Below are 57,671 nucleotides of genomic sequence, written 5' to 3'. Positions count from 1 at the left end.
GAAGTCACTTGGATACATTGGGTGAACCTCATGACGTTTACATCCCATTTCATCAACGATTTGACGATGAATATGCTCAATGTGTGGTAGAGTTCGTTTATTCAACATCGTTTCGGCTGATACGAGTACACCTGCATCTGATAGAGCTTTACTATTTGTGATCATACGTTCAAATAATTTTGCACGCTGTTCATACGTAGGTTTACGCTCCATCATTGCAAATCCGCCTTCAACGAAGTCGTCAATTGTTCCCCAGTTATGAGATATATGCAATACGTCTAAATAGGGAATAATTTGTTCGTAACGTGCTAAATCTATAGTTAAGTTTGAGTTGATTTGAGTGCGAACACCTCGTTCGTGGGCGTATTTTAAGAGTGGTGTTACATAGTTGTCGACGGATTTTTTTGAAAGCATAGGTTCTCCGCCAGTAATACTTAAAGAACGTAAATGAGGAATCTCATCTAATCGTTTTAATAAAAGATCCATCGGAAGCGGATTCGGGTCTTTCGGCTGTAACGTGTAACCAACAGCGCAATGCTCACAGCGCATATTGCATAACGTCGTTGTTGTAAACTCAACATTTGTTAATAGTAGTTTGCCGTACTCTTCAAGGTCCATATACGCTTCCCATGGATCGTAAGAAGGAGTAATCGGCTTCATTTTTTGTGATATCGTCATATGAAATACTCCTTTGACTATTGAAATAACAATTTGTCCATCCTCTATAATAGAAGAATATGTGCTTTTTATAAAGCGAAACTTTTTAGAGGAAAAAGAGAGAGGGCTTACATTATAGTGAATAACCGTGACAAAATTGATGAAATTACATACCCATTGTAATCATTTTTGCGGTATAATAAAAGCAACTCGAATTAAAAGGAGAGTGCCTTCATGGGAAAAGCAATTCAAGATAAAGATACACAATTAGTATATTTAAAAGAACGTTTAAATATGTTCATTGAAGTAATTGATACAATTGAACCTGAAGAAGTAGAATTAGAAGATGTAGATCGTCTTCTTGCAATGCTAGATGAATTAGAATTAAAATGTGAGCAATTTAAAAAAGACGAATAATATATTAAAAAGGCTGCCAATTCCAATTTGGTAGCCTTTTTCTGTGCGGATAATAGAAGGACGATAGAAAAAGAGGTATAATCAAGTTGTGAAAAATTTCATGTATGCTTGAATAGCGTGAAACAAATAAAAAGCTGCAGAGCATAATAGTGGAAATTTCAGCTCATAACGTTTTGGTAGCGTTCACAATTGAGGGGGAAGTAACAATGGAAAAGCTTCAAGAAAGCATGTATCAACTAATTGTTGAAACGTCAACGAACTTACCGAAAGATGTTCGTCGTGCGATTCAACAAGCGAAAGAGCGAGAAAATGCAGGGACTCGTTCTGCGATGGCACTTGGCACAATTACAAATAATATTAAAATGGCTGATGATAACATCTCGCCAATTTGCCAAGATACAGGGATGCCAACGTTTAAAATTTATACACCAGTTGGTGTGAATCAATTAAAGTTGAAGGAAGCTATCTATAATGCGCTTGAGCGGGCGACAAAAGATGGTAAACTTCGTCCAAATTCTGTTGATTCTCTTTTTGGAGACAATAGTGGAAATAATTTAGGACCAGGTACACCGGTTATTAAGTTTGAACAATGGGAAAAAGATTATATTGATGCACGTTTAATCCTAAAGGGGGGTGGCTGTGAGAATAAAAATATTCAGTATAGCTTACCGTGTGAACTAGAAGGACTTGGACGAGCTGGCCGTGATTTAGAAGGGATTCGTAAATGCCTTCTTCATGCGGTATATCAAGCACAAGGTCAAGGATGTAGTGCAGGTGTAATTGGTGTTGGTATCGGGGGAGACCGCACATCAGGTTACGAATTAGCAAAAAATCAATTATTCCGTACATTAGATGATGTCAATCCAATCCCAGAATTACAACAACTTGAAGAATATGTATTAGAAAATGCGAATAAGCTTGGCATTGGTACGATGGGATTTGGCGGAGAAACAACTTTACTTGGCTGTAAAATTGGCGTGTATAACCGTCTGCCAGCTAGTTTCTACGTATCTGTGGCGTATAATTGCTGGGCATACCGTCGCCTTGGTGTAACAATCCATCCTGAAACAGGTGAAATTATGGATTGGTTATATCAAGAAGGTGAAGATACACTGGAGCAAGAAGTACAAGAAAAAACGGAGCAGCGTGAAATTGTATTACAAGCGCCAATTACAGAAGAGCAAATTCGTGAACTTCGCGTTGGTGATGTTGTAACAATTAATGGCATGATGTATACAGGTCGTGACGCAATTCATAAGCATTTAATGGATAACGATTGTCCAGTAGATTTAAATGGACAAATTATTTACCACTGTGGTCCAGTTGTTGTGAAAGATGAAAATGACAATTGGCAAATTAAAGCGGCAGGTCCAACGACAAGTATTCGTGAAGAACCGTACCAAGGTGATATTATGAAGAAATTCGGTATTAGAGCTGTCATTGGAAAAGGCGGCATGGGTGCGAAAACATTAGCAGCTTTAGAAGAACACGGTGGTGTATATTTAAACGCAATCGGTGGTGCAGCGCAATATTATGCTGAATGTATTAAAGAAGTGAAAGATGTTGATTTCTTACAATTTGGTATTCCAGAGGCAATGTGGCATTTACGTATCGATGGATTTAAAGCAGTTGTAACGATGGATTCTCACGGTAATAGCTTACATGCAGATGTTGATAAAACATCACTTGAAAAATTAGCTAGCTTTAAAGAGCCAGTATTTAAGTAAACAAAAATGCATCTCGAACGATTCGAGATGCATTTTTTTGGTATATATAGAAAAACATGTTCAGCATGAAAGAATGCGTAGCAACAGAAACTACGAGTACGATTATATATGGAAAGGAGACTATTTATGAAACATAAATGGTTATATATCGGTCTCATTTTTTCAATTATGATGGCACTTGTTCCAGTTTCGGCACTAGCTTATACAAATACTCCACATAACTGGGGAATCCCGCGCCCTAAAAATGAAACAGTACCAGATGCAGGAAAGTTATATACAGATTTGCTACAAAAAAATGGTGGTTTTTATTTAGGGGATACGAAGAAAAAGGATATTTATTTAACATTTGATAATGGATATGAGAATGGATACACAGGAAAAATCTTAGACGTATTAAAAGAGAAAAAAGTACCAGCAACTTTCTTTGTAACGGGGCATTATATTAAAACACAAAAAGATTTATTGTTAAGAATGAAGAATGAAGGACACATTATTGGAAACCATTCGTGGAGCCATCCTGATTTCACAGCGGTAAATGATGAGAAACTTCGTCAAGAATTAACGAGTGTAACGGAAGAAATTAAAAAAGTAACCGGGCAAAAAGAAGTGAAATATGTACGTCCCCCGCGCGGCGTATTTAGTGAAAGAACGTTAGCTCTTACGAAAGAAATGGGCTACTATAATGTATTTTGGTCACTTGCATTTTTGGATTGGAAAGTGGATGAGCAAAGAGGATGGCAATATGCGCATAATAATGTTATGACGATGATTCATCCAGGATCTATTTTATTACTTCATGCAATATCAAAAGATAATGCAGAAGCACTTGCGAAAATCATTGATGATTTGCGCGAGAAAGGGTATCATTTTAAAAGTCTAGATGACTTAGTAAAAAGCAATCAACCGTAAGCATGTATGCTTGCGGTTTTCTCATGCTATAATGATGTGTAAAAAGGATGGGGAAACGTATGTGGAGCGAACATGTTACGTTAGAGTATCCGTATCATTTTGAAGAAGTATTAAAACGTTTATCTTTTGATCCTCTTAACGTCATTCAATTAGATGAGAAAGTTATTTATGTCCCGCTTTGTATAGACGAGGAACAGATTGTTGTTCGCCTGCAAGGGATTGGTACTGTTCAAAATCCACAGTTTTGGATTTCTAGTCAGACAGGAGATCCAGAGAAAGTTATGAAACGAATGAGGGCCATTTTTCATTGGAATGAACCGTTTCATGATATACAAAATCATTTTTTAAACACATCATTACGTCCACTATTTGAAACATATGCTTATACTCCAATTATTTTAGAATTTGATTATTTTGCTTGTCTTCTTCGCTGTATCATTCATCAACAAATAAATTTGAAATTTGCTACTGTGTTAACAGAACAGTTTGTGAAACGATATGGAACAGAAAAGAACGGTGTATTCTTTTTCCCCACTCCAGAAATAGTAGCAAATATTTCAATAGAGGAATTGAGAGAGCAGAAGTTTAGTCAGCGAAAGGCTGAATATATAGTAGGATTAGGTCGAAGTATTGCCAGCGGTACATTAAATTTAGCGAGTATAGAAACCAAGGCGGAAGAAGAGATTTCAGCACAATTGTTACCAATTAGGGGGATTGGTACATGGACAGTGCAAAATTTTTTAATGTTTGGGCTTGGACGGAAAAACATGTTTCCGAAAGCGGATATTGGGATTCAGCGTGCAGTACAAGGTGTATTTCAATTAGATGATAAGCCTGATGATGCATTTTTAGAAAAAGTGAAACAAGAGTGTGAACCATACTGCAGTTATGCAGCGTTATATTTATGGAAAAGTATAGAGTAGAGGTGTAATAATGATACAAAAGCAACATGAGAGTAAGTTGGAAGTTGGTCAAACGTTCCCTGTGACAATTAAACGTCTTGGGATTAACGGAGAAGGCGTTGGTTATTTTAAGAGACAAGTTGTTTTCATTCCAGGGGCATTACCAGGAGAAGAAGTTGTTGCAGAAACAACGAAAATTCAGCGTGGCTTCGCTGAAGCGAAAGTGAAAAAAGTTCGTAAAGCTTCACCACATCGTGTGAAAGCACCATGTCCGGTATATGAAGAGTGTGGCGGTTGCCAATTGCAACATTTAGACTATAAAGAACAATTAAATCAAAAGCGTGATATCGTTGTACAAGCATTCCAGAAGTATATGAACAACGGTTTGGAAGAGAAAATTCGTCCGACGCTTGGCATGGAAAATCCATGGCATTATCGTAATAAGAGTCAACTACAAGTGGGGCGTAAAGACGAAAAGGTTATTACAGGACTGTATAAACAAAATTCACATCAGCTAATTGATATTGCTCATTGTATGATTCAACATAAAGCAACGAATGAAGCGACAAAAGTTGTAAGACGTATTTTAGAAAAATTAAATGTTTCTATTTACAATGAGAAAAAACAAAAAGGTTTAGTACGTACAATTGTGACACGTACTGCAGTTCAAACAGGGGAAGTACAAGTTACACTTATTACAACAAAAGAAGAGTTGCCAAATAAAGAACAATTTATTGCAGAAGTACAAAAACAGATGCCAGCTGTTAAATCAATTATGCAAAATGTAAACTGGCGTAAAACATCTGTTATTTTCGGTGATAAAACATTTAAATTAGCTGGAAAAGAAGTAATTCAAGAAACACTTGGTGATTTATCATTTGAATTATCAGCACGTGCATTCTTCCAGTTGAATCCAGAACAAACGGTTGTTTTATACAATGAAGCGAAAAAAGCCGCTGCTTTAACTGGCAATGAGAAAATTGTAGATGCGTATTGTGGTGTTGGTACAATCGGACTTTGGCTTGCAAATGATGCAGCGGAAGTACGTGGTATGGATGTAATTCCAGAAGCAATTGCAGACGCAAGAAAAAATGCGAAGCGTCACGGATTTACAAATACGAAATATGAAGCAGGTAAAGCTGAACAATGGCTACCGAAATGGGTAAAAGAAGGATGGCGTCCAGATGTAATTGTTGTCGATCCACCTCGTACAGGTTGCGATGATAAATTACTGGAAACAATTTTAAAAGTGAAGCCGAAACAAGTTGTTTACGTATCTTGTAACCCTTCTTCATTAGCACGTGATGTACAAGCGTTAATGAAGAGCTATGAAGTGGAATATGTACAACCAGTTGATATGTTCCCGCATACAGCTCATGTAGAAAATGTAGTGAAGCTTGTTAGAAAGTAAAGTGTATTTATATTCCCTCACGATATGAGGGAATATTTTCTATGAAGGAGAATAAAATGAACAATTATAAATTAACGATTCAGTACGATGGTGCACGTTTTAAAGGATGGCAACGTCTCGGTAATAACGATAATACGATTCAAGGAAAAATCGAAAGTGTCATTTCCGAAATGGTCGGAAAAGAAATTGAAATTATCGGTTGTAGTAGAACAGACGCTGGTGTACATGCTTTGAATCAAGTTGCTAACTTTCAAAGTGATGAGAAGCTAGTGGAACATAAAGTAAAAAAATATTTAAATCAATATTTGCCAAATGATATTAGCATTACAAATGTGGAAGAAGTACATGATCGATTCCATGCTCGTTACAATTCTAAAGCAAAAACATATCTGTATAAAATTTGGAATGAAGAGCATACGAACCCATTTATGCGTAAATACAGCATGCATGTGAATAAAAAATTAAATGTGAAAAGCATGAAAGAAGCTGCGAAACATTTAGTTGGTTCACATGACTTTACTGCTTTTTCAAATGCAAAATCAAAGAAAAAGTCTATGGTGCGGGAAGTATATACACTTGATGTGATGGAAGAGGCAGGATTTGTACAAATTAGAGTAAGTGGTAACGGATTCCTTCATAACATGGTACGAAAAATTGTTGGAGCATTAATTGAAGTTGGATTAGGACAATTAGATGCAGAGGCGATTCCACACATTTTAGAGGCGAAACAACGCAATCAAATTAATTGTCTTGCTGAGGCAAGTGGTTTGTATTTGGAGAATGTTGAGTTTTAATAATCAGTAAAAAAATCGAGCTGTGTAGGCTCGATTTTTTTTATGCTTTAGCGTTAAGAAGATCTTTCTTTCTTCATACGTATCTTCAAATTCCAAAAAGCAGCAAGCATAATAGCTGCAAAAGAGCCGCTAAGTGTTGCTAGTAGCTTTGCATAAGGATAGGCATTTATATCAACTAGTAACATCATACATACAATGGTAGGGAAGAAGGCTAAGTATTGTAATAATTTTAATTTTTTATCATTACTCATATATATCGTTCCTTTCGAGTATGTTATATGTTCATTATAGCATATTTTACCAACTGTTTATTTGTACATTAAAGCAGATTTATGCTGCATGAACAAGCAATAAAAGTCGAATTGGTGAGGGCTAGTAATCCACTCATCCAAGCTTCATTTCATATGTGTAAATGCAGTTTTTTAATTCGATATTGTAAGTTTTGTCTACTTAATCCTAAAAACTTTGCAGCTTGTGAGATATTACCGTGATATTCTTTTAGAATTTGATTGATGTAGTTCTTTTCCATTGCTTCTATTGTGTGTTTTAATGTTTTAGGTGTATCAGTATCGTTATTAGTTAGGAAAGGTTGCGTATTGAATTCTTTTTTTATTCGTTCGCGAAAGCGAGTGGGAAGATGAAACGCTGTAATAATATTTTCATCTTCAACCAAGTTCATTGAACCTTCAATGATATGTTCCAATTCTCGTACATTTCCGGGCCAATCATATGCATACAAGAATTCTCTTACATGTACATCTATATCTGTTACGCTAAGTTCAAATTGAATGTTGTACTTTTCGATAAAGTGCTGGATAAGAGCGGGAATATCTTCTTTTCGTTCGCGTAACGGCGGGAGGCATAAAGTAACGACGCTTAATCGGTAATATAAGTCTTCCCGTAATCGATTGTGTGTAATAGCTTCAAGAGGGTCTTCATTAATAGTTGCTATAATGCGAACATCAATTTCTTTTTCTTGTGTGCCTCCGACTCTTCGTATTGTTTTTTCTTGTATAGCCCGCAGTAACTTCGCTTGAAGTGCTGGACTTAACGAATTGATCTCATCTAATAACAAAGTTCCTCCGTTCGCTTCTTCAAATAAACCGGCTTTATCGATAGCTCCTGTAAATGCACCTCGGTTCGTACCAAATAATAAACTTTCCATTAACGTATCAGGTATAGCGGCACAGTTTTGTGAAATAAATGGTTTGCCTGAACGCTGGCTTTCATTATGGATACTTTGTGCAAATAGTTCTTTCCCAGTGCCTGTCTCTCCTACGAGAAGTATAGAGGAGGATGTACGAATTACCCTTTTTCCTTCCGCAATGATTGATTGAATGGCTTCAGAATCACCAATTATGTGATCAAAGGTAAACTTATTATTTTGTTTTCGGGAAAGGTTTGTTTTCATTGTTTGTTTAGAATTACTAATCTCTTTTGAAATTTCAATAGCGCCTTTAATTTTTCCATTTTCTATTATAGGGAAAGTATTGTTAATCGTCGTAATTTCTTGCCCTTTATTGTTAAAATAAGTTTGTTTTATATTTTTGTTTGTTTTTCCTAATTTTAATGCTTCTATAAGAGTACTATTTTTATTTTCCTCAAATGCGAATACTTCTAAAGGACTTTTATATAGCACATCTGAGCGCTCCATTGATTCAATTTCCATCATTTTACGGTTATAGATAATCGTTTTACCTTCCTCATTAATAATATGAATCCCGATATCGAGTTCATTGAGCAAAGTTTCATATAGCATATTCATTTCAATGATCTGTTTCAAATTAATTTCTTCTGTACGCATAGATTATCTTCTCCTCATTTCACCCTATGAAGACTGACTTTTTATAATTTTATTAAAATTCTTATAAAACCGCAAAATTTTTTTGCGATTTTCCTTTTAAAACTTTTTACACGGTAGAAAAAATTTGCGGTTATGAAGATTTTTTTGTGAGGAACCCTCATTTTAAATAGGAATTTAAGATTGGTACGCATTTTGCATAAAGAATAGTTGAAATCTCTAAAGGAGGGATATGCAACGTTTCAGTACCAATTAATAAGAAGGAGGAGTGTATAAAGTGAAGACGGTTATAGAAGGCGTGTATAGTCCTTGTTACGGGAAAGTTGAGAAGTTATTTGTTATGGAAAGTTCTTACGTATACGAATGGGAGAAATTAGCGTTAATTGAAACAATAGATAAACAGAAAGTAGAAATTAAGGTAGGAATCAGTGGGTATATCGAGTCATTAGAAGTAGTAGAAGGACAAGCTATCGCTGATCAAAAGTTATTAATAACAGTGAGGGATGATCTTTTAATAACAGGTAGTGATTAATACTATGTATTTTGCTCTTTTCAATAATTATTTTTCGTATAAAAAAAATAAAAACGCTTACATGAAATGGGTTTCCAAAGGGAAAAGGGGGGATTTGTATGATGGATCAAAACCAAGGATTAAAAAGGGAATTGAAAAGCAGACACATATTTATGATTGCACTTGGAGGAGTTATTGGTACCGGACTTTTTTTAGGATCGGGGTATACAATTCATGAAGCTGGACCTGGAGGAGCGATTGTAGCTTATCTTGTTGGAGGATTTGTTATGTATTTAACGATGCTCTGTCTCGGAGAATTAGCTGTTGCGATGCCTGACGCAGGATCTTATCAAACGTATGCTACAAAGCATATTTCCCCTGCAGCGGGTTATGTAGTCGGATGGATGTCGTGGCTAAACTGGTCGGCTACAATAGGTATTGAACTAATTGCAGTTAGTATTTTAATGAAACGCTGGTTTCCTGATGTACCGTCTTGGGTTTGGTGCGTAGTGTTTGCGGTACTACTTTTTGCTATTAACGCGTTATCTTCAAGAAGTTTTGCAGAAGTTGAATTTTGGTTTGCAAGTATTAAAGTCATTACAATCATTGCATTTATTATTTTGGGCGGGGCAGCGATGTTTGGTTTTCTAGATATGAAAGGAAATGAACCAGCACCAATGTTCTCTAGTTTTACTGATTATGGTGGATTGTTTCCAAATGGATTATCCGCTATTTTAATTACGATGATTGCTGTTAACTTTTCCTTCCAAGGAACAGAACTAGTCGGTATTGCAGCAGGTGAGAGTGAAAATCCAGAGAAAACAATTCCGAAGGCAATTAATAATACAGTTTGGCGTATACTCGTGTTCTTTGTATTATCTATTTTTATTCTTGCAGGATTATTCCCTTGGCAACAGGCGGGAGTAATAGAAAGTCCATTTGTAGTTGTATTTGATAAAATTGGTATTCCTTATGCAGCCGATATTATCAATTTCGTTATTATTACAGCGGTTCTATCCGTTGCGAATTCAGGATTATATGCAACTTCTCGTATGCTATGGTCTATGTCTAATCAAGGAATGATTAGTCCGATTTTTGGTAAGTTATCTAAAAATGGTGTTCCTATTTATGCATTGATTGTAAGTACAATTGTAGGTTGCCTTTCATTACTATCAGGTATTTATGCGGAAGATACAGTTTATTTATGGCTACTTTCTATTGCCGGGTTCGGAGCGATATTAGTTTGGGCATCTATTGCTTTATCTAACTTATTAGCTAGAAGGTCATATATAAAGCAGGGCGGATATGTGAAAGACTTGAAATTTAAAACACCACTGTATCCATTCGTACCACTGCTTGCATTAGTATTAAATGTAACAGTAATTGTTGGTATGGCCTTTATTCCAGAACAAAGAATGGCGTTATATTGTGGAATTCCATTTATGATTGTTTGCTTACTGTTTTACCGTGCGACAAGAAATAAGGCACATAAAGTAGAACATATTGAAAAGACAGATACAACAGAAGTAGAAAGTTTATAATATTGAGTAATTTAGAGACTGTAAAATTGTAAACAGTCTCTTTTTTTGTGAAAATAAAGCTGGAAACATACTATGTATGCAAAGGGGGATTAGCGATGAATCAAGAAGTTTCACAGCTATTAGAACAGATTGATTTACGAAAAGATGAGTTACTAGAGCTTACAAAAACCTTAATTCGTTTTGAAACACCAGCACCGCCGGCGAGAAACACAAATGAGGCGCAAGAATTTGTTGCACAGTTTTTAAGAAAACGAAATTTTAGTGTTGATAAATGGGATGTATATCCGAATGATCCGAACGTTGTTGGGGTGAAAAAAGGGATAGAAAGTGACACATATAAAAGTCTTATTATTAATGGGCATATGGATGTAGCGGAAATATCAGCAGGTGAGGCGTGGGAAACGAATCCGTTTGAGCCATTTATAAAAGATGCTTGGTTAGTTGGACGTGGTGCAGCAGATATGAAAGGGGGACTGGCTGGGGCACTATTTGCTATTCAGCTATTACAAGAAGCTGGTATTGAATTACCTGGAGATCTAATCTTTCAATCCGTAATTGGGGAAGAAGTGGGAGAAGCGGGTACACTTCAATGCTGCAAAAGAGGGTATGATGCTGATTTTGCAGTCGTAGTGGATACGAGTGATTTACATATGCAAGGACAGGGCGGCGTAATTACTGGATGGATTACTGTGAAAAGCCCGCAAACGTTTCATGATGCAACACGAAGGCAAATGATCCATGCAGGGGGTCGTTTATTCGGAGCGAGCGCGATTGAAAAAATGATGAAAATTGTGCAAAGTTTACAAGAATTAGAGCGTCACTGGGCAGTCATGAAAACATATGAAGGCTATCCATTTGGAACAACAACAATTAATCCAGCTGTTATTGAAGGCGGAAGACATGCAGCATTTATTGCGGATGAGTGCCGGTTATGGATAACAGTACACTTTTATCCGAATGAAACACATGAACAAATAATAAAAGAAATTGAAGAGTATATTGGGAAAGTGGCAGCTGCCGATCCATGGCTAAGTGAAAATCCACCACAATTTAAGTGGGGCGGAGAATCAATGATTGTGGATCGTGGCGAAATTTTTCCTTCTTTAGAAATAGATAGTGAACATGCAGCTGTAAAAACGCTTAGCTCAGTACACGAATCAATTCTTTCTAAAAATGCAATTTTAGATATGTCTGCAACGGTAACGGATGGTGGTTGGTTTAGTGAATTTCATATTCCGGCCGTTATTTACGGACCAGGTACATTAGAGGAAGCTCATTCAATAAATGAGAAAGTAGAAATAGAACAGTTAATTGAATTTACAAAAGTAATAACAGCATTTATATACGAATGGTGTCATACGAAAAAAATAGATTAGTATGTTGAAATCGTACAGGTATGTATACTTGTACGATTTTTTAGTGAACTATTTCAGAGTTGGATAGAAACAACTGAAATAGTTCTTTATTTTTCTATGTCTTTCGTTTTAGCTCAATTAATTTCTCTTTCGCTAATTCAACAGCAATTGCATCATCTAAATAACCAATTGGAAAGAGATAGTCGGGAATAATATCTGTCGATAAAATGAAATACAGTAATGCGCCGCCAAGAACTGCACGCTCTTCTTTTGAAATCGTTTCATTGCAAAATTGTTGATACATATCCGTTAATTGTTCAATGAAAGGACCAGCACTATCAATTTGTTCTAACTTGCTTGCAAAACTTTCATGAATACGTTTTTCACCCTCTGTTGTTTGCGCATATCGTTCATAGTTTTCAAGTTCTTGTTTTACGCGGGTTGTTGTGTAGTCGAAATCGAATAAGTTAGAGGATTGCAGCGTTTGCTGAATTGTATCAAGAGATGTGTACATATCCGTCTTTTCTTTATTAATGTGAGGAGAATCCGGATACATTTCATCAAATAACAATTGGGGTGGAACTTGCAGACATTCTGCGAATTTTTGTAGGTGTTTTTGTTTTGGCGGTTGTTTACCATTCATAATTCTTGAGATTGTTGCGGGATCAATATTTGTAAGCATTCCGAGTTGACGCATAGATAAGGCACGTTCTTTTAAAAGTTTTTTTATTAATCTACTAAGCCGCTCATTTGGATTTTCTTTAGGCATAGCGAAGGCACTCCTTTTTATTGTTGAAAAAATGTTGAGTATTTATTACATGTATATGAAACAGACAGGCACAGTTGCTCAACATTTTCATAAGATGCATTGAAAAGTGAGAAAAAGGGGTGGCTATTTATGAGTACGGCAGGTCTATTTTCAATTTTTTTAATTGGGATTGCTTCTAATTTAGATAATGCAGGTGTTGGGATTGCATATGGCATTCGTAAAATTAGAATTTCGTGGTTCAACAATTTTATCATCGCATTTTTTGGTTTTTTATTTACTTTATTAGCTGGATTTTTTGGGAACTGGATTGCGTTATTTATTTCAGAGTTTACAGCAAACTTGATTGGAGCAATCGTTTTAGGGATAATCGGTGTGTTTATTTTGTGCCAGCCTTTCTTGGGGCAAAGAAATACCGTAGGCTCTAAAGATGGTAATGTATTTATGGGGATTTTACGTGATCCAGAAAAAGCAGATTTTGATGGTTCTAAAACAATTAGTTTTTCAGAAGCAATTGTTTTAGGGATTGCGTTGTCTATTAATAATATTGCAGGTGGATTTGATGCTGGAGTAACAAACTTGAACCTTTGGCTTACAGCAACTATTTCTGGGGTGTTTAGTTTTATTTGCATAAGTGGTTTTGCGTATGTAGGAAAACGATATTTAGCAGAATACTTAGGGAAATGGGCTACGGTTATTGCGGGCGTGTTATTAATTCTTATCGGGATAGATCAGTTGTTGTAAGGAGAGTAGAAAACAAGGTTCGAGTATTTCCTTGGAAATACAGCAAGGGATTGCATATATCGACGTACTTTTCTCCATACTAATACGGATTTCTTTTAAGAAAGGGGGATTTGTATGGGACGCGGGAAAGCATTTGATCATAAGAAAAAAGGGCATGATCACCAACCACCTAAAGGTGCGTTCATTCATAAAGATGTAAATGAACATACTTTGGAAGAGGAAGAGCTACCAGTAAATATTGAAGCGTATAAAAATAGTTTGAAAAAACATTAAAAGCACCTACATAGGTGCTTTTTTTTAACGTATATCTTCAATTAATTGTTCCGATTCTTCGTGCATACTGTACTCACTTAATACTTGGATACAAAGCCACTTTAATTCTTCGATTGTATGTTCAAGTTCTTCAGGAAGCACATGATGAATGTCTTCAAGTCCCATTCCGAAATGAATAAGTTCAAGTACTTGATCATCGATGTTCCGATCCATTAATAGTTCAAGTACTTCTAAATTGAATATGTATCGGTGAGCTTCATCGAGTGAAACAACTTTTAACTTCAAGCTTTCTACAATACTCAATATAAAAAGAAGAATTGTTTTTTCAAGAACAGGCTGTTTTCCCATTTGAAATATTAGTTTCATCTTTCACACCTCCACATATAGCGCTAGGTTGTACTATATTATTCAGGAGGGAGGAGCAAATATGCATGATATAGAGAAACTTTCAGTACGGTTTTTGTAAGGGGACGGATAGCTGATAAAGTTGAGGATTTTATGAAATGAAAAAATCCTGCTAGTATAGCAGGATGGTTCTAAATTAAAAAATGCTCCAACCTTCTTGAGCAGAAAGAAGTTCAAGAATTTTAAAACCAGCGATACTATTTCCGTTTGCATCTAAAGCTGGTCCGAAAATACCAATTCCCATTTCGCCTTTTACACAGCCGAAAATGCCACCAGCTACACCACTTTTTGCGGGGATACCAACGCGAATCGCAAATTCACCAGACTCGTTATACATACCGCATGTAACCATAAATGTTTTACAAATCTTTGTAATATGCTTAGGGATAATTTGTTTTTCCTTATATGGATCATATCCATCCATCGCAAAAATTAAACCGATACGTGCTAAATCGATACAGTTTACCTCAACTGCACATTGACGAGTGTATAAATCCATCAGTTCTTCGATATCACAATCAATAATTCCGTTTTGTTTCATATAGTAACAAAGTGAACGATTTAAGTAAGCTGTCTCTAATTCTGAATTGGCAACTTTAGAAGAATAATTAATAGTAGGATTATCTGTTATTTCACGTACGAAATGAAGAATGCGATCCATTTTTTCTTCATTATCTTTTCCTGCTAACATGCTTGTAATGGCTAGTGCCCCTGCATTAATCATTGGATTAAGTGGTTTAGAAGGACTTGTCGTTTCTAATTTAATAATAGAATTAAATGGATCACCGGTTGGTTCCATTCCAACTTTAGAAAATACATATTCTTCACCACGATCTAAAAGGGCAAGTGCAAGTGTAATTACTTTTGAAATACTTTGAAGAGTGAATAGTGTTTGTGAGTTGCCAGCATGGATGTATTCTGTTTCTTTATGAAAAATGGCAATCCCTAAATCATCTGGATTGGCATTTCCTAGTTCGGGGATATAAGTAGCAAGCTTTCCTTTTTTCGTATATGGTTTTACTTGTTCTAACAACTGTTGTAAGTTGTTTGTTTCAATGCACTGCATAGTACCAACGCTCCTATTTCGAATTAACTAAGTTTACTTTTCCCGATATGCTCGGAAATAAATAATAACATGAAAAAGTGGAATGATAAAACGAAAGTTGCATGTTCTATAGTGGGTCTTTCGTTTCGCGTATTCTGTAGTGAAAAAGGAGAATTTTCCTTTTATATAACAGTTTGGAAATAGGAGATTTATCCATAAAAAATTCAAAAATAAAAACTACACATCTATACAACTATATGTTATTATGGTTATGTAAATAGAAAGCGTTTTCTAAGGCGTACTTATAATGATAACGATTTCATAAATTGAATTAGGGGGAATTAAAATGTTGCAGTTTCTACAACGTATTGGTAAAGCGTTAATGCTTCCAATCGCAGTACTACCAGCAGCAGGATTATTGCTTCGTTTAGGGCAACCAGATGTATTTGATATTCCTGTTATGGCACAGGCTGGCGCAGCAGTTTTTGATAATTTAGCACTTATTTTTGCAATTGGTATTGCAATCGGTCTTTCAGTTGATGGTAGTGGTGCAGCAGGTCTTGCAGGTGCAATTGGTTATCTAGTTATGAAAAACAGTATTGATGCACTGAGCAAAGGGTATTCTACTGCTGAATTACAAGATAAATTAGGCAAAGTCCAAGATTTAATAGGTAATAGCGCTAATGTTGATCCATCTAAGCTTGCAGATACAATGACACAAGTATCTAAGGCGGCCGAATTATCGACTAAAGTGGATATGAAAGTTTTAGGTGGCATTATTGTTGGTGTTATAGCAGGACTTCTTTATAATAAATTCCATAAAATTAAACTTCCAGAATGGTTAGGGTTCTTTGCTGGAAAACGTTTCGTTCCGATTGTTACATCGGTAGTAATGCTAATACTAGGAATTTTATTTGCACAAATTTGGCCAACAATTCAAAATGGCATTGATGCATTAGCTCACGGAATTGTTAATTTAGGTGCAATTGGTTCAGGATTGTTTGGTTTATTAAACCGTCTATTAATCCCAATCGGTTTACACCACGTAATGAACACATATTTCTGGTTCGTATTTGGGGACTTTACAAATGCAGCAGGTAATGTTGTGAATGGTGATATTGCTCGTTTCCTTGCGGGTGATAAAACAGCAGGTATGTTCATGACAGGTTTCTTCCCAGTTATGATGTTCGGTTTACCAGCAGCATGTTTCGCAATGATTGCGGCTGCTAAACCAGAAAAACGTAAAATGGTTACAGGTATGTTAGGTGGTCTAGCATTAACTTCATTCTTAACTGGTATTACAGAACCAATTGAATTCTCATTCATGTTCTTATCACCAGTATTATATGGTATTCATGCTGTATTAACAGGTCTTTCTTTATTCATTACAACATCACTTGGTATTCACGATGGTTTCTCATTTAGTGCCGGTGCAATTGATTATGCTTTAAACTTCGGTATTGCAACAAAACCAGTATTATTAGCTGGAATCGGTTTAATTTACGCAGCAATTTACTTTGTAGTATTCTACTTCTTAATTAAGAAGTTCGACCTAAAAACTCCTGGTCGTGAAGATGAAGAGGAAGTAGCTGAAGGCGAAGAAGCTCCAGTTGCAGGTTCAATTGGTGAAACTTACGTATTAGCTTTAGGCGGAAAAGAAAACTTAACAGTTATTGATAACTGTGCGACACGTCTACGCTTACAAGTGAAAGATGCTGGTCAAGTAAACGAAGCAGCATTAAAACGTGTTGGTGCAAAAGGTGTTATGAAATTAAGTAACACGAGTGTCCAAGTTATCGTAGGTACAAATGTTGAATCTGTTGCCGATGATATGAAAAAACACGTATAAATAATTAGATAAGAGGATATCCAAAAAGATTGATAACATCAGTTTTTAGAGGATATCCTCTTTTTTTATGTTAAAAATTTAACGGGAATCTTACTTTTGTAAATTTTCTTTTTCTTTTTTATACATATAGGTTGGTAATATGTGCAGTGCGTGATAAAGTAGGGATGACATAGAATGGATTATCCATAATCTACTAAAATAAATCTTTAGTAGAGAGATTAAATTATTGGTGAATAAGGGGAAAAAAGTAATCATGGATCACGAAAAAAATAATGCGAATGGGAAATCACGTCGGCCGATTGTATACATAAAAAGAACAATCATTCTCGTCTTACTATTTTCACTTGTATATTTCATGTATACAAAAATTGTTGCGCATAATAAGAAAGAAGAAACTTTAAAAGCAGCAGCAGAAATGAAGAAACAAGAAGAGCTAAAAAAGAAAGAAGAAAAAAAGAAGCAAGAAGCAAAAAAACAAATAGAGCAGGAAGAACAAGTGAAGCAAGCACAAGCTGCAGAACAGCCTGCTGAGGGACCACCTCAAGAAATTAATGAAAACGCTCAATTAGATCAATATTTGCAAAAAACAGGATTTAGCGGGACAGCGGTTATTGTGAAGAACGGAAAGGTTCTTTTGAATAAAGGATACGGTATGGCGAATAAAGAGAAACAAGTACCGAATAATTCAGAGACAACTTTTTATATTGGTTCTATTTCAAAGGCTTTTGTAGCGACTGCTATTATGCAATTAAAAGATCAAAATAAGTTAAATGTAGAGGATACGATTGCGAAGTATATTCCAGATTTCCCTCAAGGTAAGGGCATTCAGTTAAAACATTTACTAACACATACATCAGGAATTCCAGAGTACGAGCAGGGAACAGAGGATATCTCTCATGAAGAATTGATAAAACGAATAGGAAAGCAAAAGCGTATTGGAAGTCCAGGAGAGAAATGGAAGTATTCCGATTCTAACTATTCGATACTTGCCTATATTGCTGAGAAGGTAAGCGGACAACCGTTAGAAGAGTATATTAAACAACATGTTTTTGCTACTGCTGGTATGAAACATTCTGGTTTTGGTAGAGAGCTAGAACAAACGAGATTTCCATCGACAGGTTATAAAATAGTAAATAACAATATGACAACACCTAATATTCCAAGTATGTCACAACTTTATGGTTGTGGTGATATATATACAAGTGCCCATGATTTATATTTATTTAATGAAGCGCTCTTCTCTGGAAAGTTGATTTCAAAAGAAAGCTACGATCAAATGTTTACAGGTGGAAAAAAAGATTACGGGTTTGGATGGTACGTAGACCCGGGAAGTTATTCGAATCACGGTGTAATGCCAGGCTGGAACTGTTTAAATGGATTTAGTAAAAATGGTAGTGTGTATGTTGTTTTATTATCTAACATTCAAAACAACATTAAATCTTTTGGTAAAGTGAATAATGACATTTATACGATGTTACGAAATATTGAAGTGTAAGAGACTATCCTTTTGGGTAGTTTTTTTTATTGAGGAAGTGTATGTGCAATGAGATAATGAAATAAATGGAAAAGGGGGAGGGGTATGAGTATACATAAGCATCATGAACGTAATGCAAAGCGCATCTTTTTTTTATCTGTTATTGTATGGATTATCGTCGCAATTGGATTAGTGATGGAATATAAAAAAGGGATGCTATTCACTTCGGAGAAAGAAAATCTGAAATTAATAGGTGTTGTACTACCGGCATTTGGATTATTAATATATAGCTTTATAGAAAAACGAAGATCAAAAATGCTCAAACAGGAACATTATAATATAGAGACCTCTGAATTATTGGAGCAACAAAAATTTGTCGTTCGCAAAGAGGTAGGAGTATTTCAAGTAATTACATACTTTGGATTAGATGGAAATACAGTAGGATTTTTAAAAGAAGAGTATGATTTTGTTATTCAAAGTGTATGGCAAGCTGTACTCTCTTTTCTTTTTAAGGGACTACATAAGCAACAATTTTATTTATATAATCAATCGGGAGAAAGATTATTGCGTGTTCAAAAGAAGATGGGAGTACGCAACTTTTATATTTTTTCTAATGTAGATGGAGAGAAATTAGGAGAGTTGAAACAAGTACTAAGTTTAAAAAAGTGGGAATGGATCTTTCTAGGATCGGATGGTAAGGAATTTGGTAAAGTGACTGGGGACTTTTCAGCAACAATGCAGAAAATAGAATGGCGAGATGGAACGCATATTGATGTGAAAGAAGATGGTATTCCGTTAGAAGCTGTTAAGTATTTCTCGGCAAGCGGTGGTTCACTTGTTACAGCTTCTATAAGTGAACGGGCAGAATTACCACGAGCGGTTTATTACAGTGTCTCTGCGATAGTTACAATTAAAAATTAAGAGGTAAAAAAGATAGATGGAATGCCATCTATCTTTTTTATTGTTAGAACATATTGTTTCGTTGAAAAATGTATGTCTTACCTATCACAAAAAGAGTCTGCTTTGTATACATTAAGATGTATGGATATATTTTTATAATTTAAAAATAATAGGAGGAGAAGTGTATGTGTTTATTCGGTAAGTATTGGAAAAAGTTATCGAGATTGTTTAATAGACAATTAGATTATTTTTTAGATAATAAGTTATTGCCTGCTGTGGAACGACTTTTGTTTTCGCAAAACTTCGCGAGGTTTATTCAAAGAAACTCCAAGCAAGCTACGGAAGAATTTATTGAATCAAGTAGATTTCAATCTATTATTTGTAACATTTTAAAAGAATGTAATACATCACCTTTTAAAGAAATTGCAGAGCAGTATTTAGGTAAAAATGTAGAAATTACGGTGACAGTTGGACAGTTAACAGGTGTAATTGTAGCAGTTGGTGATGATTTCTTAACACTGCAAGAAGGAATAGGAACAGAAGTTTTATTACCATTTACAAGTATTATATCAATTAAAGAAGCGTAAGAAAGGAGACTTATATATGTTATTTACTGAAGAATTACGTAACCATGTTGGTGAGCTAGTGCAAGTTGTGACAGCGGTCGAAATTGTTGCGGGTATTTTGTTATCTGTGACAGACGGGGCAGTAAGTGTTCGTACTTCTCCTTCTTATGGACCATCGGAAGATGTAGTTGTACGTATTCCTATCATTTCTTATGTTCGCTTGGAAGGGTAAGCGTGGTACAAGTATGAGGGTATCAGTTATTATTCCGGCGCATAATGAAGCGAGTACTTTATCACAAGTCTTAGTAGAAGTGGAGAAATTGAAACCATATGAAATTATCGTAGTAGATAATGGGTCGACAGATGGAACAAAAGAAATAGCCTTACAACATCATTGCCATGTCATTTATTATAAATATTCTCTTGGTAATGATGTTGGACGGGCAATTGGTGCAAGAGAAGCGAAAGGCGACATTGTTTTGTTTTTAGATGGTGATATCGTCATTGATCATAGAGAGCTGCAACGTTTTATAAAAGGTATTCAGCAAGGCCACCAAATTGTTGTGAATAATTTAACATGGTCCGTTTATTTAAAGATGAGACCGCATTATACGACAGTTGGAAAATTTATGTTGAATCGTTATTTGAATAAAAAAGAGCTTGTTGTTGGATCTTTAATCGCAATTCCGCATGCAATGAGTAGGGAAGTTATTCAGAAGTTTGGTTGGTGGAATTTAGCGGATCCAGCACTATTTCAAGCGATGGCGATGTCTAGAGGAGTAGATATTGTCGATATGGCTTCAGTCGATGTCATTCATACAAATAAAGTGCGTCCTGTTCATACTGGTACATCACCCGGTTCTCCTTATCCGAAAGCGACTAGCCGTATTATGGGGGATCATTTACGTGCTTTGCAATACGTAATCGAAATATATGGTAACCGTGGCGGCTTTTCGGAAGGAAAGAGGGATAGAGAATTTATAGGAAAGTATAAACCAGTTTTATTACAAAAGAAAAAAGCGAAATATAGTGCAATTATCCCAGTATCAGAAGAAAAGATGACTATAAGATCTGTTATACAAGAAGTGAAAAAATCAGGTATAGATGAAATTATAGTTGTTGCGAATGGAGCGGACGTTGAGACAGTTAAACAAGCAAAGCTAGAGAATGTCATTGTTATTGAATTTGAGGAAGCGCTTGGACATAATGTAGCCCGAGCGATAGGAGCTATGCATGCTACGGCCGATATTTGTTTATTTGTCGATGGTGATTTTGTTATTCCAGGGGAAAAACTAATTCCATTTTTACATGCTATCGAAGATGGAAATGATGTGGCATTGAATGATTTACAGTGTTTATTAGATATGTTTCATCCGGCAGACCCAATTAGCATGGGAAAATATTTTGTGAATTTGGTAGCGAAACGACCAGATTTATGGAATAACTCATTAACGGCAGTACCACATGCTATGCATAAAAAGGTAATAGAGAAAATCGGATATGATTCTCTTATCATTCCACCACTCGCTCAAATGAAAGCTATTTTGGAGGGATTTTCTATTACAGCGGTAGACTTTGTAGATGTCATAAAAACAAATCGAGTACGCCCAGAGCAACATGGATTTGTAAATGGGCGTATTCCAGCATTTGATCGTATTTTCGGTGATCAACTTGAGGCGATTGCATATTTATTGCAATCCACAGACGAGCGCGGGAGTTTTACAGATGGAGAGCGGAATAGAAATATCATTCAACAATTGAGAAAGGAAGAAGAGAATACAGATGAATGTTAGTAGTACAGTTGCCATTATCGGATTAGGATATGTTGGTCTTCCTTTGGCAGTTCATTTTGCAGAGAGAGGACATACAGTGCTTGGATTAGATAAAGATACTAGAAAAATAGAATCAATTATACAGGGAGAAAGTTATATTCCAGATGTTTCTTCTAAATTGTTACAGAGTTTATTGACTAGAAAAAAATTAATAGTCAATACACCGGATCAAGGTATTGCTGATTTTCAAAATAGTGATTATGTTATTGTCACTGTCCCAACTCCAATTAATGAACAAAGAGAACCGGACTTAAGTGCCCTCATTTCAGCTTCGCATTATATACAACAAAACCTTCAAAAAGGACAAACCTTCATTTTCGAAAGTTCCACATATCCAGGTACGCTCGAGGAAGTTATTATTCCGATTATTTCTCAAACAGGAAAAAAGGTAGGAGAAGATTTCTATATTGGGTATTCTCCTGAGAGAATTGACCCAGCTAATAGTCAATATTCAGTTCAAACGATTCCAAAAGTCATTAGTGGACAAACAGAAATGTGTAAACAAAAAGTACAGGCTTTGTATAGCACTATATTTGATGTAGTTGTTCCAGTTAGCTCCCCAAAAGTAGCAGAAATGTGTAAGCTATTTGAAAATATTCAGCGCTTAGTCAATATTTCATTAGTAAATGAGTTAAATACACTATGTGAAAGTTTAGGAATTGATTTTTATGAGGCACTTGAAGCGGCATCTACAAAACCATTTGGATTTACGCCGTATTGGCCAGGACCAGGGATAGGGGGACACTGTATTCCGGTAGATCCTTTATATTTCCAGTGGAGAATAAAAAAGAATGGAGCAATTAGTCAATTAATTGAGGCGGCACATGTAATTAATGAGGAAATGCCAGAGAAAGTGGTCCGGAAAGTAAAAGGTGTGGTGCAATCACCTGCAAAGGTTTTAATTGTAGGGATTGCATATAAAAAAGATGTAAATGACTTAAGAGAATCGCCAGCGTTGCCAATTATTGAATTGTTAATAAAAGCAGGATATGAGATAGCGTATCACGATCCATATATTTCTTCTGCAAAATTTGGAGATAAGGTGTATCAATCTGTTTCTTTGGATGAACAAGTCGTTAAACAAGCGGATTGTATTTTAATTTTAACAGACCACTCTAATATCGATTGGAAGGTTTTTAAAGGGATAAAGCAAGTCGTAGATACACGTGGAATTATAAAGAAGGTGAGTGTATGAGTAAGAAATGTTTAATTACAGGTGGAGCAGGATTTATTGGATCGCATTTAGCTGAAGAGCTGGTGAAAAGAGGTTATGATGTCACTATCGTTGATAACTTCTATAAAGGGAAAAATAAATATCATGATGAGTTAATGAAAGAAATTCGGGTTATTCCAATAAGTGTTTTAGATAAAAATTCTATTTATGAATTAGTAAATCAACATGATGTAGTGTTTCATTTAGCAGCAATTTTAGGTGTGAAAACGACAATGGAAAAGAGCATAGAGCTTATTGAAACGAATTTTGATGGAACGAGAAACATTTTACAAGCAGCGCTAAAAGGAAAGAAGAAAGTAGTTTTTGCGTCTACTTCAGAAGTATATGGTAAGGCAAAGCCGCCCTTTTCTGAAGAAGGAGATCGATTATACGGTGCAACCTCTAAAATACGTTGGAGTTATGCAATTTGTAAAACGTTAGAAGAAACATTATGTTTAGGATACGCTTTAGAAGGTTTACCTGTAACGATTGTTCGTTATTTTAATATTTATGGTCCAAGAGCGAAAGATGGTCCGTATGCAGGGGTAATCCCACGATTTATCCGCGCAGCACTGCGAGGAGAAGACATTCTCGTATATGGAGATGGAAAGCAGACACGTTGTTTTACGTATGTAAGTGATGCGGTAGAGGCAACGATTCGAGCAATGGATGAGAAGGTAAATGGTGAGATTATTAATATAGGTTCTGAGAATGAAAAGAGTATAAAAGAAGTAGCAGCAGTAATAAAAAAATTAACGAATTCTTCTTCAAAAATTGTTCAAGTTCCTTTCGAAGAGGTATATCCACATGGCTTTGAAGAAATTCCAAATAGAAGACCAGATGTAACGAAATTAAGAGAACTTGTTCAATTTCAAGCGAAAGTAACGTGGGAACAAGGGTTGAAAGAAACTATTAAATGGTTTCGTGAAGAAAACAATGGCTAAGTCACTATCGATTATTATACCTGTATGTAATGAAGTGGATACGATTTCAGACGTTATTCAATCGGCAAAAGGATTAAATCCAGTAGAGATTATTGTAGTAGCAAACGGTTGTAACGATGGTACAGAAGAGGTTGCTGATCATTTAGGGTGTAAAGTAATCAAGTATACAGAGCTACTGGGGAATGATGTGGGCCGTGCAGTTGGCGCAAAACACGCGATAGGTGATGTATTACTATTTATAGATGGAGATTTTGTTATTCAAACTTCAAAGTTACAATTATTCCTAAATCCAATTTTACATGATCAGGCCGACATCGTTTTAAATAATTTGGATGCGTTATTTTTAAAGAAACAAAAACCGCACTCAGTGACAGTGTGGCGCCAAATATTAAATGCAATGTTAGAGAGTGAGGAGTTAAAAATTGACTCTTTATTATCTGTACCTCATGCGTTGACGAAAGAAGTTGTTCAAAGCATTGGGTATGAATGTTTTGTTAATCCTATTGTCGCTCATTTACGTCTTGTTCAAAGCAAATGGAGAATTAGTCGACATTGTGCAATTGACGTTATTACACCAAATAAATTTCGGCCGACCGAGCATGCTGCGTATGGCACGGGTCTTTCTCATTCTGAAAAACGGATGATAGGTGACCATATAGAAGCTGTAGCGGAGCGAATAGTAGGTAGCGATGAGCGTGGAGGGTATTATGATGGAAATAGGAAAAGAGATAGTGTCTATCATACTTTAGATTTTGAAGATTTTTATCAAGGATGGGGCGTTACATCGAATTTGTATAAGGGAAAGCAATTATCGGTCATTATTCCTGTACAAGATGAAGAGAAAACAATTGGAAACGTTATAGAAGAACTTCGCAAAATTGAACCTTTTGAAATTATCGTTGTTGTAAATGGTTCGTCTGATCAAACAGCAACGATTGCAAAAGAAAAGGGAGCAACGACAATCGTATATAAAGAAGCACTCGGAAATGATGTGGGGCGCTCACTTGGAACGTATTTCGCAAAAGGAGAAATTGTATTATTTATAGACGGCGATTTTGTTATTCCAGCGAGTGAGTTATATCCTTTTGCGAAAGCTATTGCAGATGGAACAGATGTTGCATTAAATGATCTAAATCATTATTTAGATTTAAGAGTACCGCTTCATCTTGTAACTGCATTTAAATATGCATTAAATTTAGCTTGTGATAGAAAAGATCTAGGCGTAGGCTCTCTTATTGCTGTACCGAATGCATTTAGTCGTAAGTGTTTGAAAGAAATTGGATATAGATCTTTACTGGCACCGTGTGTAGCTCAAGTGAAAGCTATTCTTTCAGGATTTGAAGTTGCATGTGTAAGTCGTGTTGAAGTCGATAAGATGAACCGTATTCGACCCAGTGAACATTTTGCTAAAATAGGTCATCCACCAGCTGTACTTCGAATTATTGGTGATCATATAGAAGGGTTAGAGCAATTAATTGCATTAACAGGCAGTCGTGGTGGATTCCATGATGGAAATAGAAAAAGAGATATTTTATAGGTAACAAAAAAGTGTACAACATATGTACACTTTTTTGTTTTGTTATAAAAACTATAACAGATTAGGAGATAAGAGTATTACAGCTCTACAATGGGTATTGTTTTTATATTACAAAATAGGACTCGTATATAAGAATACCAAAAAAATACAATTAAGGAAAGGGTTAATTTTAAAGACTTTAAAATGAAGTTAACACTATGTATATAGTAGTTTGCTCAACATTTCACAAACATGTCACAACTATTTCGTTCACTTTCGTAAAAAAGTAGTATTCTAAGTGTGTAAGCTGTTATATAAAAAATCTTAGTCCTGTACTAATCAAAAATGGAGGAGATTAGGATGACTCAAGTATTAGAAAATGTTAAAAATGCATGGGAAAACTTTAAAGGTGAAAAATGGAAAGCAGAGATTGATGTTCGCGATTTCATTTTAAATAATGTAAACGTTTACGAGGGAGATGAATCTTTCTTAGCGGGAGCAACTGAAGCAACGAAACAACTTTGGGATCAAGTAATGGATTTAACAACGAAAGAACGTGAAAACGGTGGCGTTCTTGATATGGATACAAAAATTGTTTCTTCTATTACATCACATGAACCAGGATATTTAAATAAAGAGACTGAAAAAGTAGTCGGTTTCCAAACTGATAAACCATTTAAACGTTCTTTACAACCGTATGGTGGTATTCGTATGGCGGAACAAGCTTGTGAATCTTATGGATACGAAATGGATAAAGAGCTTAGTCGTATTTTTAGAGATTGGAGAAAAACTCATAACCAAGGTGTATTTGATGCTTATACACCAGAAATGAGAGCTGCTCGTAAATCAGGTGTTATTACGGGTCTTCCGGATGCATACGGACGTGGACGTATTATCGGTGACTACCGCCGCGTAGCATTATATGGAGTAGATCATTTAATTGAAGCGAAGAAAGCAGATTTAAATTTAACTGGCGGTGTAATGAGTGAAGATACAATGCGTTTACGCGAAGAGTTATCTGAACAAATACGTGCACTTCAAGAGTTAAAACAAATGGCTGCTTCTCATGGCTTTGATATTTCTAAGCCAGCAACAACTGCTCAAGAAGCATTCCAATGGTTATACTTCGCATATCTTGCAGCAATTAAAGAGCAAAACGGAGCTGCAATGAGTCTTGGACGTACTTCTACATTCTTAGATATTTATATTGAAAGAGATTTAGCAAATGGTACTTTAACAGAAGAAGACGTACAAGAAATTGTGGATCACTTCATTATGAAATTACGTCTTGTGAAATTTGCAAGAACACCTGATTATAATGAATTATTCTCTGGTGACCCAACTTGGGTAACTGAGTCTATCGGCGGTATGGCATTAGATGGCCGTCCATTAGTAACAAAGAACTCATTCCGTTTCTTGCATACACTAGATAATTTAGGACCAGCTCCAGAACCAAACTTAACAGTTCTTTGGTCTAAACAATTACCACAGAACTTTAAAAACTACTGTGCGAAAATGTCTATTAAAACATCAGCAATTCAATATGAAAATGATGACATTATGCGTGCTGACTACGGCGATGACTACGGGATTGCTTGTTGTGTATCTGCAATGAGAATCGGTAAACAAATGCAATTCTTCGGTGCACGTGCAAACTTAGCAAAAGCATTGCTATATGCGATTAATGGTGGTAAAGATGAAAAATCTAAAGCACAAGTTGGTCCTGAGTACGCACCGATTACTTCTGAAGTATTAGATTATGAAGAAGTTATGCATAAGTTTGATATGACAATGGAATGGTTAGCGGGTCTATATTTAAACACATTAAATGTTATTCACTACATGCACGATAAATATAGCTATGAACGTATTGAAATGGCACTTCACGATACAAATGTTCTTCGTACAATGGCAACAGGTATCGCGGGTCTATCTGTAGTAGCAGACTCTTTAAGTGCAATTAAATACGCAAAAGTAAAACCAATTCGCGATGAAAACGGAATTGCAGTTGACTTTGAAATTGAAGGAGATTTCCCTAAATACGGTAACAATGATGACCGTGTAGATGAAATTGCTGTAAATCTTGTGAAAACATTTATGAATAAACTTCGTAAACATAAAACATATAGAAATTCTGTTCATACAATGTCAATCTTAACAATCACATCTAACGTTGTATACGGTAAGAAAACTGGTAACACTCCAGATGGTCGCCGTACTGGAGAACCATTTGCACCAGGTGCGAACCCGATGCATGGACGTGATACAAAAGGTGCGTTAGCTTCATTATTATCTGTAGCTAAATTACCATATGAAGATGCACAAGATGGCATTTCTAATACATTCTCTATTATTCCAAAAGCACTTGGTAAAGAGGATGAAGTACAAGTACGTAACTTAGTATCAATGCTTGATGGTTATGCAGTAAAAGAAGGACATCACTTAAATATTAACGTATTTAACCGTGAAACATTAATGGATGCAATGGAACATCCTGAGAAATATCCACAATTAACAATTCGCGTATCTGGTTACGCTGTAAACTTTATTAAATTAACTCGTGAACAACAAATCGATGTAATTAACCGTACAATGCATGAAAGCATGTAAATGAAAAAAGTGTCCCTCTGCATTTTATAAATAGCAGAGGGAGGCTGTTTCAATAAAGGAGGAAGTAACATGGTAAAAGGAAGAATTCATTCTGTAGAGTCTTGTGGTACTGTTGATGGCCCAGGAATTCGTTATGTCATATTTACACAAGGGTGTTTATTACGTTGTCAATATTGTCATAATGCTGATACGTGGGAGATCGGTAAAGGAAAAGAAATAACAGTCGAAGAAGTAATGCAGGATGTGACATGTTACCTTCCTTTTATTGAAGCTTCCGGAGGCGGTATAACAGTTAGTGGTGGGGAACCATTATTACAACTAGATTTCTTAATTGAATTATTTAAGAAGTGTAAGGAAATTGGAATTCATACAACAATTGACTCTTCGGGTGGTTGTTATTCTGCAGAACCAGAATTCCAAAATAAGCTAGATATTTTAATGGAATACACAGATTTAGTTTTATTGGATTTGAAACATATTGATTCAAAGAAACATCGTAAATTAACAGGAAAACCAAATGAACATATTTTACAATTTGCTCGTTATTTATCGGATAAAAATAAACCGATTTGGGTACGACACGTATTAGTTCCTGGTATTACTGATAATGAGGAGGATCTACAAAAACTATCTAGTTTTATTCAAAGTCTGTCTAATGTTCAGAAAGTTGAAGTGCTACCATACCATAAGCTTGGTGTATATAAATGGGAGGCACTTGGGCATAAGTATCCACTCGCAAATGTAGAACCGCCTACTGAAAAAAATGTAGAAGAAGCAAGACATATTTTACAAGCAGTCTAATCCAAATGTTGGGTTAGGCTTTTTGCTTTCTTTACAATAAAACCTAGAGTATATATGGAGAAAAGAGTATACTGAAAATAGAATATCCATATTTTTGTAAGGAATAAGTGGAGAAATTTACATAATTGTAAAGGGAAATCAAAATAGTAAAAAGAATTAAGAAGTAAAAGAGTGAGTATCATGGAATAGAGAACATTTGTAAGTTATTGCGAAAGCTCTTATAGGAAAGTATAATGTAAAGATATGAGCACAGATAGGATTAAGGGGTCAATCTTATATGCTTTGCATATCCACGACAGGTACATAGCTGAAAGAGAAATATTAGAGTCTGTTTATGTAATTTTTAAGGAAAATGTTTTTCCTATTGTCGTATATGCAATATGGAGAAACAATAAGCTAGGAGTGGATTTGTTTGATAAAAAACCCCAAGGTTTTAATATTAACTGCACATTACGGAAACGGTCATGTGCAAGTAGCGAAAACATTAGAACAAACATTTCGCCAAAAAGGAATTAAAGATGTAATTGTATGCGATTTGTTCGGAGAATCACATCCGGTTATAACCGATATTACAAAATATTTATATTTAAAAAGTTATACAATAGGAAAAGAATTGTACCGCTTGTTTTATTATGGCGTGGAAAAAATTTATGATAAAAAAATAGCATCTTGGTATGCTAATTTTGGAAGAAAACGTTTGAAATTACTTTTACAAGCGGAGAAACCGGATATTGTTATTAATACGTTTCCGATTATAGCTGTACCAGAATTAAAAAAGCAAACAGGTATTTCAATTCCTGTGTATAACGTATTAACGGATTTCTGTGTGCACAAAATATGGATTCATCGGGAAGTAGATCGTTATTTTGTAGCAACTGATCACGTAAAAGAAGTTATGGTTGATATTGGTGTGCCTGCGGAGCAAATTGTTGAAACTGGAATTCCGATTCGTAGTAGTTTTGAGTTAAAGATCAATTCAGATATTATATATAATAAATATCAGTTATGTAAGAATAAAAAGATTTTACTAATTGTAGCAGGTGCTCATGGAGTATTAGGAAGTGTAAAAGAACTATGCCAATCATTTATGTCAGTACCTGATTTACAAGTAGTTGTTGTTTGTGGGAAAAATGAAGCGTTAAAACAGGATTTGTTAGGGTTACAGGAAAAAAATCCTGATGCATTAAAAGTATTTGGTTATGTAGAAAATATTGATGAACTATTCCGTGTTACTTCTTGTATGATTACAAAGCCAGGCGGTATTACGTTAAGTGAAGCGGCAGCATTGCAAGTACCTGTCATTTTATATAAGCCTGTTCCAGGACAAGAAAATGAAAATGCGATGTACTTTGAAAGAAAAGGGGCTGCAGTTGTCATTCGTGATGATAGTGAGGTTTTTGCAAAAACAGAGGCGTTATTACAAGATGATATGAGGCTTCTTCAAATGAAAGAAGCGATGAAAAGCATTTATCGTCCAGAGCCAGCTGATCATATTGTGGATACAATTTTGGCAGAAAACCATGTAGAACCGAATCATATACCTATTAAATCACCTGCTCTTGCACAATCATTTACTTAATATGAAACCCTCTTTTGTATGTTTAAAGAGGGTTCTTTATTATTTTCGAAGATAAAGACTTATCCACATGAAGAGTGCGCTTTCATTAAACAGTAAAGTCGGAATATTAACAACTATATCCACATTATCCACAATTTTTAGAAAAATATCCACAATTCTAACATTTGATGTGCGTTACGATATATAAACTGGTGAAAGGTTTGCCTAATTTATTCACAATTCTATAAATTATGTGGATAACGTTATCCACATAAAAAAGGTTCCTTATTTATAAGGAACCTTTTTCCTACTCTATCACGTAGAAAAAATATGTAATGAGAATGAATAATTAGGGGGGGAGAACTTCTAATTATTCATTCTCACTTTAAATACTTTTCGAGCGATAACCCGCTGCGCGATCTGCTTTACGAAATTCTCGTTGGTAGAGAACTTCTTGTGTACTAGATAATGCGTTTTTTGCTTTATCACGTTTCTTTTTATCCATTACAAATCACCTCGTGTCCTAAAGTCACTATTTATCGTTTCCAAAGACATGGGGTGATATACGTATATATCAAAATGTTAATGGTTAATTATTATTTCTGAAAATTTAGATTATGCTTCTTTTAAGTGATGAGAATCTTGGAACGTTGTATCTCGCATTGTAGCAAGTGTATATTGATCTTTTGGAATTTCATATAAGTTATATACTTCTTCATTTGCGTTAATTTCATCATAAACGGCTTTTCTTGTTTCGTTTGCTAGGTTTACATATTGTAATTTTTCTGCAGCTTTAATAGAACGAATATTTATTTTGCGAATACGCATAAAGATCGTTTCAATATCTAACTCGTAGAAAAGTTCGCTAAAAAATGAATCTTTTGCCAATTTATTGTAGCCTTTTCCGTGATAAGGTTTGCCAAGCCATGTTCCAAGGAATCCGGCTTTTTCTTGCACATCAAATAAAGTAATTGTTCCGATAGGGTTACCCCATTCATCTAAAATTGTGCGTGAAATTAATTCCCCACGCTCTTCAGCTTCAATCGTTTGTTTCGTTAAAAATAAATATTCCTCATAAGAATAAGCCTTTTGACGCACAAAAGGGAAGACAGCTGGATCCACCATTAACTCGTATAGAACGTGGCTGTCGTGTAAGTCGCGTTTTTTCAACATACTAACTCCTCCTCACACGAGGGTAGCATGACGAAAAAACACCCCACCCTCGAAATTTTTATATCAATCTTTAAAAAATTTCGGGTGGGAATCGAACCCACTAGAACCAGTTTCTAACGCTGGTGGCGCACCATTTGCCTTCCCCATTCATCAATTTGAAAATGATAATCACGACACAAATTGATTATGGTTTCATTCAGTTTATAATCGTATAATACTTTATCTAGTCAAAAAAATAAACTAGTTTTTTTTATTTTTTTTGTAAATTATTTTTCCATCAATCATAGTTAGTACAGGCTTGGCTAAATAATGGAAAGGATGATGGGTCCAGAGCACAAGATCAGCGTCTTTTCCAGCCTCAATGCTTCCAATTCTATCCTCTAAACGTAAATTTCGCGCTGGAAATATAGTGATTCCTTCTAGTGCAGTTTTTTCGTCTAATCCTTCCCTTACTGCGACAGCAGCACAAACATTTAAATATTGAATGGGTGTATAGGGGTGATCTGTTGTGATGGAAACTTCCACTCCATTTTTTGATAATATATGGTAAGTATCCCATGTTTTATTTTTTAGTTCGATTTTAGAACGGCGTGTAAGCGTGGGGCCAACTGAAACCTTCAAATTGTGTTTTGAAAGTTCTTCAACAATAAAGTGTCCTTCTGTACAATGTTCAATACGTAAATCAAGATTGAACTCTGTTGCAAAGCGTAGAGCGGAACTAATATCATCTGCTCGGTGAGCGTGGATACGTACGGGTATTTCACGGCGTAATGCTTTTAAAATAGGAAGCATTCGAAAATCTGCTTCATGCCCGTAGTGCTGTGCTTCATAAAATGATTCCCGAAGTAATCCCATAATTCCCATACGCGTAATGGACTCTTTTGTTCCATTACTATGGACTTTTTTAGGATTTTCGCCAAAGGCAATCTTTAAGCCAGCAGGTTCTTGAATGATCATATGATCAATACAAGTTCCGGCTGTTTTTATTACACAAGTCGTACCACCGATGATGTTTTGACTTCCTGGCATAACGTGAACAGTTGTAATTCCATTTTGTACCGCATCTTGAAATGCAATATCCAAAGGGTGGATTCCGTCTAAAGAACGAATATGGGGTGTTGAAACTTCAGACGTTTCATTTGCATCATTGCCAGCCCAACCAGTACCTTCATCATAGAGACCAAGATGGGTATGGACATCAATAAATCCAGGTAAGAGATGAAGAGCACGTGCGTCTATAACTGTCATATCTTGAGTAGGTTGAATGGAAGGCTTGACCTCAGCAATTTTTTCTCCTATAACGAGTACATCCCCTTGAAATTTTTGGGATGTAATAGGATATACAATGGCTTGTTTGAGCAATATTTTCATAGGTACCTCATTTCTGTTACTTTATAATGTTAATGGAATGTAAGGGAAAGTAACTGAAAGATTATTTGTGTAATAATGCTCCGGATGCTAGAAAATAAAAGTTTTGAAAGGGCCCTCTGTAAAACTGTGTTTTAGAAGTACTACATTGTATGCGAAAGTATATTTTGTAATGCATGGTCTATTGACGGAAATGTGTATTGATACCCATACTCAATTGCTTTACTAGGTAATACATGTTGCCCTTCTAGTACAAGTATGCTCATCTCGCCTAATAAAGCATGAAGCATAAATGAAGGGACAGGTAACCAATGAGGTTTTTTTATTATAGTTGCAATGATTTCTCCAAATTCCTTCATTCTTATAGGATCAGGAGCTGTAATGTTAAGAGGTCCATCAATTTCTTCTTTGTGTATGATGAAATCAATCATGCGAACGACATCGTCTATATGAATCCATGATAACCATTGATTTCCAGATCCAACTGTACCTCCGATATAGAATTGATAGGGAAGTAGCATTTTTGGAAGGGCTCCTCCGTCTGGACCTAATACGACTCCGAATCTTGCGTAGATTGTCCGTATTCCGAGAGCACGTGCTTTAGATGCTTCTTGTTCCCATGAATATACTGTATTTGCTAAAAAGTCATTTCCAGGAGTCACATGCTGTTCTGTAAAAGACTCGGTTTCAGACGTTCCATAGTATCCAATTGCACTTGCGTTAATAAATGTGTGTGGTTTTGTAGGGAGTGCCTGCAATTGTTTAATGAGTCCTTTTGTTGTTTGAATTCTACTGTTTAAAATGACTTTCTTTTGTTTCTTTGTCCATCTACTATTAATAGACTCTCCAGCTAGATTAATAACTACATCAATAGAAGAGAGGGGGAAGGTTTGTAAATCTGGTGTCCATTGTACATACTGAAGGTTAGGATCGGAAGTTTCAGCAGTTTTTTTTCGTGAGAGAATGTAAACAGTATATCCTTTTTGAATAAAAAAGGTAGAAAGGTATTTACCTATAAAGCCGGTACCACCAGAAATTGCGATTTTCACAATTATTTCCTCCTCATTATATATATTCTTGAAAAGCAAAAACGTTCCTTGACTATGTTAAAATAATAGAGAGGTGAGAGTATGGCTGTCATTACAAAAATAGAAGTGCAAAAACGATCGAAAGAACGGTTTAATATTTATATCGATAAAGGTCAAGGTGAAGAATACGGATTTAGTGTCAATGAAGTAATCTTAATAAAACATGGATTACAAAAAGGCTTAGAAATTGATGAAATAGCTTTAGGAAATATTTTGTACAATGAAGAGGTACAAAAAGCATATTTACAAGCAATCTCCTATTTATCCTATCAAATGAGAACGAAACTAGAAATAGAAGATTTTTTACGAAAAAAAGAAGTTGGACAAGCCATCATCTCTGAGGTCGTTTCGAAATTATTACATGACCGATATATTAATGATAAAGAGTATGCTATTTTATATACGAGAACGCAAAGTAATGTGAATCGAAAAGGTCCAACGGTTATTAAAAGAGAGTTGTTAAATAAAGGTGTTCAGGATTTAATTATTACGCATAGTTTACAAGAATATCCGAAGGAAAAGCAAATTGAGAATGCTTTAATTCTTATAGAAAAGAAGAAGAAATCTTATCAAAAGCATTCCTTTTTACAAATGAAGCTAAAGTTAGACGAAATGCTGGTTCGTAAAGGATATTCTAGAGATGTGATTCAAATTTGTTTAGAAGAATTGAAAGACGAAAAAGATGACGAAAAGCAACGAGAAGCGTTACACTATCATGGGAATAAATACTATGAGAAATATAAGAAGTATGATGGATGGACATTTGAAAATAAGATGAAACAAGCGTTATATCGCAAAGGATTCTCTATCGATGAGATAGAGATATTTTTGCAAATGAAACGCGAAGAGGGATGAGGGAATAAAATGAATATGCCAAAACGCTACAGTGAAATGACACCATATGAGCTAAGGGAAGAAATTGGGGTTTTGAAAGAGCAAGCGATAAAAGCTGAGCAACTTGGAATTGTAAATGAGTTCGATGTATTAATGCGAAAGATAGCAATGGCTCGCGCTTATATGACTGACATAAACAAATTCCATATCGGTGAGACATATGAATTAGTAGAAGAACCTGGTATATTATTTGAAATTACGTATTTCAATGGGGTATTTGCTTGGGGACATAAGCAAAATGATAATGAAGAGATTGGAATACCGATTTCTTTATTGCAAGAAAAATAAAAACCAGAGAGCGAATATCTCTCTGGTTTTCATCTTTGGTAGGCGTTACAGGAGATAGGAGATTCTAAAATTGGCGTTTTTTACATTCATTCGCCAATATAATGAGAGACTGGGTTTGTTGCGTCTGTCCGTTAACTTGCGCTTTTGCATGTTTCGGACGAGTCCACGTATGGTTAAATAATTCAGAACGACTATCTAAGCGATCACGGTAGCTCATCTTTATCACCTCGTGTAGGAAGTTAAGTTACTTTGTTACTACTCTTCCTGCTGATTTGCAGCACGCATACGTTCTTGTGGGTGCGTGTTAATTGTGCCGTTAGGTCGTTTCGAAGCGAAGCGTGATTTCGCTTTCGGTTGACCGTCGATTTTGCTGTTGTTTTTTGACTCAGACCAAAATTCGGCTTGTTTACCCATTGCGAACGCCCTCCTCATCATCAGTTGATACCTCTTGAAGAAGTATCAATTATAGAATGTGCAAAATAGAAGAAACTATCCTTTAGAAATGAAGGGATAATTAGGTAAAGGAGACTAGAACATGAATGATATTTATGAAGCATTAACGAAAGAACTATTAGACAAAAATGACAAGCTTTCTTACGCACAAGCGCGTGCTTGGGTTGAATTACTGTGGGAAGATTTTCAAACGACTTATGCGAAATCAGGTCGTTATCAAGGAGAAGAAATGACTGAACAAGTTGTGCGATCATGGATTAATAATCATGGAGGACGCCTTCATGAAATGCGTACAAATAATCCGAAATATAGCCATTTAATCAATCAAGAAGATCATTTGAAACATTAAAAAAAGCGACTGAAGTCGCTTTTTTTAATGTGGAAGTAACTCCAGTTTTTTTCGAAGTTTTTCTTCACTAAAAATCCATCCTGTATAGGAACTAATAATATTTAAATTATGATCGAGTTGAACGATCGCAACGAATGGATAATAGTCTTTACTACGATATCGCAAATCAATGAATCGAACTTCATAATAATGATCATAATCGAAAATGTCCCAGCGATATACAGGGGAGAAAGATAAAAATGCTGAGATGTTTTCATCTTGTTTAGCTGCGCGCATAATAGCATTATCTGGGAACGGTACCCGATCGAACTTATCATAGATCATAATGTTACCACGATGCCATCTAGCAACGTAGTAATAATCGGTTGTAACGACTGCTAAATGATAATGATAAAATCGATAAGAAGGAGAAATGATTATCTTCTCAACATTTTTGAAACGTTTTTGTACAACACTTCTTATATTTCTATGCATCATAATCCGTCCGATGTAGTAAACAATCATTAATATATACGCTGCTAAGGCAGTATATCCTTTATGGGAACCTACGAGCATACAAGCAATTGCGAGTATATGGATAAAGAAAATGACGGTATCAAATGTATTAATGATGCCGAGCGCTACCCATTTTTTTGTGAAGGGCCGTAATGCTTGTGTACCGTAGGCATTAAAAATATCTACAAAGACATGAAGAAAGACGGCAATAAAGGACCAAAGTAGTAGATGCAAATATGGAGCGTCTGAAAAGAAGGCGAAAGAGATGCCACTTATAAGGAAAGACCAAAGAATCACTGCAGGAATGGAATGAGTAATCCCACGATGATTTCTTATATATTTAGCGTTATTACGCAATTTTAAAACTGTATCGATGTCAGGAATATTGGAGCCGGCAATTGTAGCAAGCATAACTGCTTGTGGCCCAATATCACTTTGTGCTATGGCTGGATCTAACGTGGCCAAACTGCCTAGAGTAACGCCCATAACAAGGTGAGTGGCTGTGTCCATAGAAATCCACCTCCGTTTTTTATTAATGTAACTCTTTTTATTCGATACCTCAAGTCCTTTGCCTTCTATTTCCTATGTCATCTTACTTAAATTTTTTCCTAAAATCTTTATAATAGTACTTATATGCAAAAAAATGAGGGGGACCAAGTTTGACACTTGAAATATTAAATAATTTTAACATAGAGCAGTTTCAAAATGATTTAATTGGTTGGTTTGAAAAAGAGCAACGCGACTTACCGTGGCGTAAAAATAAAGATCCATACCGTGTTTGGGTTTCGGAAATTATGTTGCAGCAAACTAGGGTAGAAGCTGTAAAACCATATTACGCAAATTTCATGGGGAAGTTTCCTACTCTAGAAGCTTTGGCAAATGCTGATGATGAAGAAGTGTTAAAAGCATGGGAAGGTTTAGGCTATTATTCTAGAGCGCGAAATTTACATGCAGCCGTAAAAGAAGTAAAAGAAGTATATGGCGGGATTGTGCCAAGTGATGTAAAGAAGATTGAGAAATTAAAGGGAGTCGGTCCCTATACAAAAGGTGCTATTTTAAGTATCGCATATGGTATACCAGAGCCGGCAGTTGACGGAAATGTTATGCGTGTATTATCTCGCATTTTATCAGTATGGGATGACATTGCAAAACCAAAAACGAGAAAAGTGTTTGAAGAGATTGTGCGTGAAATTATTTCGGCTGAAAATCCATCTTATTTTAATCAAGGTTTGATGGAATTAGGAGCATTGATTTGTATTCCTAAAAATCCAGCATGCTTACTTTGTCCTGTACGTGAGCATTGCAGGGGATATGCTGAAGGTGTTCAAAAGGAATTACCAGTAAAAAGTAAAGCGAAAGCCCCTACGATGGTACCGATCGTTGCAGGAGTACTTCAAACTGAAGATGGTCGTTACGTCATTAATAAACGTCCAAGTACCGGTTTATTAGCTAACATGTGGGAGTTTCCGAATATTGAACTTGGCGAAGGGATTCGAAGTCAGAAAGAACAGCTTACAGATTATATGAAAGAAAAATTTGAGCTCTCGATTTCTATTGATGAATACGCAATGAATGTACAACATACATTTACACATCGCACATGGGATATATTCGTATTTTACGGAAAAGTAACTGGTGATATCGTTGAAACAGATACATTGAAATTTGTATCGAAAGAAGCATTTGAGCAGTTACCTTTCTCTAAATCACATCGTACGATTTATGAGAATTGTGTTGAGAAAATTACAATGCAATAAAGTGAAACTTTAATCAGTGGGGGTTTTCTTCATCCCCCACTGATTATCAGCCCTCACCAATCGGACTTTTATGGGCAGCCCGACCCCCACCTCACTTCTTTGCTTTCGCTACATTTTGAGGTGGGGGTCTTACTGCCCATTAAAGCGGGATAAACAAAAAAAGTGTTCCCAGGTTGGGAACACTTTTTTAATCGTAAGAAATTTTTGTCCCATGAGTCCAACTAGCATCACCTTCTTGTAAGCCGCCTCTTGATTCAATTTCTATTACAATTTCTTTGTAGATACTTTGACCTTCTGCATTTAAATACGGCAAAATCTGTTGTAATGAATGATGAAAATAAGCCAATTCATCTTCTTTCCACTCACTTTTTGAAACCATCGTTAGTTCAGTCATATCGCGTCCTACATACATATTCCCACCTCCATTTTCTATAGTTTGAATGAGTAACAAGAGATATATGCGGAATTTTTTCAAAAGAAAATTACGGATAGCTTCTAGTTGAATTGGTTACATTATTGATTGTGGAGGTGAGAAAGATGAGTAAAAAACAACAAGGTTATAACAAGGCAACTTCTGGTGCTAGCATTCAAAGTACAAATGCTAGTTATGGTACAGAGTTTTCAACTGAAACAGATGTGCAAGCAGTAAAACAAGCAAACGCACAATCAGAAGCGAAGAAAGCACAAGCTTCTGGTGCACAAAGTGCAAACGCTAGTTATGGTACTGAATTTGCAACTGAAACAGACGTGCATGCTGTGAAAAAACAAAATGCACAATCAGCTGCAAAACAATCACAATCTTCTAGTTCAAATCAGTAATGAAAGAAAAACACTTCTCTAATTCGAGAGAAGTGTTTTCTTTGTGCTTTGGTCATGGGAATGAAAATAAAATGAACGACATAACTTCTAATAAGTCAACAAATGTAGTCAAAGGAGAAGGAAGTTAAAGATTAGAAATATGTAATGAGGAATAATAAATGATAAATAAGTCCAAAAGGGGGTAAGTAATGAACGATTTTGATAAGTTGGTAGGAGAGCAATTGGAAACGATGGATGAGTTGTTGAAGTTACAAGCTCACCTAGAGAAGTATCAGCAAATTGAAATGAGCGAAAAGGATACGTGCGATAAAAAGGAATTACATTTTATCCGCCAAGAAATATATAGAACAGAATTAGCGCTCAAGCTATTACATGAGAAATTTGAAGAGCAAACAAATAGTGTGATTCAATCTTTTGAAACTGAAAAAATGATTTCAAATTTAGGATAAGATATATTGTTGCCTTTAGGTGAAAGGTCCTTCTGTACATGGAAATGAGGAAGGACTTTTTTTATTCTCATTTCTTCCTTTATAAAATGTTAAGCGAAGATCCTTGTTTCTTAATAGGATTAAGGATATCGTATTCAGTGTAAAATATAGAGTCTTATCGCTTTAGTTTTAAAATTTCGACAAAAAAGTTATAATAGAAAAAAAGTGAATGCAGTTCAAAGGGCATTTGCAGTTGAAGGAAGGGAGCATATATGGGATTTCCCAAAGAAGGAGAAAAAGTACAAATACATAGTTATAAACATAATGGCTCCATTCATAGAATGTGGGAAGAGACAACGATTTTAAAAGGGACACAAAGTCTTGTGATCGGAGCAAATGATCGTACAGTAGTGACAGAATCAGATGGCCGAACATGGATTACTCGTGAACCAGCAATTTGTTATTTTCATGCAAACTACTGGTTTAATGTGATTGGAATGTTAAGGGAAGAGGGCGTATATTATTATTGTAATTTAAGCTCACCTTTTGCATATGATTCTGAAGCGTTAAAGTATATTGATTATGATTTAGATATTAAAGTGTATCCAGATATGACATATACACTTTTAGATGAAGATGAATATGAAAAACATAGTCAAATTATGCAATATCCACCTGTAATTGATACGATTTTAAAACGAAATGTAGCACAACTAACACAATGGATTCATCAAAGAAAAGGGCCATTCGCACCAGACTTTGTAGATATGTGGTATGAGAGATATTTAATGTACAGAAATTAAAACAAACCTGCAGGGGATTTCCCCGCAGGTTTGTCCTATTAGAGGGGGGATTATGTGCAAGGTATAAAAAGATATTTGCAATTTGTTAAACCATATCGATGGCTTATTGCTATTACGATTATGATTGGTCTAGTTAAATTCGGCATCCCGCTCATTATGCCGTGGTTATTAAAGTATATTATTGATGATGTCATTCAGGGCGGAGGGTCACTTCAAGATAAGACGTCCCAACTAGTAACAGCGATTGGGATTGCCTTTTTTATTTTTGCAGTGTTAAGACCACCGATTGAATATTATCGTCAATATTTTGCGCAGCGTATCGCAAATACAATACTATATGATTTGCGAAAACATATTTTTGGTCATTTACAAAAGTTGAGTTTACGTTATTATTCGAATACAAAAACAGGGGAGATTATTTCGCGTGTCATTCATGATGTAGAACAAACGAAGGATTTTGTAATTACTGGTTTGATGAATGTTTGGTTAGACACGGCAACAATTGCTATCGCTATCATTGTTATGTTTTCTATGAATATAAAATTGACATTTGTTGCGCTATTAATTTTACCTATTTATGTAGTGGCAGTGAAATATTTTTTCGGGCGTCTTCGAAAATTGACGAAAGAGCGTTCACAAGCGTTAGCAACGATGCAAGGGTATTTACATGAACGTATTCAAGGGATGCAAGTGACACGTAGCTTTGCATTAGAAGAGTATGAAGGGAAGCAATTTGAAAAAAGAAATAATGAATTTTTGACGAAAGCGTTAACACATACGAGTTGGACGGCGAGAACATTTTCGGCAGTAAATACGTTAACAGATTTAGGGCCGTTACTCGTGATTGGTTTTGCGGCGTATGAAGTGATTCAGGGGCAGTTAACCTTAGGAACTATGGTTGCCTTTGTTGGATATATGGATAGTTTGTATAGTCCACTTCGCCGCCTTGTCAATTCCTCTACGACATTAACACAGTCTTTCGCATCGATGGATCGGGTGTTTGAACTGTTAGACGAAAAATACGATATTGTGAATGTACAAGGTGCGGTACAAACGAAAAAATTAAATGGTGAAGTGATATTTGATAATATATCTTTTCGTTACAACTCGGATGAAAAAGAGGTATTACATAACCTTTCGTTAACTATATTGCCAGGAGAGAAGGTAGCACTTGTAGGAGCGAGTGGGGGAGGGAAGTCATCTCTTGCTAGTTTAATCCCGCGTTTCTATGATGTCTCTTCAGGCACAGTTTATGTAGATGGGATAGATGTTAGAAAGTATGATATGAGAAATTTACGTAGTCATATTGGAATTGTACTGCAAGATAATTTGTTATTTAGCGATACAATCGGGGCAAATATTTTATATGGGAATCCGAAAGCTACAGAGGAAGAAGTAATTGCAGCTGCCAAAGCTGCGCAAATTCATGATTTTATTATTGAGTTACCTGATGGTTATGATACTGTCGTCGGGGAACGCGGTGTGAAGTTATCTGGTGGGCAAAGGCAACGTGTAGCGATTGCACGCGTGTTTTTAAAGAATCCATCGTTACTTATATTAGATGAAGCGACTTCCGCTTTGGATCTAGAAAATGAACGATATATTCAAGAGGCGCTTCAAACGTTAGCTGCTGATCGAACGACGATCATAATTGCACATCGATTGGCGACGATTACGCATGTGGATACGATTATTTACATTGAAGATGGTGAAATTAAAGAAACAGGATCTCATGAAGAATTAATGAAAAAAAGAGGATATTACCACAATTTATATCAACTTCAACATATAACAGAAACAGCTCCTTTAGCGTAAAAGGAGCTGTTTTTTATTCGTCTTCTTTTTTATCATCGATTTTGAGTTCTGCTTCTGGTTTATGGTATGTGTAGAAGCTATCCACAAGTAAATCTAAATGCTCTACTTCTTCACTATAGTTAATAATAGCAGAAATAAGAGGGAAGAGATGTAGCCATGTTTTATATGCCTCTTCATCATCCTTGTTTTGATATTCCATAAAGATATCAATTAATTCCTGTTTACCTGTTTCAACTTCATCAAGCATTTCAACGGATTGTTGTTTTTTTGCTTTACCAATAAATTTTAATAAAACTTGTTCATGATAATGTGTTAATGAATCAAGTTCGTTCTGAATAGATTCCTGGAATTCTTCTGGCATATAGCGCAGTTCGTTTTCAGTACGATGTAATGATTTTAACGTACTTAAAGCACGACTTGTCGTCGCTAACATTTGTCTGAATAAAACAAGCTTACGAATTTTTGCGAACTTTACTTTTTTCGTATAGCTTCTTTCTTCTTTATACAGCAAATAGTAATGGTTTAGTTTGATCATTTTTTCTTTCATACGATCAATATCAGTTTTTAATGTTGTAAAATCAGAAGCTTGCCTGCTATTCATTCGAATCCATTTTACAATTTCTTCGGTATTATCAACGATGCGATGATATAACTTTGTTTCGTATTTTGGCGGCATAAACACTAAATTTACAAGTGAAGCCGCAATAATTCCAACCATAATCGTCGCAAATCGAAGTAAGGCAAAACTAAAGAAATCTTCACCTTGATACTCCATAATAGCGATAACTGTTACTAAAGCAATTGATATTGTGTTTTCTAATCGTAATTGCAATGTAAGAGCAATTACTAATATACATGTTAATCCAATAATAAAAGGATTATGTCCAAAAGCAGTAGCGAATGCGATAGCGAATACCGCACCAATGACGTTTGCTTGAATTTGTTCAAGTGCAGTTAAATACGAACGGTATACAGACGGTTGAACAGCGAAGATAGCTGAGATTCCCGCAAATACTGGACTCGGTAAGTTAAGTAAAATACAAGCAAATAAAGCTAATGTGATGGCAATACCCGTTTTTAAAATGCGAGCACCAAGTTTCATACCCTTAATAAGATCCTTTCTCTTGTCATAATGAATGTACAACATGATACTATACATTCATTACAATATGTTAGCAAGTGATATTTTAGTGACGTTAATAAGAAATTAAGATTCATTTTATACTTTTTCCTAATTCTTTTTAAACATCAATTTTTAGTAAAAAAACCTGCTGAATTTCAGCAGGTTTCAAATTGTTACTATAGATTACTATGAGAAGTGTACTTCGTCAATTTTTTTCTTGAAGATGAAAATTAGGCATATCACTCTGTTGAGATAGATGGATCAGCCTGCTCTTTTTTCGGGATGATTTCAAAAAACTGTTGCTGCATATCATCGAATAACGGTGTCAATAAAGCAACTTCCTCGTATTGCTCATGTTCATTTAATACACGGATATAATCTAGTAATAACTCGGTCACATCTTGCACACCATTTTTACTAAGTGGTTGTAATGTAACATTTGCTCCTTTTGCGATTCTTCTTTTTAAGGCCTGTTCTGTTAAACCTAAGCTTGAATCATGGCGTAAATAAACAACACCGCCAGTCATACCAGCACAAATCCATGGACCAGGATCTCCTAAAACAAGCGCACGCCCATTTGTCATATATTCAAAAGCGAAACCTTTAATATTAGAGTATGCTCCTATATTCCCTTGTTCTTTTTCGCGGAGTGGCTTTATCATGCGTCCGCCAATTATCATGTCTGCTCCAGAGAGGCGAATGCCAGCGCGAGCATCAGCGTTACCTTGAACGTATAGCGCCCCTTTTTGTGCACCGTATCCAAAACCTTTTCCGACAGAACCGTTATAATATAGACCGTCTTTTCCTTTTGCTTTTGTTATATAAATACCACCACCAAAGGAGGTTTTACCAATACCATCTTGTGCGCCGCCGTTTACGTGTATAAATAAGTTCTCACTATTGTAAGCACCTAATCCATTTCCAGGAATCGAGCCATTCGTATACTTTAATGTAAGTGGTTCAAGCTTCGTGTCTTCATATAATTTACTACGAACGCGATAACAAGATTCTAGACCACCCATAACGCGTTGCTCTACGCCAACGCCTACTAATTCTTTTGAATGAGGAGAATGAATTGTTTCAAATTGTTTTTCTAGTACGTGTTCTGTTTTTGTACCAGATGGATGTTCTATCGTTTGTAGTAAATTACATAAGTTTAATAAATTTTTGCCTCGAACTTGTTCTAATAAATCGGAACGCCCGACAATTTCTTGTAAATTTGTATAGCCGAGATTTCCTGTTAATCGTTTTAGTTCTTCGCCAAAAGTAGTGAATAAATGTAATAATCCAGCCACGGCGCTTTCTAATTCACGCGGGACGAAGCGGCGTAATCCGTGTTCTTTCGCTTGAGCTTCAGATTCAATCTGTGTTGCGATTCCAACGTGGCAAGTATCTAGATGACATCCGCGGCAAGTTGTACAGCCAATTGCAATCATGGATAATGTACCAAATCCAATGCGGTTTGCTCCAAGGAGCATAATTTTCAAGGCATCATTCACACTTCGAATACCACCATCAGCCCAAATTTCTACTTTATGTCTCATATTTGCTTCTAATAAAGCATTGTGAGCGGCTTTCACACCAATTTCTACAGGAAGCCCTACATGTTGCAATGCGTGAATACGTGCGGCACCTGTACCACCATCAAATCCGCTAATGTTAATAAAATCAGCACCAGCTTTAGCGATACCGACAGCAATTGTTCCAATGTTAGGGACGACAGGAACTTTTACAGCTACTTTTGCAAGTTGATTAGCCGTTTTAATTTCTGTAATCATTTGAGCTAAATCTTCAATGGAATAAATATCATGATTGTTAGAAGGTGAAATTAAATCAGAGCCAATTGTAGCATTACGCGCTTCAGCGATTTTGGCTGTTACTTTTGAACCTGGCAAATGTCCACCTTCACCAGGCTTGGCACCTTGCCCAATTTTTATTTCAATTAAGTTTGATGAATTGAGTAGTTCGGCGTTTACGCCAAATCGTCCGGACGCGATTTGTTGTCCACGTGTATGTGGATATTTTCCAATCATATCTTTAATTTCGCCGCCTTCACCGTTCAAACTAATCATATTTAGCTGATCGGCTGCTTCTGCATATGCACGAAAGGCAATTTCATTTTGAGAACCGAATGACATGGAACTAATAATAAATGGTAAATCATGATTTTGAATACTGATGGACACTTCTTCAGCCGGAACGACATGTTTTGTTTCTTTCGTTTGAACAAGATGTCTAATTGCGATTGGGTTATTTTCTTCTAATTCACTTAATTTTTCACGGTAATCATCATAAGAGTTTCCCTTTGCAACATCGCCGATTGCTTTCCAAATTCGCGGGAATATATGAAAAGATTTTCGCATTCTAACTTTAGGATTGTTATAATCGTTCGCTCGCATTTGTGCATCTTCAGCAAGTGATTCAAGAGAAAAAGCTAAATCATTTGAACCTAAGAAATTTGTAATTTGCAATATATTTGCGATTTCTTCATGTAACCCGATAGAAGAATAGAGGCGACCGTAACCACGCAATTCATGAATTCCAATTGTTGAAATGACTTTTTCCAGTCCTTTATTAAGTGCATGATATAAATTCGTAATTGGTGTTTTTGTCCCATCATTTACGGTTGCAAATAGTAAATATGGATTGATACTATCTGCTCCTAATCCATACAGTGTGACGATATCGTGTAAGGAGCGAAGGGCACCAGAACGTATAACGAGAGAGCAGTTTCGGCGTAATTTATTTTCGCTTAATACATGATGTACTTTCGCGGTAACTAAATGCGGATCAATCCATAATCGTCCATTTAGGTGAGCGTCAGCATCGTCTATTAATAATAGGGAAGCTCCATCGTTCACGGCTGTTATCGCTTCAGAACTAATTCGACTTAAGGCACATTGTAAAGTTTCTGCCTGACTGAATGTAGCAGAGATTGTAGCGATAGAGCTATGAGTATTGAATAGTTGTATAAGTTGCTCGTACGTAATTGTGTGTAATTCTTCTACAATAGATTGTGCTACACTTCCTTCTAAAATGATTGGGGAAAGCATCTCAACTACAAATGGCTGTTTAGCATCAGCCAATAAACTTGGACGTTTGCCAAGTATCGTTCGGGTGGAGAAGTGTTCAACTTCTCGATCGCGATCGATTGCTGGATTTGTAACAACAGCTACACTTTCCTTAATGAAGTCAGCGATATTTCGTCTATCAGTATCAAGTGCAGCGAGTGGTGAGTCATGCCCAAGTGAGCGAATTGGTTCAACACCTTTTGTTGCCATCTGTTCAAGAAGCTGAATATGTTCACGATCCCATCCGAAAGCAACGTATTGTTTTGTGTCAACTTGCATAGAATCACATAATCCTTGGATTTCTTTCGTTTCAGGGGTAGATAAGTTTAAATGATAATCTTTAGTATCCACTCGTTCTTTAAAACGGTCATATACTTGAGCTTGGTATTTGTCATATTCATAAAGAACAAGCTCATCTTGTTCATTCCACTTTAGTCCGACTTTTTCCCCTGGAGCGAGTGGTTTTGGTTCTGCTACATATTCAGTTGGGGATACAACTCCAGGTTCAGAAGAGAAAATATAAGAGCTTTCTGTCTCTACTTTCCATACTGGTCGTAGCCCGAGGGAATCCACGCTGAAAACAGCTTCATCTTTATAACGTGAAATAATGCCAGCTGGACCTTGTGCAAAATGGCCCCATGCTTCACGTATATACGTATATAAATCTTGTAAATGTGGTTCATAAAGTTTAATTTCATTAATAATTGGCGGGAATAGTATATCCATTGCTTCAAATAAACTGTAGTTGTATTGAACAAGTAGAGTTTCTAAGGTGCGGTTTAAATCTTGGGAGTCACTGCCCCCAGCAGTAAGTGGAACGTGAATCATTTCAGCTTGATCGCGTAATTTTGCAATTGTGTTAATTTCACCATTATGTCCGAGGATACTAAATGGTTGTACACGAAAGAAGTTAGATAATGTATTAGTAGAATAGCGATTATGTCCTAGTGTCATAGTTGAAGCAATAAGTGGGTGTTGTAAATCATTGTAATAGGCAACAAGTGTATCCCCAGCACCGAGAACTTTATATACAACGTGATCACGACTTAAGGAAGCAACATGAATCGCTTCATTTTCTTCTATTTTTATCGTTACTGTAAATAATGTTTGCTCAATATTTGTAACTTCATTTTCTGCGATAAGAGCAACTTGCCAAAATAAAGGTTCTTCTTGTTTACCAAGTGGACCGAGTGCATCGGAGTTGATTACATCATCACTTTCGAAAAGAATTGCAAAGTTTTCGTTATTTAGTTGTGTACGAATATGATTTTTTAAATTAACTATATTTTCGTTTTTGTTTAGAAAAAAATGTCCAACGATAAAGTGGGGATGATCCACGATCGTTGGATTATATCCGCTACTTTTTAATTTTTCATTCCAAAGTGATTTTGGTACATCAATGTGAATACCGATTCCATCGCCTTCGCCATTAATGAAACCAGCTCTATGATTCATTTTGACGAGCGATTGTATGCAAAGGTCAATATTTTCTTTTGTAGGAATTTTTCGTTTCTCCATAACGGAAACGATTCCACACGCATCGTGTTCCGCATTTTTGTAATCTCGAAATAAAGACGGTGTCCATGTGTTTGTTTTATTGAGCATCCGTCAATCCCCCCTCTTATGAAAGTTTGAATAATCTTACTATTTGAGGCGTGAGCAGCCTTGTATACAAAAGATAGTAAGGATATAAAATAAAATTAAACAGATAATTATGAATAATTATACTATTAATGAGGGATTTATGAAATAGAAAAAAGGAAAAAAGAAAGGTGTGCTTTCTTTTTTCCTTTTAATGGCGGGATTATTTATTGTTTGCTAAAGCAGCAAATGCTCTACCTACAGCTTCAATTGTATATTCAATATCTTCTTTTGTATGTTCTGTCGTTAAGAACCATGCCTCGTATTTAGAAGGTGCTAAGTTAATTCCTTCTTGCAGCATAAGCTTGAAGAATTTACCGAACATTTCTCCGTCTGTATCTTGTGCTGCATCGTAATCTTCAATTGTATTTGTTGTGAAGTATACAGTTAAAGCGCCTTTTAGGCGGTTTAATGTAATATCGATATTATGTCTTTCAGCCTGCTCTAAAATTCCTTTTTCAAGCATTGCACCAAGTTCATCTAATTTTTCATAAAGCCCTTCTTGTTGAAGAACTTCTAGACAAGCAATACCAGATGCCATAGAAGCAGGATTTCCTGCCATTGTACCAGCTTGATATGCAGGTCCAAGAGGGGCAACTTGTTCCATAATTTCTTTCTTACCACCGTAAGCACCGATTGGAAGTCCGCCGCCAATAACTTTACCAAGCGCTGTTAAGTCTGGTGTTACGCCAAGTAAGTCTTGAGCACCACCGTACATGAAGCGGAAAGCAGTAATAACTTCATCATAAATTACTAGTGCACCAGCTTCGTGAACAAGTTCATTCACTTTCTCAAGGAAGCCAGGTTTTGGCTCTACAATACCGAAGTTTCCAACGATTGGTTCTACAAGAATAGCTGCTACTTCATGTCCCCATTTATCTAATGCTTCTTTTAAAGTTTCTACATTATTAAATGGAACGGTAATAACTTCTTGAGCGATACTTTGTGGTACACCCGCTGAGTCAGGAGTTCCTAGTGTAGAAGGGCCAGATCCAGCTGCTACAAGTACTAAATCAGAATGACCGTGGTAACAACCAGCGAATTTCATAATTTTTGTGCGGCCTGTGTAAGCGCGAGCGACACGAATTGTTGTCATTACAGCTTCAGTACCAGAGTTTACGAAGCGAACTTTATCTAATGCAGGCATTGCTTCTTTTAACATTTTTGCAAATTTTACTTCTAGCGCTGTTGGAGTTCCGTAAAGTACACCATTTTCAGCAGCTGTTGTAATTGCTTTTGTAATGTGCGGGTGAGCATGTCCAGTAATAATAGGACCGTATGCTGCTAAATAATCGATATATTTATTTCCGTCTACATCCCAGAAATAAGCACCTTTTCCACGTTCCATAGCAACAGGAGCGCCGCCACCAACTGCTTTAAAAGAACGAGAAGGACTATTAACACCGCCAACGATATGTTCTAAAGCTTCTTTATGTAATGCTTCTGATTTTGTGAATTTCACTACCATTCATCTCCTTACAAAAATCTATGTATTATTCTAACATGTTTTTCGAAAAGACGTATTGTTTGTGATAGAGAAGGCAGTTGGGTAAACTATTCGTTGTGACATTTAGGAAGGGGGTCCGGTTATGAAATCGGTAATTGAGGTACAAGGGTTACGTAAAGAATTTACAGCCTATTCAAGTCGTCCAGGTTTAAAGGGTGCATTTCGCGATTTATTAAATCGTAATTATAAAATAGTACCAGCAGTAAATGATGTATCTTTTACTGTGAAACAAGGTGAAATGGTTGGATATATCGGTGAGAACGGTGCCGGTAAATCAACGACAATTAAAATGCTTACGGGAATTTTGACTCCGACATCAGGAGACATTTTAGTAAATGGGATGAACCCACATAAGCAGAGGGAAGAATTTGTAAGAACAATTGGTGTTGTTTTCGGTCAACGCTCGCAGCTTTGGTGGGATATTGCCGTGCAAGAATCGTTTCGTTTATTAAAAAAAGTGTACGGTGTATCAGACGCTCAGTATAAGGAACATATGGAGCACGTAATCGAAACGTTAGATATTGGTCCTTTGTTAGACAAGCCAGTTCGAAAGTTATCTTTAGGTCAAAGAATGCGTTGTGAATTAGCGGCGGCATTAATTCATAATCCACCGTTATTATTTTTAGATGAACCAACAATTGGGCTAGATGTACTTGTGAAATTGAAAATACGTGAATTTTTAAAAGAAATGAATGAACGTTATAAAACAACAATTTTATTAACAACCCATGATATTACTGATATTGAAGCATTATGTGAGCGCGTTATCATGCTGGATGAAGGAAATATTATGTATGACGGTTCTTTACATAATCTTCGTACGCAGTGGGGAGCAGAGAAGGAAATACATTTTCAGTTTGTCGCACCAGTTTCCTATCAGGCTTTATCAATGGTTATGCCAGATAGTCATGTCGTTTGGTCGAAAGCGAAAGAGGAAAACGCGTGGATTGCCAAAATCCCGAATGAAGAAGTTATCATTTCAATGCTTATTTCTAAAGTAGTACAAGCATTTCAGATTAAAGATTTAAAAATTAATGAAGTGTCTACAGAGGAAATTATTCGTAACATTTATGAAGAAGGTATTAAACATGGGTAAGTACATTGAAATGATTCGAATTCGCTTTTTAATGATGCTTGCGTATCGCACAAATTATTATAGCGGGATTTTAATTTATACGATTAATATCGGTGCGTATTATTTTTTATGGCAAGCAATTTATAGCGGAAAAGAGAATATTGAAAGTTTATCTATTTCGCAAATGACTACGTATATCGCAATTGCGTGGATGGCACGTGCTTTTTATTTTAATAATATAGACAGGGAAATTGCGATGGAGATTCAAGAAGGACGTGTAGCGGTAGAACTGATACGTCCATATAACTATTTAGGGATGAAAGTGATGCAAGGTCTTGGTGAAGGAATATTTCGCTTTGCCTTCTTTTCAATTCCGGGTATGGTCATCGTTACCTTATTATTTTCATTGCAAATTACAACGAACTTTCAAACGTGGTTATATTTCTTCTTATCATTAATATTTAGTTTTATTATTAATACACAAATTAATTTAATGACGGGAATGCTCACATTCTTCTTATTTAATAATAGCGGAATTATGTATGCAAAACGTGTTGTTATTGATTTGTTTTCAGGTCTATTATTACCAATTAGTTTTTATCCGTTATGGGCCCAAAAGGCAATGATGTTTTTACCGTTTCAGGCTATTAGTTATATTCCGAGTATGATTTTCTCAGAAGGTATACAAGGAAGTAAATTGTATGAGGCATTATTATTCCAAGTAATTTGGGCCATTGTACTTATTATTCCGATTGTACTCATGTGGAGAACGGCGAGAAAACGTCTAATTGTACAAGGGGGATGATGAGATGATATATATAAAACTATTTTTGCAATATGCAAGTCAATATATAAAAACAAAATTGGAGTATCGGGGCGATTTTATCGTTGGATTACTTTCTGATTTATCACTACAGGCTGTTAATTTAATCTTTATTCTTGTTGTGTTTGGACATACGCAAGCATTAAAAGGTTGGAGTAGAGAAGAAGTCATCTTTATTTATGGTTTCTTTTTAGTGCCGTTTGCCATTTTCTCAGCTTTCTTTAACATATGGGACTTTAATGATCGTTACATTATTAAAGGAGAAATGGATCGCATATTAACGAGACCGATTCATAGTTTATTTCAAATTATTTTAGAAAGAATGGAGCTTGAATCTTTAATTGGAGCGATTACGGGAATGATTGTAATGGGCTACGCAGCAGTGGAGTTGCAATTATCTTTTTACTGGTACGATATCTTCTTATTCTTGTTGATGGTAGGAGGGGGCGCACTTGTATACGGAGGAATATTTGTTACCCTTGCAAGTCTTGGTTTTTGGTCGGACGCGAAAAGTTCGATTATGCCGCTAATGTATAACATAGGGAATTATGGCCGCTATCCTGTTAATATTTATAACCGTGTGATTCGCTTCATTTTAACGTTTGTCTTACCATTTGCGTTTGTCGGAGTGTATCCAGCAGCGTACTTTTTAAGAAAAACAGAGTGGAATAGCTATGCATTTGCAACACCGCTCGTTGGTGTTATCTGTTTTACGATTGCAATTACTCTTTGGAATCAAGGGGTAAAAAGGTACCGTGGTGCAGGGAATTAATTATAAAAGCTTGTTTGTTTCTAAGGGATAAATCCAATGGCTGTCTCATACATATAAAATGAGGTGGAGGACATGTTATGGGGATTTATTCTATTAATTGTAGCAATTGCTATTTTGAGAAGTGTCCAATTGTTATGGAGTTCCTATTCAGATTCAACGCGTTTTTTTTCGCTGTATAATCTAGCCACATTATTTTTGATTTATACAACTGTACTAATTGCGTTTGGATTAAGTTATGTTGTATTAGAAGAAATGGGTTTTGCAGTTTTGAAAGAGGATGGAGAAAGCTTAAACGCTCACTCTTTTCAACTCGTTGAAATTTGTTTATATTTTAGCGCAGTTACTTTATTGTCTGTTGGATATGGTGATATATCTCCAATTGGAATTGGGCGGTGGATTGCAATTGGAGAAGCGCTAATTGGATATACATTACCGTTTGCTTTCGTGATGAGGTCTGTAATAGACAATGAAAAATAAGGAAGCATTTGTTATAGTAAAAGAAAAGAGTAGGAGTGATAACAATGATCACAGTAGGAGAAATGGCTCCAGAATTTACATTAGAGGGAAGTAACGGGGAACAAGTTCGCTTAGCTGATTTTCGTGGTAAAAATGTAGTTCTATATTTTTATCCGAAAGATATGACTCCAGGGTGTACAACTGAAGCGTGTGATTTCCGTGATTCTTATGGATTATTTCAAGAGAAGGACACGGTTATTCTTGGAGTGAGTCCGGATTCGGCAAATAGACATTTGAAATTTATTGAGAAGCATGAACTTCCATTTACACTTTTAGTAGATGAGGATCATAAAGTAGCAGAATTATACGATGTTTGGAAATTGAAAAAGAACTTTGGGAAAGAGTACATGGGAATTGAGCGCTCTACATTCCTGATTAATAAAGCCGGTGAGCTTGTAAAAGAGTGGCGTAAAGTGAAAGTGAAGGGACATATTGAAGATGTTCTTTCTTATATAAAATAAATCCATTGTGGAGATAAAATATACAGAAGTAAGGCGAGTGTCTATACATATTTTATTGTCTTACATAAAGTGAAGTGTAGGGCATACCTCCTCAGATGATAGTATTCCAAGTGCGATTATGTCGCACTTTTTTTCTATTGTAAATGCATAAAAAATAGGGAAAGATACATAAGAATAAGGCTATATACAAAAATAAACCACATACTTATAGTAGAAATATTGACGATTTATAAGAAAAGGAGTACACTCTTTATAAGAATTATAAAATAATAATCCGTATAGAATCGGGGTGCATGACGGTGGTCAAAGAAGAATTAAAAGAAGCGCTAGAAATGCTGAAAAATACGGGTGTACGCATTACTCCACAGCGTCATGCTATTTTAGAGTACCTTGTGGAATCAATGACGCACCCAACAGCGGATGATATTTATAAAGCATTAGAAGGTAAGTTTCCAAATATGAGTGTTGCAACTGTCTATAATAACTTACGTGTATTTAAAGAGGTTGGGCTTGTAAAGGAATTAACTTATGGAGACGCTTCAAGTAGATTTGATTATGTTACAAGTCAACATTATCATGTGATTTGTGAAAAATGTGGTAAAATTGTTGATTTTCCTTATGGAGGTTTGGAACAACTTGAAGAGGAAGCTGCAAAAACAACAGGCTTCGTTATTAATAGTCATCGCTTAGAAATTTATGGCGTTTGTCCAGAGTGTCATAAGGCGTAATATATAATAAAGAAAGAGGCTGACGGCTTTACGTCAACCTCTTTCTTTATTATATATGGGAATTACGTTAGGTTCAGAAGGAGTTAAAATGTTCAGTGGAGATCTAATTTAATTAAGAATAAATACAAAAGGTGATTTCTTAACCAAGAAATCACCTTTTAATGTTTAGCTCAGTAAGGATACATTTTCCTTACTGTACTCATATGTGCCTATGATTTATAGCTCTTCTTATTATATTTTTCATCAAATTCTTTTCCTTCTAGATTTCGATCCATTGTTAAAGGTTGGTTGCAATGCATACATGCGTCGACACGACCGAGCATTTTTGTAGGTTTATCGCAGCTTGGACAAATAATTTGTACAGTTTTAGTAGATAACATACCAATCCAAAAATAAACGACTGTACTAGCGATAACAGCTAAAAAGCCAACCATCATAAATGTTGTCATAATAATAATGTTCTCACGGAAAAAGACTCCTAAGTATGCAATGAAGAGGCCGATAAATACTAAACTTAATGCAAAGGTCCGGATTTTATTGATTTTGTTTGAATACTTAATGCTCATTCTCACCACGCTCCTATAACAATAATATAACATAAAATTTAGAATTTTCTATCGTGCAGAAATATGGTAAAGTGATAAGATATGAAATGCAGAAGGAAGGGAGATTATAATGATTTTTGAAACATGTTTTTAAACTTTTAACGGGATGTGAAATTTTTTTATAAAAAGTATTGACCATGTATGTACTGCATGATATATTAATAACCGTCGCTGATGCGGAAACGCAGAAAACGATAAAAAAGAAATTAAAAAACTTAGTTGACATCGAAAAACGAAGATGTTAACATAAGGAAGTCGCAAATGAGCGACTAAGTAGTTCTTTGAAAACTGAACGAAACAAACAACGTGAAACGTCAATTTTTATTTTATGATGCTAGACAAACTAACTTTATTGGAGAGTTTGATCCTGGCTCAGGATGAACGCTGGCGGCGTGCCTAATACATGCAAGTCGAGCGAATGGATTAAGAGCTTGCTCTTATGAAGTTAGCGGCGGACGGGTGAGTAACACGTGGGTAACCTGCCCATAAGACTGGGATAACTCCGGGAAACCGGGGCTAATACCGGATAATATTTTGAACCGCATGGTTCGAAATTGAAAGGCGGCTTCGGCTGTCACTTATGGATGGACCCGCGTCGCATTAGCTAGTTGGTGAGGTAACGGCTCACCAAGGCAACGATGCGTAGCCGACCTGAGAGGGTGATCGGCCACACTGGGACTGAGACACGGCCCAGACTCCTACGGGAGGCAGCAGTAGGGAATCTTCCGCAATGGACGAAAGTCTGACGGAGCAACGCCGCGTGAGTGATGAAGGCTTTCGGGTCGTAAAACTCTGTTGTTAGGGAAGAACAAGTGCTAGTTGAATAAGCTGGCACCTTGACGGTACCTAACCAGAAAGCCACGGCTAACTACGTGCCAGCAGCCGCGGTAATACGTAGGTGGCAAGCGTTATCCGGAATTATTGGGCGTAAAGCGCGCGCAGGTGGTTTCTTAAGTCTGATGTGAAAGCCCACGGCTCAACCGTGGAGGGTCATTGGAAACTGGGAGACTTGAGTGCAGAAGAGGAAAGTGGAATTCCATGTGTAGCGGTGAAATGCGTAGAGATATGGAGGAACACCAGTGGCGAAGGCGACTTTCTGGTCTGTAACTGACACTGAGGCGCGAAAGCGTGGGGAGCAAACAGGATTAGATACCCTGGTAGTCCACGCCGTAAACGATGAGTGCTAAGTGTTAGAGGGTTTCCGCCCTTTAGTGCTGAAGTTAACGCATTAAGCACTCCGCCTGGGGAGTACGGCCGCAAGGCTGAAACTCAAAGGAATTGACGGGGGCCCGCACAAGCGGTGGAGCATGTGGTTTAATTCGAAGCAACGCGAAGAACCTTACCAGGTCTTGACATCCTCTGACAACCCTAGAGATAGGGCTTCTCCTTCGGGAGCAGAGTGACAGGTGGTGCATGGTTGTCGTCAGCTCGTGTCGTGAGATGTTGGGTTAAGTCCCGCAACGAGCGCAACCCTTGATCTTAGTTGCCATCATTAAGTTGGGCACTCTAAGGTGACTGCCGGTGACAAACCGGAGGAAGGTGGGGATGACGTCAAATCATCATGCCCCTTATGACCTGGGCTACACACGTGCTACAATGGACGGTACAAAGAGCTGCAAGACCGCGAGGTGGAGCTAATCTCATAAAACCGTTCTCAGTTCGGATTGTAGGCTGCAACTCGCCTGCATGAAGCTGGAATCGCTAGTAATCGCGGATCAGCATGCCGCGGTGAATACGTTCCCGGGCCTTGTACACACCGCCAGTCACACCACGAGAGTTTGTAACACCCGAAGTCGGTGGGGTAACCTTTTTGGAGCCGGCCGCCTAAGGTGGGACAGATGATTGGGGTGAAGTCGTAACAAGGTAGCCGTATCGGAAAGTGCCGGCTCGGATCACCTCCTTCTATGCAGAATTGATGAACACTGTTCATCAGATATCAGTTTCCGTGTTTCGTTTTGTTCAAGTTTGAGAGAACTATCTCTCATATATAAATGTATGTTCTTTGAAAACTAGATAACAGTGTAGCTCATATTTTTTAATTTTAGTTTGGTTAAGTTAGAAAGGGCGCACGGTGGATGCCTTGACACTAGGAGTCGATGAAGGACGGGACTAACGCCGATATGCTTCGGGGAGCTGTAAGTAAGCTTTGTATCCGAAGATTTCCCGAATGGGGAAACCCACCATACGTAATGGTATGGTACCCTTATCTGAATACATAGGGTAAGGAAGACAGACCCCGGGAACTGGAACGTCTAAGTACCTGGAGGGAGAGAGAGAAAGCAAATGCGATTTCCTGAGTAGCGGCGAGCGAACCGGAGCATCAGCCCAAACCAAGAGGCTTGCCTCTTGGGGTTGTCAGGACGTGTCTATACGGAGTTACAAAAGGAACGAGGTAGACGAAGCGACCTGGAAAGGTCCGTCGTAGAGGGTAACAACCCCGTAGTCGAAACTTCGTTCTCTCTTGAATGTATCCTGAGTACGGCGAGAACACGTGAAATTCCGTCGGAATCTGGGAGGACCATCTCCCCAAGGCTAAATACTCCCTAGTGATCGATCGTGAACCAGTACCGTCGAGGGGAGGGCGAAAAGCCCCCGGAAGGGGAGTGAAAGAGATCCTGAAACCGTGTGCCTACAAATAGTTCAGAGCCCGTTAACGGGTGATGGCGTGCCTTTTGTAGAATGAACCGGCGGAGCGTACGATCCCGTGCGAGGTTAAGCTGAAGAGGCGGAGCCGCAGCGAAAGCGAGGGTCTGAATCGGGCGTTTCAGTGCGTGGTCGATAAGAACCCGAAACCACGGTGATCTACCCATGTCCAGGGTGAAGTTCAGGTAACACTGAATGGAGGCCCGAACCCACGCACGTTGAAAAGTGCGGGGATGAGGTGTGGGTGGGCGCGCGGAGAAATTCCAATCGAACCTGGAGATCGCTGGTTCTCCCCGAAATAGCTTTAGGGCTAGCCTTAAGTGTAAGAGTCTTGGAGGTAGAGCACTGATTGGACTAGGGGTCCTCATAGGATTACCGAATTGAGTCAAACTCCGAATGCCAATGACTTATCCTACGGAGTCAGACTGCGAGTGATAAGATCCGTAGTCAAAAGG

General features: G+C 36.5%; 56 protein-coding genes and 2 rRNA genes (1 of these 58 running past the window's edge). 40 read left to right on the top strand and 18 right to left on the bottom strand.

The features are described 5' to 3' along the window. Nucleotides 1-678 carry the 5' portion of a radical SAM/CxCxxxxC motif protein YfkAB gene (gene yfkAB / locus ACTT1L_RS15475; protein ID WP_071742192.1) on the bottom strand. 450 nt of this gene lie to the left of the window's left edge, so the window shows 678 of its 1,128 coding nt (coding positions 1-678); the start codon lies at nucleotides 676-678; the stop codon falls past the left edge of the window. A 213-nt stretch (nucleotides 679-891) separates the two neighbouring features. Here yfkAB and ACTT1L_RS15470 point away from each other — a divergent pair, with 213 nt between their 5' ends. From ACTT1L_RS15470 to truA, 6 genes are all read left to right on the top strand, one after another. Then, the gene (locus ACTT1L_RS15470) at nucleotides 892-1,074 is read left to right on the top strand and encodes an SE1561 family protein (protein ID WP_000513558.1); all 183 of its coding nucleotides are present in this window, start codon (nucleotides 892-894) and stop codon (nucleotides 1,072-1,074) included. A gap of 206 nt (nucleotides 1,075-1,280) precedes the next feature. Beyond that, complete coding sequence (gene fumA / locus ACTT1L_RS15465) at nucleotides 1,281-2,801, top strand: class I fumarate hydratase (RefSeq protein ID WP_000413517.1); 1,521 nt, start codon at nucleotides 1,281-1,283, stop codon at nucleotides 2,799-2,801. Nucleotides 2,802-2,927: 126 nt separating this feature from the next. Beyond that, entirely contained in the window at nucleotides 2,928-3,710 is a 783-nt protein-coding gene (gene pdaA, locus ACTT1L_RS15460) for a delta-lactam-biosynthetic de-N-acetylase (protein ID WP_000681213.1), read from the top strand. Between the two features lie 59 nt (nucleotides 3,711-3,769). Then, on the top strand, nucleotides 3,770-4,633 hold the full coding sequence (locus ACTT1L_RS15455) for a DNA-3-methyladenine glycosylase family protein (RefSeq protein ID WP_071742194.1): 864 nt from the start codon (nucleotides 3,770-3,772) through the stop codon (nucleotides 4,631-4,633). Between the two features lie 10 nt (nucleotides 4,634-4,643). Then, nucleotides 4,644-6,023 (top strand): 23S rRNA (uracil(1939)-C(5))-methyltransferase RlmD, encoded by a 1,380-nt coding sequence (gene rlmD, locus ACTT1L_RS15450; protein ID WP_000615223.1) that lies wholly within the window; start codon nucleotides 4,644-4,646, stop codon nucleotides 6,021-6,023. A 56-nt stretch (nucleotides 6,024-6,079) separates the two neighbouring features. Continuing rightward, the gene (gene truA / locus ACTT1L_RS15445; RefSeq protein ID WP_001067307.1) at nucleotides 6,080-6,817 is read left to right on the top strand and encodes a tRNA pseudouridine(38-40) synthase TruA; all 738 of its coding nucleotides are present in this window, start codon (nucleotides 6,080-6,082) and stop codon (nucleotides 6,815-6,817) included. Between the two features lie 53 nt (nucleotides 6,818-6,870). Here truA and ACTT1L_RS15440 read toward each other — a convergent pair whose 3' ends face one another. Both ACTT1L_RS15440 and ACTT1L_RS15435 read right to left on the bottom strand, forming a co-directional pair. Next, nucleotides 6,871-7,068 (bottom strand): hypothetical protein, encoded by a 198-nt coding sequence (locus tag ACTT1L_RS15440; RefSeq protein ID WP_000063856.1) that lies wholly within the window; start codon nucleotides 7,066-7,068, stop codon nucleotides 6,871-6,873. A 149-nt stretch (nucleotides 7,069-7,217) separates the two neighbouring features. After that, the gene (locus tag ACTT1L_RS15435; RefSeq protein ID WP_071742195.1) at nucleotides 7,218-8,621 is read right to left on the bottom strand and encodes a sigma-54 interaction domain-containing protein; all 1,404 of its coding nucleotides are present in this window, start codon (nucleotides 8,619-8,621) and stop codon (nucleotides 7,218-7,220) included. A 274-nt stretch (nucleotides 8,622-8,895) separates the two neighbouring features. On the opposite strand from ACTT1L_RS15435, the gene ACTT1L_RS15430 reads away from it, so the two are divergent. The 3 genes from ACTT1L_RS15430 (at nucleotide 8,896) to ACTT1L_RS15420 (ending at nucleotide 12,046) form a co-directional block, all read left to right on the top strand. Next, nucleotides 8,896-9,150 carry a biotin/lipoyl-containing protein gene (locus tag ACTT1L_RS15430; RefSeq protein WP_000859487.1) on the top strand — a complete coding sequence of 85 codons (255 nt, stop codon included), beginning with the start codon at nucleotides 8,896-8,898 and terminating at the stop codon, nucleotides 9,148-9,150. Between the two features lie 98 nt (nucleotides 9,151-9,248). Continuing rightward, nucleotides 9,249-10,670: an amino acid permease gene (locus ACTT1L_RS15425; protein ID WP_071742196.1), complete on the top strand. Its 1,422-nt coding sequence runs from the start codon at nucleotides 9,249-9,251 to the stop codon at nucleotides 10,668-10,670. Between the two features lie 95 nt (nucleotides 10,671-10,765). Further along, a complete protein-coding gene (locus tag ACTT1L_RS15420) occupies nucleotides 10,766-12,046 on the top strand; it encodes an acetylornithine deacetylase (protein ID WP_442821989.1) in 1,281 nt (426 codons plus the stop codon). Between the two features lie 94 nt (nucleotides 12,047-12,140). Here ACTT1L_RS15420 and ACTT1L_RS15415 read toward each other — a convergent pair whose 3' ends face one another. Further along, entirely contained in the window at nucleotides 12,141-12,794 is a 654-nt protein-coding gene (locus ACTT1L_RS15415) for a helix-turn-helix domain-containing protein (protein ID WP_001123720.1), read from the bottom strand. A gap of 129 nt (nucleotides 12,795-12,923) precedes the next feature. On the opposite strand from ACTT1L_RS15415, the gene ACTT1L_RS15410 reads away from it, so the two are divergent. Both ACTT1L_RS15410 and ACTT1L_RS15405 read left to right on the top strand, forming a co-directional pair. After that, the gene (locus tag ACTT1L_RS15410; RefSeq protein ID WP_354201558.1) at nucleotides 12,924-13,535 is read left to right on the top strand and encodes a manganese efflux pump; all 612 of its coding nucleotides are present in this window, start codon (nucleotides 12,924-12,926) and stop codon (nucleotides 13,533-13,535) included. Between the two features lie 114 nt (nucleotides 13,536-13,649). Continuing rightward, complete coding sequence (locus ACTT1L_RS15405) at nucleotides 13,650-13,808, top strand: hypothetical protein (protein WP_000532409.1); 159 nt, start codon at nucleotides 13,650-13,652, stop codon at nucleotides 13,806-13,808. A gap of 24 nt (nucleotides 13,809-13,832) precedes the next feature. On the opposite strand, the gene ACTT1L_RS15400 is transcribed toward ACTT1L_RS15405, so the two are convergent. Both ACTT1L_RS15400 and glsA read right to left on the bottom strand, forming a co-directional pair. Continuing rightward, nucleotides 13,833-14,174 carry a DUF3969 family protein gene (locus ACTT1L_RS15400; RefSeq protein ID WP_000766603.1) on the bottom strand — a complete coding sequence of 114 codons (342 nt, stop codon included), beginning with the start codon at nucleotides 14,172-14,174 and terminating at the stop codon, nucleotides 13,833-13,835. A gap of 175 nt (nucleotides 14,175-14,349) precedes the next feature. Beyond that, a complete protein-coding gene (gene glsA / locus ACTT1L_RS15395; RefSeq protein ID WP_001149849.1) occupies nucleotides 14,350-15,279 on the bottom strand; it encodes a glutaminase A in 930 nt (309 codons plus the stop codon). Nucleotides 15,280-15,348: 69 nt separating this feature from the next. Here glsA and ACTT1L_RS15390 point away from each other — a divergent pair, with 69 nt between their 5' ends. The 13 genes from ACTT1L_RS15390 (at nucleotide 15,349) to ACTT1L_RS15330 (ending at nucleotide 30,542) form a co-directional block, all read left to right on the top strand. Continuing rightward, nucleotides 15,349-15,462: a hypothetical protein gene (locus ACTT1L_RS15390; protein WP_001992445.1), complete on the top strand. Its 114-nt coding sequence runs from the start codon at nucleotides 15,349-15,351 to the stop codon at nucleotides 15,460-15,462. A 142-nt stretch (nucleotides 15,463-15,604) separates the two neighbouring features. Beyond that, the gene (gene nagE, locus ACTT1L_RS15385) at nucleotides 15,605-17,107 is read left to right on the top strand and encodes an N-acetylglucosamine-specific PTS transporter subunit IIBC (protein WP_442821988.1); all 1,503 of its coding nucleotides are present in this window, start codon (nucleotides 15,605-15,607) and stop codon (nucleotides 17,105-17,107) included. Nucleotides 17,108-17,360: 253 nt separating this feature from the next. Beyond that, on the top strand, nucleotides 17,361-18,602 hold the full coding sequence (locus tag ACTT1L_RS15380; RefSeq protein WP_071742198.1) for a serine hydrolase domain-containing protein: 1,242 nt from the start codon (nucleotides 17,361-17,363) through the stop codon (nucleotides 18,600-18,602). Between the two features lie 84 nt (nucleotides 18,603-18,686). Then, nucleotides 18,687-19,502: a sugar ABC transporter ATP-binding protein gene (locus tag ACTT1L_RS15375; protein ID WP_074542686.1), complete on the top strand. Its 816-nt coding sequence runs from the start codon at nucleotides 18,687-18,689 to the stop codon at nucleotides 19,500-19,502. A gap of 164 nt (nucleotides 19,503-19,666) precedes the next feature. Next, on the top strand, nucleotides 19,667-20,068 hold the full coding sequence (locus ACTT1L_RS15370; RefSeq protein ID WP_000335520.1) for a hypothetical protein: 402 nt from the start codon (nucleotides 19,667-19,669) through the stop codon (nucleotides 20,066-20,068). A gap of 16 nt (nucleotides 20,069-20,084) precedes the next feature. Continuing rightward, nucleotides 20,085-20,279: a hypothetical protein gene (locus ACTT1L_RS15365; protein ID WP_442821987.1), complete on the top strand. Its 195-nt coding sequence runs from the start codon at nucleotides 20,085-20,087 to the stop codon at nucleotides 20,277-20,279. Continuing rightward, on the top strand, nucleotides 20,260-21,840 hold the full coding sequence (locus ACTT1L_RS15360; protein ID WP_116777241.1) for a glycosyltransferase family 2 protein: 1,581 nt from the start codon (nucleotides 20,260-20,262) through the stop codon (nucleotides 21,838-21,840). Before ACTT1L_RS15365 ends, ACTT1L_RS15360 begins: the two co-directional genes overlap by 20 nt. After that, nucleotides 21,830-23,074, top strand: a complete 1,245-nt coding sequence (locus ACTT1L_RS15355; RefSeq protein WP_076874438.1) for a nucleotide sugar dehydrogenase — start codon at nucleotides 21,830-21,832, stop codon at nucleotides 23,072-23,074. Before ACTT1L_RS15360 ends, ACTT1L_RS15355 begins: the two co-directional genes overlap by 11 nt. Next, nucleotides 23,071-24,036, top strand: coding sequence for an NAD-dependent epimerase/dehydratase family protein (locus tag ACTT1L_RS15350; RefSeq protein WP_000037033.1), 966 nt, complete (start codon nucleotides 23,071-23,073; stop codon nucleotides 24,034-24,036). The genes ACTT1L_RS15355 and ACTT1L_RS15350 overlap by 4 nt, the downstream gene beginning before the upstream one ends. Continuing rightward, a complete protein-coding gene (locus ACTT1L_RS15345; RefSeq protein ID WP_001129990.1) occupies nucleotides 24,029-25,573 on the top strand; it encodes a glycosyltransferase family 2 protein in 1,545 nt (514 codons plus the stop codon). Before ACTT1L_RS15350 ends, ACTT1L_RS15345 begins: the two co-directional genes overlap by 8 nt. 339 nt (nucleotides 25,574-25,912) lie before the next feature. Next, entirely contained in the window at nucleotides 25,913-28,162 is a 2,250-nt protein-coding gene (gene pflB / locus ACTT1L_RS15340; protein WP_000195487.1) for a formate C-acetyltransferase, read from the top strand. A 69-nt stretch (nucleotides 28,163-28,231) separates the two neighbouring features. Beyond that, complete coding sequence (pflA, locus tag ACTT1L_RS15335) at nucleotides 28,232-28,963, top strand: pyruvate formate-lyase-activating protein (RefSeq protein WP_071742201.1); 732 nt, start codon at nucleotides 28,232-28,234, stop codon at nucleotides 28,961-28,963. Between the two features lie 412 nt (nucleotides 28,964-29,375). Then, nucleotides 29,376-30,542, top strand: coding sequence for a diglucosyl diacylglycerol synthase (locus tag ACTT1L_RS15330; RefSeq protein WP_000594702.1), 1,167 nt, complete (start codon nucleotides 29,376-29,378; stop codon nucleotides 30,540-30,542). A 364-nt stretch (nucleotides 30,543-30,906) separates the two neighbouring features. Here ACTT1L_RS15330 and ACTT1L_RS15325 read toward each other — a convergent pair whose 3' ends face one another. From ACTT1L_RS15325 to ACTT1L_RS15310, 4 genes are all read right to left on the bottom strand, one after another. Continuing rightward, the gene (locus tag ACTT1L_RS15325; protein ID WP_000358480.1) at nucleotides 30,907-31,026 is read right to left on the bottom strand and encodes a YfhE family protein; all 120 of its coding nucleotides are present in this window, start codon (nucleotides 31,024-31,026) and stop codon (nucleotides 30,907-30,909) included. Nucleotides 31,027-31,136: 110 nt separating this feature from the next. Further along, nucleotides 31,137-31,694: a GNAT family N-acetyltransferase gene (locus ACTT1L_RS15320; protein ID WP_000914738.1), complete on the bottom strand. Its 558-nt coding sequence runs from the start codon at nucleotides 31,692-31,694 to the stop codon at nucleotides 31,137-31,139. Nucleotides 31,695-31,934: 240 nt separating this feature from the next. Continuing rightward, the gene (locus ACTT1L_RS15315; protein ID WP_000698303.1) at nucleotides 31,935-33,065 is read right to left on the bottom strand and encodes an amidohydrolase; all 1,131 of its coding nucleotides are present in this window, start codon (nucleotides 33,063-33,065) and stop codon (nucleotides 31,935-31,937) included. A 140-nt stretch (nucleotides 33,066-33,205) separates the two neighbouring features. Then, nucleotides 33,206-34,111 (bottom strand): TIGR01777 family oxidoreductase, encoded by a 906-nt coding sequence (locus ACTT1L_RS15310; RefSeq protein WP_000684394.1) that lies wholly within the window; start codon nucleotides 34,109-34,111, stop codon nucleotides 33,206-33,208. A gap of 81 nt (nucleotides 34,112-34,192) precedes the next feature. Here ACTT1L_RS15310 and recX point away from each other — a divergent pair, with 81 nt between their 5' ends. Further along, nucleotides 34,193-35,005, top strand: coding sequence for a recombination regulator RecX (gene recX, locus ACTT1L_RS15305; RefSeq protein ID WP_000268522.1), 813 nt, complete (start codon nucleotides 34,193-34,195; stop codon nucleotides 35,003-35,005). Between the two features lie 9 nt (nucleotides 35,006-35,014). Further along, nucleotides 35,015-35,332 (top strand): YfhH family protein, encoded by a 318-nt coding sequence (locus tag ACTT1L_RS15300; RefSeq protein WP_001057035.1) that lies wholly within the window; start codon nucleotides 35,015-35,017, stop codon nucleotides 35,330-35,332. A 64-nt stretch (nucleotides 35,333-35,396) separates the two neighbouring features. Here ACTT1L_RS15300 and ACTT1L_RS15295 read toward each other — a convergent pair whose 3' ends face one another. Beyond that, on the bottom strand, nucleotides 35,397-35,549 hold the full coding sequence (locus ACTT1L_RS15295; protein WP_000122093.1) for a YpzG family protein: 153 nt from the start codon (nucleotides 35,547-35,549) through the stop codon (nucleotides 35,397-35,399). Nucleotides 35,550-35,587: 38 nt separating this feature from the next. Continuing rightward, entirely contained in the window at nucleotides 35,588-35,746 is a 159-nt protein-coding gene (locus ACTT1L_RS15290) for a small, acid-soluble spore protein K (protein WP_000517891.1), read from the bottom strand. Between the two features lie 121 nt (nucleotides 35,747-35,867). Here ACTT1L_RS15290 and ACTT1L_RS15285 point away from each other — a divergent pair, with 121 nt between their 5' ends. After that, nucleotides 35,868-36,134: a YfhJ family protein gene (locus ACTT1L_RS15285; protein WP_000998157.1), complete on the top strand. Its 267-nt coding sequence runs from the start codon at nucleotides 35,868-35,870 to the stop codon at nucleotides 36,132-36,134. A 24-nt stretch (nucleotides 36,135-36,158) separates the two neighbouring features. Here ACTT1L_RS15285 and ACTT1L_RS15280 read toward each other — a convergent pair whose 3' ends face one another. Continuing rightward, on the bottom strand, nucleotides 36,159-37,139 hold the full coding sequence (locus tag ACTT1L_RS15280) for a metal-dependent hydrolase (RefSeq protein WP_000379131.1): 981 nt from the start codon (nucleotides 37,137-37,139) through the stop codon (nucleotides 36,159-36,161). A 149-nt stretch (nucleotides 37,140-37,288) separates the two neighbouring features. Between ACTT1L_RS15280 and mutY the strand changes: the two genes are divergently transcribed. Next, entirely contained in the window at nucleotides 37,289-38,386 is a 1,098-nt protein-coding gene (mutY, locus tag ACTT1L_RS15275; protein WP_000171405.1) for an A/G-specific adenine glycosylase, read from the top strand. Nucleotides 38,387-38,573: 187 nt separating this feature from the next. Here mutY and ACTT1L_RS15270 read toward each other — a convergent pair whose 3' ends face one another. Continuing rightward, entirely contained in the window at nucleotides 38,574-38,798 is a 225-nt protein-coding gene (locus tag ACTT1L_RS15270) for a hypothetical protein (protein WP_000289263.1), read from the bottom strand. Between the two features lie 125 nt (nucleotides 38,799-38,923). On the opposite strand from ACTT1L_RS15270, the gene ACTT1L_RS15265 reads away from it, so the two are divergent. The 4 genes from ACTT1L_RS15265 (at nucleotide 38,924) to ACTT1L_RS15250 (ending at nucleotide 42,251) form a co-directional block, all read left to right on the top strand. Then, a complete protein-coding gene (locus ACTT1L_RS15265) occupies nucleotides 38,924-39,205 on the top strand; it encodes a gamma-type small acid-soluble spore protein (RefSeq protein ID WP_000039045.1) in 282 nt (93 codons plus the stop codon). A gap of 188 nt (nucleotides 39,206-39,393) precedes the next feature. Beyond that, on the top strand, nucleotides 39,394-39,654 hold the full coding sequence (locus ACTT1L_RS15260; RefSeq protein ID WP_000997582.1) for a YgaB family protein: 261 nt from the start codon (nucleotides 39,394-39,396) through the stop codon (nucleotides 39,652-39,654). Between the two features lie 251 nt (nucleotides 39,655-39,905). Continuing rightward, nucleotides 39,906-40,436, top strand: a complete 531-nt coding sequence (gene ntdP / locus ACTT1L_RS15255; protein WP_000506628.1) for a nucleoside tri-diphosphate phosphatase — start codon at nucleotides 39,906-39,908, stop codon at nucleotides 40,434-40,436. A gap of 54 nt (nucleotides 40,437-40,490) precedes the next feature. After that, on the top strand, nucleotides 40,491-42,251 hold the full coding sequence (locus ACTT1L_RS15250) for an ABC transporter ATP-binding protein (RefSeq protein ID WP_016716390.1): 1,761 nt from the start codon (nucleotides 40,491-40,493) through the stop codon (nucleotides 42,249-42,251). 13 nt (nucleotides 42,252-42,264) lie between these two features. Here ACTT1L_RS15250 and ACTT1L_RS15245 read toward each other — a convergent pair whose 3' ends face one another. From ACTT1L_RS15245 to hemL, 3 genes are all read right to left on the bottom strand, one after another. Then, the gene (locus tag ACTT1L_RS15245; RefSeq protein ID WP_000765784.1) at nucleotides 42,265-43,353 is read right to left on the bottom strand and encodes an aromatic acid exporter family protein; all 1,089 of its coding nucleotides are present in this window, start codon (nucleotides 43,351-43,353) and stop codon (nucleotides 42,265-42,267) included. Nucleotides 43,354-43,613: 260 nt separating this feature from the next. Then, nucleotides 43,614-48,050 (bottom strand): glutamate synthase-related protein, encoded by a 4,437-nt coding sequence (locus ACTT1L_RS15240; protein WP_016716391.1) that lies wholly within the window; start codon nucleotides 48,048-48,050, stop codon nucleotides 43,614-43,616. 199 nt (nucleotides 48,051-48,249) lie between these two features. After that, nucleotides 48,250-49,554 carry a glutamate-1-semialdehyde-2,1-aminomutase gene (gene hemL, locus ACTT1L_RS15235; RefSeq protein ID WP_074542681.1) on the bottom strand — a complete coding sequence of 435 codons (1,305 nt, stop codon included), beginning with the start codon at nucleotides 49,552-49,554 and terminating at the stop codon, nucleotides 48,250-48,252. 121 nt (nucleotides 49,555-49,675) lie between these two features. On the opposite strand from hemL, the gene ACTT1L_RS15230 reads away from it, so the two are divergent. The 6 genes from ACTT1L_RS15230 to perR all read left to right on the top strand — a co-directional run bounded on the left by ACTT1L_RS15230 (nucleotide 49,676) and on the right by perR (nucleotide 53,968). Beyond that, nucleotides 49,676-50,689, top strand: a complete 1,014-nt coding sequence (locus ACTT1L_RS15230; RefSeq protein ID WP_000843642.1) for an ABC transporter ATP-binding protein — start codon at nucleotides 49,676-49,678, stop codon at nucleotides 50,687-50,689. After that, complete coding sequence (locus ACTT1L_RS15225; protein ID WP_000521517.1) at nucleotides 50,682-51,473, top strand: ABC transporter permease; 792 nt, start codon at nucleotides 50,682-50,684, stop codon at nucleotides 51,471-51,473. Before ACTT1L_RS15230 ends, ACTT1L_RS15225 begins: the two co-directional genes overlap by 8 nt. Nucleotides 51,474-51,477: 4 nt before the next feature. After that, the gene (locus tag ACTT1L_RS15220) at nucleotides 51,478-52,263 is read left to right on the top strand and encodes an ABC transporter permease (RefSeq protein WP_000639354.1); all 786 of its coding nucleotides are present in this window, start codon (nucleotides 51,478-51,480) and stop codon (nucleotides 52,261-52,263) included. Nucleotides 52,264-52,335: 72 nt separating this feature from the next. Further along, the gene (locus ACTT1L_RS15215) at nucleotides 52,336-52,740 is read left to right on the top strand and encodes a potassium channel family protein (RefSeq protein ID WP_000964357.1); all 405 of its coding nucleotides are present in this window, start codon (nucleotides 52,336-52,338) and stop codon (nucleotides 52,738-52,740) included. A 44-nt stretch (nucleotides 52,741-52,784) separates the two neighbouring features. Beyond that, nucleotides 52,785-53,240, top strand: coding sequence for a thioredoxin-dependent thiol peroxidase (gene bcp / locus ACTT1L_RS15210; RefSeq protein WP_000633725.1), 456 nt, complete (start codon nucleotides 52,785-52,787; stop codon nucleotides 53,238-53,240). Nucleotides 53,241-53,539: 299 nt separating this feature from the next. Next, a complete protein-coding gene (gene perR / locus ACTT1L_RS15205) occupies nucleotides 53,540-53,968 on the top strand; it encodes a peroxide-responsive transcriptional repressor PerR (RefSeq protein ID WP_000237831.1) in 429 nt (142 codons plus the stop codon). A gap of 209 nt (nucleotides 53,969-54,177) precedes the next feature. Here the strand turns inward: perR and ACTT1L_RS15200 are convergent, their stop codons facing one another. After that, nucleotides 54,178-54,534, bottom strand: a complete 357-nt coding sequence (locus ACTT1L_RS15200; RefSeq protein ID WP_000025063.1) for a YgzB family protein — start codon at nucleotides 54,532-54,534, stop codon at nucleotides 54,178-54,180. 388 nt (nucleotides 54,535-54,922) lie between these two features. On the opposite strand from ACTT1L_RS15200, the gene ACTT1L_RS15195 reads away from it, so the two are divergent. Both ACTT1L_RS15195 and ACTT1L_RS15190 read left to right on the top strand, forming a co-directional pair. Next, nucleotides 54,923-56,476, top strand: a 16S ribosomal RNA gene (locus ACTT1L_RS15195). 145 nt (nucleotides 56,477-56,621) lie between these two features. Further along, nucleotides 56,622-57,671, top strand: a 23S ribosomal RNA gene (locus ACTT1L_RS15190); the annotation flags it as partial.

Source organism: Bacillus sp. FH (genome assembly GCF_052216825.1).
In the GTDB taxonomy this organism is placed as follows: Bacteria; Bacillota; Bacilli; order Bacillales; family Bacillaceae_G; genus Bacillus_A; species Bacillus_A paranthracis.
Note: the sequence above shows the minus strand (reverse complement) of the source record. Positions and strands in the feature narration are given on the sequence as shown.

Coding starts and splice junctions, on each gene's coding strand:
- ACTT1L_RS15470 (WP_000513558.1), top strand. CDS start 892: ATGGGAAAAGCAATTCAAGATAAAGATACACAATTAGTATATTTAAAA.
- fumA (WP_000413517.1), top strand. CDS start 1,281: ATGGAAAAGCTTCAAGAAAGCATGTATCAACTAATTGTTGAAACGTCA.
- pdaA (WP_000681213.1), top strand. CDS start 2,928: ATGAAACATAAATGGTTATATATCGGTCTCATTTTTTCAATTATGATG.
- ACTT1L_RS15455 (WP_071742194.1), top strand. CDS start 3,770: ATGTGGAGCGAACATGTTACGTTAGAGTATCCGTATCATTTTGAAGAA.
- rlmD (WP_000615223.1), top strand. CDS start 4,644: ATGATACAAAAGCAACATGAGAGTAAGTTGGAAGTTGGTCAAACGTTC.
- truA (WP_001067307.1), top strand. CDS start 6,080: ATGAACAATTATAAATTAACGATTCAGTACGATGGTGCACGTTTTAAA.
- ACTT1L_RS15440 (WP_000063856.1), bottom strand. CDS start 7,068: ATGAGTAATGATAAAAAATTAAAATTATTACAATACTTAGCCTTCTTC.
- ACTT1L_RS15435 (WP_071742195.1), bottom strand. CDS start 8,621: ATGCGTACAGAAGAAATTAATTTGAAACAGATCATTGAAATGAATATG.
- ACTT1L_RS15425 (WP_071742196.1), top strand. CDS start 9,249: ATGATGGATCAAAACCAAGGATTAAAAAGGGAATTGAAAAGCAGACAC.
- ACTT1L_RS15420 (WP_442821989.1), top strand. CDS start 10,766: ATGAATCAAGAAGTTTCACAGCTATTAGAACAGATTGATTTACGAAAA.
- ACTT1L_RS15415 (WP_001123720.1), bottom strand. CDS start 12,794: ATGCCTAAAGAAAATCCAAATGAGCGGCTTAGTAGATTAATAAAAAAA.
- ACTT1L_RS15410 (WP_354201558.1), top strand. CDS start 12,924: ATGAGTACGGCAGGTCTATTTTCAATTTTTTTAATTGGGATTGCTTCT.
- ACTT1L_RS15405 (WP_000532409.1), top strand. CDS start 13,650: ATGGGACGCGGGAAAGCATTTGATCATAAGAAAAAAGGGCATGATCAC.
- ACTT1L_RS15400 (WP_000766603.1), bottom strand. CDS start 14,174: ATGAAACTAATATTTCAAATGGGAAAACAGCCTGTTCTTGAAAAAACA.
- glsA (WP_001149849.1), bottom strand. CDS start 15,279: ATGCAGTGCATTGAAACAAACAACTTACAACAGTTGTTAGAACAAGTA.
- ACTT1L_RS15390 (WP_001992445.1), top strand. CDS start 15,349: ATGAAAAAGTGGAATGATAAAACGAAAGTTGCATGTTCTATAGTGGGT.
- nagE (WP_442821988.1), top strand. CDS start 15,605: ATGTTGCAGTTTCTACAACGTATTGGTAAAGCGTTAATGCTTCCAATC.
- ACTT1L_RS15380 (WP_071742198.1), top strand. CDS start 17,361: ATGGATCACGAAAAAAATAATGCGAATGGGAAATCACGTCGGCCGATT.
- ACTT1L_RS15375 (WP_074542686.1), top strand. CDS start 18,687: ATGAGTATACATAAGCATCATGAACGTAATGCAAAGCGCATCTTTTTT.
- ACTT1L_RS15370 (WP_000335520.1), top strand. CDS start 19,667: ATGTGTTTATTCGGTAAGTATTGGAAAAAGTTATCGAGATTGTTTAAT.
- ACTT1L_RS15365 (WP_442821987.1), top strand. CDS start 20,085: ATGTTATTTACTGAAGAATTACGTAACCATGTTGGTGAGCTAGTGCAA.
- ACTT1L_RS15360 (WP_116777241.1), top strand. CDS start 20,260: ATGTTCGCTTGGAAGGGTAAGCGTGGTACAAGTATGAGGGTATCAGTT.
- ACTT1L_RS15355 (WP_076874438.1), top strand. CDS start 21,830: ATGAATGTTAGTAGTACAGTTGCCATTATCGGATTAGGATATGTTGGT.
- ACTT1L_RS15350 (WP_000037033.1), top strand. CDS start 23,071: ATGAGTAAGAAATGTTTAATTACAGGTGGAGCAGGATTTATTGGATCG.
- ACTT1L_RS15345 (WP_001129990.1), top strand. CDS start 24,029: ATGGCTAAGTCACTATCGATTATTATACCTGTATGTAATGAAGTGGAT.
- pflB (WP_000195487.1), top strand. CDS start 25,913: ATGACTCAAGTATTAGAAAATGTTAAAAATGCATGGGAAAACTTTAAA.
- pflA (WP_071742201.1), top strand. CDS start 28,232: ATGGTAAAAGGAAGAATTCATTCTGTAGAGTCTTGTGGTACTGTTGAT.
- ACTT1L_RS15325 (WP_000358480.1), bottom strand. CDS start 31,026: ATGGATAAAAAGAAACGTGATAAAGCAAAAAACGCATTATCTAGTACA.
- ACTT1L_RS15320 (WP_000914738.1), bottom strand. CDS start 31,694: ATGTTGAAAAAACGCGACTTACACGACAGCCACGTTCTATACGAGTTA.
- ACTT1L_RS15315 (WP_000698303.1), bottom strand. CDS start 33,065: ATGAAAATATTGCTCAAACAAGCCATTGTATATCCTATTACATCCCAA.
- recX (WP_000268522.1), top strand. CDS start 34,193: ATGGCTGTCATTACAAAAATAGAAGTGCAAAAACGATCGAAAGAACGG.
- ACTT1L_RS15300 (WP_001057035.1), top strand. CDS start 35,015: ATGAATATGCCAAAACGCTACAGTGAAATGACACCATATGAGCTAAGG.
- ACTT1L_RS15295 (WP_000122093.1), bottom strand. CDS start 35,549: ATGAGCTACCGTGATCGCTTAGATAGTCGTTCTGAATTATTTAACCAT.
- ACTT1L_RS15290 (WP_000517891.1), bottom strand. CDS start 35,746: ATGGGTAAACAAGCCGAATTTTGGTCTGAGTCAAAAAACAACAGCAAA.
- ACTT1L_RS15285 (WP_000998157.1), top strand. CDS start 35,868: ATGAATGATATTTATGAAGCATTAACGAAAGAACTATTAGACAAAAAT.
- ACTT1L_RS15280 (WP_000379131.1), bottom strand. CDS start 37,139: ATGGACACAGCCACTCACCTTGTTATGGGCGTTACTCTAGGCAGTTTG.
- ACTT1L_RS15270 (WP_000289263.1), bottom strand. CDS start 38,798: ATGTATGTAGGACGCGATATGACTGAACTAACGATGGTTTCAAAAAGT.
- ACTT1L_RS15265 (WP_000039045.1), top strand. CDS start 38,924: ATGAGTAAAAAACAACAAGGTTATAACAAGGCAACTTCTGGTGCTAGC.
- ACTT1L_RS15260 (WP_000997582.1), top strand. CDS start 39,394: ATGAACGATTTTGATAAGTTGGTAGGAGAGCAATTGGAAACGATGGAT.
- ntdP (WP_000506628.1), top strand. CDS start 39,906: ATGGGATTTCCCAAAGAAGGAGAAAAAGTACAAATACATAGTTATAAA.
- ACTT1L_RS15245 (WP_000765784.1), bottom strand. CDS start 43,353: ATGAAACTTGGTGCTCGCATTTTAAAAACGGGTATTGCCATCACATTA.
- ACTT1L_RS15240 (WP_016716391.1), bottom strand. CDS start 48,050: ATGCTCAATAAAACAAACACATGGACACCGTCTTTATTTCGAGATTAC.
- hemL (WP_074542681.1), bottom strand. CDS start 49,554: ATGGTAGTGAAATTCACAAAATCAGAAGCATTACATAAAGAAGCTTTA.
- ACTT1L_RS15230 (WP_000843642.1), top strand. CDS start 49,676: ATGAAATCGGTAATTGAGGTACAAGGGTTACGTAAAGAATTTACAGCC.
- ACTT1L_RS15225 (WP_000521517.1), top strand. CDS start 50,682: ATGGGTAAGTACATTGAAATGATTCGAATTCGCTTTTTAATGATGCTT.
- ACTT1L_RS15220 (WP_000639354.1), top strand. CDS start 51,478: ATGATATATATAAAACTATTTTTGCAATATGCAAGTCAATATATAAAA.
- ACTT1L_RS15215 (WP_000964357.1), top strand. CDS start 52,336: ATGTTATGGGGATTTATTCTATTAATTGTAGCAATTGCTATTTTGAGA.
- bcp (WP_000633725.1), top strand. CDS start 52,785: ATGATCACAGTAGGAGAAATGGCTCCAGAATTTACATTAGAGGGAAGT.
- ACTT1L_RS15200 (WP_000025063.1), bottom strand. CDS start 54,534: ATGAGCATTAAGTATTCAAACAAAATCAATAAAATCCGGACCTTTGCA.